Origin of the sequence: Pontibacter ummariensis (assembly GCF_900188175.1) — a bacterium.
Taxonomy (GTDB): domain Bacteria; phylum Bacteroidota; class Bacteroidia; order Cytophagales; family Hymenobacteraceae; genus Pontibacter; species Pontibacter ummariensis.
The window spans coordinates 1-57,671 of record NZ_FZOQ01000005.1 but is presented as its reverse complement, the minus strand read 5'-3'; the positions used below and the strand labels follow the sequence as shown (position 1 = coordinate 57,671).

Sequence of the window (57,671 nt, the reverse complement as noted above, 5' to 3'; positions counted from 1 at the left end):
TTTGGTATGATTTGCATCGTCTTTGTCATCTTATTGGTTCGTTTTTTGAAGAAAGTAAATCAGGCGGGCCTTGGTATCCAGGTAGTTGTCAAGTGCCTCCTGCGCGTCAAGCTCCACCTGTATGGCGTCCCGTATAATCTGCAGGAACCCGATGTAGTCTACTGCGCCTTCCCGGTAGGCGATTATCGCCCCGTTTCGCTGCTGCACGGCCAGCGGAAGGGCCTCCTGCTGGTAGTACTGCCAGGAGTTGAGCCATTTGTGGTAGGTTTCCACCAGCGCGCCGTACTCCGCCTGCAGTTCCAGTTGCGCGCGCCGCAGGTTCTGCCCTGCGATCTCCCGCTCTATCCTGGCCGACTGTGCCCGGCCTCGCTCCTGGAAAGGGAGCAAAGGGAAATTCACCCCTACCTGGTAGCTGTAGAACCCTGGCTGGCCCCCTATTTCCTGGGACGCGTACTGGCCGCTCAGGCTTGGCAGGTATGCCGCTTTGGCCACGCGTTCGCGGGCCTGCGCCACCTCGACCTGCTGCCGGGAGTACTCCAGCAAGGGGTGCTGGGTTAGGGAATCGGTCAGCGCGGGCAATGCGGCCGTCAGCTGCTCCGGTTCCGGGGTAGCCACAGTGTAGAACGTGTCGCTCCCCAGCCACTGGTTGAGCTGGCGCAGGGCCACCCGGTAATCCCGGAACGCCTGTTCCTTCTCAACAGCAACCTTCCTGGACTGGTTTGTCGCCGCCAGGTACTCCAGGTAAGAGATGGCCTCCGTCTCGTACCTTACCTCTGCGGCTCTGGTGAATTCCGCCAAAACAGAGTCCAGCTGCTCATAGAGCACATACCGCCTTCTCGCTGCGTACGCGTCACTCCAGTCTATGCGTACCTCGCGCGCCACCTCCAGGGCAGTAAGCTTCAGCACCGACTGGGCAAGCCCCACCTGCTCTTGCTGCAGTCTGAGCTTGGGTGCGACGCCAAACACCTCTATGTTCTGCTGCTGAATACCGATACGGTTGTCAACGGCATCCTCATTGCCTTGGCCGTACTCTTCCTTTCCTGTGAAGACCTGCGTGCTGCCCAGGTTCCAGGCGGTTTTTTTCAGTGCCTGCTGGCTCTCTATATCCAACTGGGCCGCTGTGATGGAAGGATAATTGGTTACAGCCCGCTGTACAGCCTCCTCAACGGATAGGGCGGGGAGATTAGCAGGAAGCGCTGTTACCTCCTGTGCCCTAGCAGCGCCAGGGGAAAAAAGAAGCCCTGCACCCAGCAGGAAAGGCAGCAGGAAGGAAGGCGCCACAGCCGTTGCTGCTTTGCCTCCGCTTTTACCGCTTCTCGCCTCAACGAAGTAATACAGAATCGGCATCACCACCAGGGTCAGGAAGGTGGCGGTGATCAGCCCGCCGATGACCACGGTTGCCAATGGCCGTTGCACCTCAGCGCCGGCAGAGGCAGACAGGGCCATGGGGATAAAGCCCATGATAGCCGCAGTGGCCGTGAGTAGGATGGGGCGCAGCCGCTCCTCTGTGCCGATGAAGATACGCTGCCTTAGGTCCGTGACGCCCTCCTCCTTCAGGCTGTTGAACCGGCTGACCAGCACCAGGCCGTTCAGCACGGCAACCCCGAAGAGCACGATAAAGCCGACACCGGCGGAGATACTGAAGGGCATCCCCCTTAAGGCCAGCGCAAAGACGCCGCCAATGGCTGCCAGCGGCACGGCCATGTAGATCATGAACGCCTGGGAAAGCGACTTCAGCGCAAAGTACAGCAGCACGAAGATCAGCGCCAGTGCGATGGGCACCACCACCTGCAGGCGCGCCTTTGCCCGCTGCAGGTTTTCAAAGGACCCCCCGTAGGTCACGTAGTAGCCGGGCGGCAGGTCTAGCTGCGCATCCAGCCTCTCCTGGATATCGTTCACCATGCTCTCCACGTCCCGGCCACGCACGTTCACCCCCACGTTCACCCTGCGGAAGGTGTTGTCGCGTGAGATTTGCATAGGCCCTGGCTGATAGCTGATGTCGGCTACCTGCTGCAGGGGCACCTGCTCGCCGTTGGGTAGATCGATGTACAGGTTCCTGAGGTCCTCGATGCTGCGCCGGTTCTTCTCAGAGAGGCGGACAACGATATCAAAGCGCTTTTCCCCTTCAAAGACAACCCCGGCCTCACCCCCGGCAAAAGCGGAGCTGATGTAGTTGTTGAGCTTTTCAATATCCAGACCGTACTGGGCTATCTTGCCGCGGTCAAAGCGCACCGTCATCTGCGGAAGCCCGGTGACTGCCTCCAGGTTCACGTCGCCCGCCCCCGGCACAGACTGGATGATCTGGGCCATCTGCTGGGCCTTGGCAGCGAGTATGTTCAGGTCCTCCCCGTAGAGCTTCACCGCCACGTCCTCCCGCACACCGCTGATGAGCTCGTTGAACCGGAGCTCCACAGGCTGGCTGAACACATAGTTGATGCCCGGCAGCACCGAGAGCTTCTCCTTTATCTTTTCTATGAGCTCTTCCTTCGAGTCCGCGCTTTCCCATTTACCCATGTCCTTTTCCAGGATGATGTACGTGTCGGCTATGTCCATCGGCATCGGGTCGGTCGGAATGGCCGACACCCCGATGCGGGCTACCATGGTTTTGACCTCCGGGAAATTCTCCAAGACGATCTTCTCCATCTTCTTGGATTGCTCGATGCTCTCGGACAGAGAAGACCCTGGGCGAAGCAGCGCCTGCATGGCGATGTCGCCCTCGTCCAGGCTTGGGATGAACTCCCCGCCCATGCGGGAGAAGGTGTAACCGGCTCCTGCCAGCAGCAGCAGCGCCGTAATGACTACCATAGGTTTGTGATTCAGAGATTTGCGCAAAAGGGGAAGGTAACCGCTGTTTATTCCGCCCATCAGCCTGTTGCTGATATGCTCTACTCCGCGCTCAAACCGGCTCAGTAGACTCTTCTTGTTGCGGGTCGGCTTTAGGAACAGCGCGGCCACCATCGGCACGTAGGTCAGGCACAGGATAATGGCACCGAGTACCGCAAAGCCGAATGTGAAGGCCATGGGTTGGAACATCTTCCCCTCCACGCCCGTCAGAAAGAGGATCGGGGCAAAAACAATCAAAATGATGATCTGACCAAAGAAGGCGGAGTTCATCATGTTGCTTCCGGACTCATAGGCGATTTCATCCATCTGCTCCTGTCCCAAGGGGGCATTCCCTTGTCTTATCTTCTTCTCAATCATGTGAACCGTTCCCTCCACAATGATCACAGCCCCGTCCACGATGATGCCGAAGTCGATGGCTCCCAGGCTCATCAGGTTGGCCGACACGTTGAAAACGCGCATCAGGATGAAGGCAAACAGCAGGGCCAGTGGGATAACGGAGGCAGTGATAAGCCCGCCCCGCAAACTGCCCAGCAGGAGCACGAGCACGAACACCACAATCAGCGCCCCCTCGGTCAGGTTTGTAGTAACAGTGCTGGTCGTGCGCGCAATCAAGTTACTCTGGTCGATAAAGGGCTCGATCACCAACCCTTCCGGCAGCGACTTTTGTACTTCTGCCATGCGCTCTTTCACAGCATTGATGACTTTGTCCGGGCTTTCTCCCCGGAGCATGAGCACCATGCCGCCCACCGCCTCCTGGCCGTCCTGTGTAAAGGCGCCATAGCGCACCTGGCTGCCGAACTGCACGGCATCCGCCACATCCCTTATTAGAATGGGCGTGCCGTTATCATTTCGGATGACGATGTTACGGATGTCATCCAGTGAGCGCACCAGGCCTTCCCCCCGGATGAAGTTAGCCATGCTGTTGCGTTCTATGTAGGCGCCCCCGGTGTTGACGTTGTTCTTCTCCAGGGCCTCGAACACCTCTGAAATGGAAACGTTCATGGAGTTGAGTCTGCCGGGATCCAGGGCCACCTCGTATTGCTTGATGTTCCCGCCGAACGCGTTTACCTCCACCACGCCGGGCACCAGCGCCATCTGCCGTGCCACGATCCAGTCCTGGATGGTGCGTAGCTCTGAGGGAGTGTAGACGGTGTCATATCCCGGCTGGGGCTTAAGTGTATATTGGTATATCTCTCCAAGCCCCGTACTGATGGGCCCCATAGAGGGCGTGCCGAACTGCTCTGGGATCTCCTCGCTCACCTCACTGAGCTTTTCCTGCACCAATTGCCGGGGCAGGTACGTACCCATGTCCTCTTCAAATACAATGGTCACGACAGACAGGCCAAAACGGGACACGGAGCGGATTTCCTCCACCCCCGGCAAATTGGCCATCGCCAGCTCAACAGGATAGGTGACAAACTGCTCGATGTCCTCTGTGGAAAGGTTCTCCGAGACGGTGATGACCTGTACCTGGTTGTTGGTGATGTCGGGCACCGAGCCCAGATTCACCGTAGACATGGCCCAGACGCCCGCACCGATCCAGGCGACGATCATCAGGCCGATAATGAGCTTGTTCTTGATAGAAAAAGCGATGATACTATTTATCATGTTGGGTTATTTTGTGTGAACAGAGAAGACATGGTACGCCCTGGCCAGGACGGCTAAAATGCCCAGAAGGGTGACAAGTATCAGTGCGGCTATTTTTAACCGCTTCTGCCACTGGGACTGCCGTCCCCGCCAATGGTACTGCCGCTTTCTCCTTTTGGATTTCTTTTTACTGCTGGTTGTTGTCCTCTTTTTTTTCTTCAATTTCCGACAGACAAAAAGTTCTTCTAAACTGCTCTCGTCCGGTTCTTGTTATGAATGGAGTGGGGTAGGGACAGAAAGACACCTGCACGCCGATGCCGGCTGTGTACGGGTCTGTCCACAGAAAAGGAAAGAAAACGGGTTAGGCTACCTTCGGCGGTTGCCAGATGGAATAGGAAAGGGGGGAGACAAAACTACTCTTGTACAGATCAACCTCTATGGGTACCTCCTGCAAATCAGCGTATTCGACTGCATCCGTGCTTTGTGGCTGAAAATGCGTATGGCAGCAGTGACAGGCGCAGAATGGGGAACACCCGTCCGCTTTGTCATCCTGATGGTCCTGGTGCCTATCAGCCATAGCCACTGCCTGCGCTTCACCCGGAGCCGCGTTTGCCCTGTCCAGGCACGGTTTCAGGGAAAGCGTCAGTAAAAGCAGGACCAGTATGTAGAGTAGAGACCTCATCCAAAACAAAGTTAAGAAAAAAATAATGCAATTCCATTGCAAAAGGAATAGCGTTCTGATTCTAAAGGGCTCGTGTCCAGTTGAAGCAGAAGAGCCAGAGTAAGGCGCAGAGCGACTTGGTGCCGCGCCGATGCTCCACGTCCTCCTGCGTCAGGGCATTGTCGGCGGGCACCGCAAAGTGCTTAGGTTTTAGCTCCCTTCAGGCTTGCCATGGTCAGTGTAGGATGACTCCATGTAACAGGACTCGTCCTCAAACTCAATGTCGATGGTGGCATGGGACACGTGCTTTCCCCTCAGCAGCTCCTTTATCCTGTTCTTAATTTTGATGATATCCGGAATGCCGGAGAGCCTGTCCACCGTAACGTGAATCGTGAACACCTGGTTTTCCTCATCCAGCGTCCACAGGTGGGTGTGGTGCGTGGAGGTCACGTGCTCGATACTGAGGATGCTGTCCTTCAGCTCGCGCAGGTCCACCGCTTTGGGGGCTCCCTGCAGAAACACGTACATGGTCTCCCGTAGCCTTTGGACCACGTTCCACAGGATGAACGCTGCGATGGCCAGCGAAAGAATAGGGTCCAGCACATGGATGTCCCAGAACATGATGATGATGCTGGTGATGAGGATGGCCACCCAGCCCAGCACGTCCTCTATCAGGTGCCAGGACAGCACCTTCTCGTTCATTGACTCCCCCTTCCTGAGCCGCAGCGCGGCCACGCCATTCACCGCCACGCCGATGATGGCGAAGACGAGCATTCCCTTCGCATCCGTGTGCTCCGGTTCGATGATCCGCTGTATCCCCTGGTAGATGACAAAGGCAGAGCCCAGCACCAGCACGATGCTGTTGATGAGCGCCCCAAGGAGGGAGAAGCGCTTGTAGCCGAAGGTGAACTTCTCGTCGGCGTTCTTATCCGACTTCTTCTGCAGGTACCACGAGACGCCCAGTGACAGGCTATCTCCCAGGTCATGCAGCGCATCGGAGACAATGGCGACGCTGTTGACGTAGAACCCTCCGAAGAACTCAAAGATGGTGAACCCGACGTTGAGGAAGAAAGCGAAGGCTATATTCTTGGAAGCCCCGTGTGCATGTGAGTGGCTGTGCCCCATGATGGTGTCTTTTTGTTATGTCAGTCCCTTATACCGCAAAACCACACTGGTAGTTAATTTGCCAGCTTTTCCAGAACGAGGCACTGTAAACCAAACAGGCTTCTCTAGGTGAAGAGCCTTTCTTTTTGTGAGAGTAACAAATTACCCGCAACAGCTTTTGTCTTCCTGTTTAGGCGGGCATGGCACAGTGCCGTAGGAACAGAAGACGCAGCAATCGCCTTGCTTCGGCTTCAAGACAGCTTCGCACTGCTCGCACTGGTAGAAGTACCGGCAAGCGTCTGTGGGCATGTGCTCCTCCTTCTGGTGCCCGCAGTCCGGGCAGGTAATTTTTGAAAGGAGTATAGTAGCCATTACTTCTTTTTTGTTTCAGTTACTTTATAGCCCGTGGCGCTTACGGCTTTCTCAATCTGCTTCACGTCTGTCCGGGACTTATCATACTGCACCAGTGTATTGGCGTTGGCGTAGGAAGTCTCAACCTTCAGGATGCCCGCCAGCTTGTTAACTTCGCTGTTCACGTGCGCCTCGCAGCCAGCGCAGGTCATTCCCTTGATTTTGATTTCTACCGTCTGGACGTTTGCCTTATTCGGGGCTACCTGCTGCTGTGCCTGTGCCTGTGGGTAGAAGACATGGGCGTAGGAAGGAAACGCCAGCATCACAGCGGCAAACACGGTGACAAGGGATAAGAAGGCTTTGCTTTGCATAAAGTTTGGTTTAGGGTTCGTTTCACAATCACAGTCTATGTTTCTGGCAGGCTTCAGCTTCTGATACCAGGCAAAGCCTAACACAATCCCCGTAACACCTATCAGGTAAGGGCGCAGCGGCTCCAGCCATGAAAAGGAGGCGGCCATGCCGCTGGTTCCCGCCATGATGGCCAGCAGCGGGGTAATGCAGCACAAGGAGGCTCCCAACGCTGCCAGCAAGCCTGCACCTACCCAAGCCTTTGTGGCAGGGGCCTCCTGATTATCCTTAGAAGGTAGTTCTTGACTTCTCATAAAGTGGTGTCTACAGTGGCGTTTGTGAGGAAGTTAAAGTGCGGCTGGAGCAGCTTTTCAGCGCCAGGGGTGAGCGCGTAGAAAATGGTCTGCCCAGTCTTTTTTGTGGTGACAAGGCTGCCCTCTTTCAGCTTGCGCAGGTGCTGGGAGACGGCGGGAACAGTCATGGCCAGAATATCGCTTATGTCGCAGGGGCACAGCTCGCCTTCCTCCTTCAACAGGAAAAGGATTTTCAGGCGAACCTCATTTCCTGCTAGGCTCAGGGCACTGGCAAGGAATCTGACAGGATCTTTCAAGTCCTCCATTCGCTTCTTACAAGAACTTATCTGCTTCTCATTGGCGTAAACTCTTATACAGGCTGACGGTTTCTCTTTCTCCATTGGTAAGGGTGTTTTTTCCGGTACAGGTACGTAACACCACAAAAGTACGGCAAATTCATTATTTAAGGAAATACTTAAATACAGTGGCTGCCTTACGCCATGTAGCTGACGTCAGAGGCCATGGTAGGGTAGCTGAGAAGGAAGCTCTTCAGGTCTCTTGCCTTCATGCCCGCCTTCATCGCCACTGCAAAGACATTAATGGTTTCCTCTGCCTGCGGCCCCACCAGATGCGCTCCAAGGATGCTCCCGTCGGTTTTACTCACCAGCACCTTGTAGGCGTAGGCATGGGCGCGGTGCCTCCTGCCGTTAAACCACTGCCTTGCGTCGTGCGTGTTCACCTTATAGTCCAGCCCCTGCTCCTTCGCCTGCCTTTCGGTCAGCCCCACAGAGGCCAGTGACGGAATGGTGAAGACGACGGTGGGAATCTCCGGGTAGTTCACTTTTTTGGTGTTGCTCTTGATGAGGTTTGCCGACAGAAAGTGGCCCTCGTAAACGGCTACAGGCGTTAAGGGCAAGCCTTCAGTGTCTGCCACGTCTCCGGCTGCATACACGCGGGGGTTGGAGGTGCTTTGCAGGTACTCGTTCACCTCAATGCCTTTTCTGCCGTGCCTTACGTTGCCTTTGCCCAGGTCAAGCTGTCCTACCTCCGGCACGCGCCCAATGGCGCTCACCACCAGCCCCGTTTCAAGCGTTCCCCTGCCTGCCTCGCCTTCCAGACAGACTTCATACCCGCTGCCCTGCTGCGTGATGCGCTGCACCTGGCAGTTCAGCCTTATGTCAATGCCAGCCTCTTTGGACACCCGCACCAGCTCGTCCACCATATCCTGCTCAAAGTGCTTCAGAGGACGGGAGCCGTGCTCTATGATGGTGACGCGGGAGCCTGTGCGTGCGGCAAGGTGGGCAAACTCAAAGGAAATATAGCCGCCCCCCAAAAAGGTAATGTGCTCCGGCAGCGCTTCAAGGTTTAGGAAGTCATCGCTTGTGATGGTGTGCTCTGCCCCTGGGGCATCCAGCTCTCTTGGGCGTGCGCCAGTTACTATCACTATCTTTTCTGCGGAAACAGTCTCTTCTCCAAGCTGTAGGGTGGATTCATCCAGAAAAGCGGCGGGTGCGTGGTAGGTGTCTATTCCGGCCTTCTCAAAGCCCTTTTCCATGTTCTCCGGCACAGGAGCTGTGAAAGTCTCTTTAAACCCCATCAGCTCTTGCCAATTAACCTTTACGTCTCCTGTGAGCCCTTTTCCAAGGTGCAACTGCACCTGTTCGTGCAGGCTTACGCCGTCTATGAGTACTTTCTTTGGGTCGCACCCCCGCAGGGCACAGGTTCCGCCGTAGGGCCTGGAATCAGTGATGGCAGTCTTCAGCCCTTTTTTGGCGCACTTTCTGGCCACGGCGGCACCTGCCATCCCGGCACCTATCACCAACACGTCGTACTTTTTCATTTGCCTTGTATTTAAGTATTTGCTTAAATACAGCGGTTATGGAGATTTTGTTTTGACCTTAGCTATATAAAACAAAGCAGATTGGTACAGGATTTGGCTTTAAATAAACAATGGTTCCTTTCAGCAAAGAGCTTCAAGCAGCTTTGGCTACTTATGCTTTTCAAAGCATTTTAAATCAGGACAAGTGTACTAATTCTTCATAGAGATCCCCTCTTTCTTATGAAGTCATAACTGATTTCGTACTGGTGCCGATGCACTTCAGACAAGTGGACGCTCCTGAAAGAAGCATTTTTAATTCTTTCGAATGAATCTGCCTGGTTTGAGACGAAAAACAAAAGAGAGCAGCCTCATAGGTTGCTCTCTTTATTGTAATTTACTTCTTTTTGCAACAGGTTGGTACTGCCGCTGTTGTTGTGTTTGTAGCTACAACTGCAACTGCCGTAGTTGTCTCTGCCACCTTTCCCTTCTTTGCTTCGTCTTTTACCAGTGGGCAGTCAGGTGTGCCTTTGAGTTTGCATTCCTTCACCAGCGGGCATTCTGGGGTGCCTTTCAACGGGCAATCCTCCAATTGGCCATTGCCAGCAAACGCAAAGAATGAACCGCCTGCCAGCATCATAGTTGCTGTTGCGATTCCTAAAAACCTTCGTTTCATAACATCAATCATCAAGCGCTCTGTTGGGTAGGGCAACAAAGCGGGTTAAATAAAGCAACCGTACCTTGCTTACGGATTTAAGCAGCCATTGCCTCGCATTTGTCGGCACACTCCCTGCAAGTGCGGGCGCACTCCCGGCACACCTCGCTGTCAAACTTGGCGCACTCATCTGCGCAGTCCCTGCATACCTGGGCGCACACGCTGCTCACCTGCCCCACATAGTCTGATTTGGCTGCGCACATACCTGCACAAGCAGTTGCAATAGCAATGGTGTCCAGGCACAGCTTGTGGCACTGCTTCATGTCAGGCTCTCTCATGTGCTGGTCCAGGCAAACCCTGCTGGCGGTAACTGCACTGTAACAGGAATCTATGCAGGACTGCATTTCTTGGCTGATATTTTTCATAGCTTATTGTTTTAGGTTTATTGATTTATTTAAGCGGTGTTTCCTATTCCGGCGGCCTCTAACTGCTCGCGGCTCACGCCCCTGCCTGCGCAGCAGGAGAGAAGCTCCCCGTTCACAACCACCGCTGGCAGGGAGGTGATGTTGTACTCTTTTACTTTGCTGACGCACTCTTTCGTGTCGCACTGCTCGGCGAGGTTATAAATGGTTACGTCACATGATTCACAGGCCATTGACTGCACCATTTCCACCACTGGTTCACAAACAGGGCAGCCTGCGGTGAACATTTCTATTTTTCTCTTTGCCATAGTCGTAAATTTTATATTTTGAACAAAGCTACAACCGGGGCAGGGGTGGTCTGCAAGCGGTGGCGGCTAACTTTTTTGCTGATTTGCCTTCATCTGGTCATAAACAGCCTGAATCTCCTTCATCTTGGCTGTCAGTTCATCATGGTTCAGGTCTGGGAACTGCTTCCGAAGCAGCTCTATGGTGTTTTCCTGTCCGCAATCCCCTGGGCACGCTTCCATTGTCTCTGACAACTTAGCGGCCAGGGACTTTCTGAAAGTTTCGTCCAGCAGCAGGAATTGAGCGGTGCTAAGTGCTTTGCCGGCCGCTTTAAACTGCACCAGCACCTCTTCAGGATCTCTGTCATTGTCAAGCATTTTAATAATACCGTCCAGTTGCCCTTTTATGGTGTTGAGCCTGTTTTTAATGTCTCTTGTCAAGTCTTTTTGCAGCATGTCTTTGCATTTTATGAAATATAACCTGGGCAGTGGGGTGGTCTGCAAACAGTTTGAACGGTTTATTTGGCTGTAAGGAGTGGGCTTGTGTCAGTGTAATGCTGTAGATACAACAACCACTTTAGCCAGCTACACCAGAAACAGAGCTTGTAACGGAGTGGAGGGAGCAGAGCTTCGGCAGAAACCTATACAAAAAGCTCATCAGTGCACCTTTACTTCTCCTAAACATCCTTTTTGAGCTGCGTGAAGTGAGCTAAGCTAATTTCACATATTTTGAAAAGACCCTCTCCCTTCCTGACTTAGAATTTAACAAAAGGGGGAGAAATGGGAAGCTCTGTTGTCCGGGAGGGGACTACCTGCAGAAGCACGGCCCTATGCTCAGCATGGTGAGCTGTTATGAACTGTGTTAAAAAGCAAGTGTATCCGTGCTATTTTCTCAGCTACTGCGCTTGGCATTCTGCTGAGTAAACTTCACCTGAATTTACGATGCCAAACACCTGTTTTATCAGCTTGTTCATCACGGCCACCAAGGCTACCTTCTTTGCTTTTCCTGCCTTCACCATCCGCTCATATAGCTCCCGGCATGCCTTGTTATGCACCCTTGCCGCCATAGAGCACATATAGAGCGTGGCCCTGATATTCTTGTCCCCGATCCGGCTGATTCCCCTGTACCCCCTTATTGATGTACCGGACTCGTTGATGCAGGGGCTGATCCCGATAAAGGCGCTGAACTGCCTGGCTGATGTAAAGTTTCTGAACCCGCCAGAGACAACAATGAGCTCTATGGCAGACTTGGTGCTGATGCCGGGAATGGTCTGCAGCAAGCTAAATAGCTCTTGACACTGCTCCTCAGCCGTTTGCTGCATCTGGCGCTCCAACTCTACTATTTGCTTTTCTATGCTAGCCAGGACCGTTTTACAGGCCCTCACAGCAGCTTTATCGGCTTTGTCTAGCTGTGCCAGGGCATGCAGCTGGTTCAGGAAAGAGCGTTTGCTCTTGACAAGCAGCTTCAATGACATGCGCTGCTGCTGCAGCTTCCGCATGAAGGGGGCCGGCGGCTCGTAGAGCTTGGGCTGCATGCGTTCGCCATATTCGGCGATCAGCGCCGCATCTACCTTGTCTGTCTTCGTTCTTTTGAGCTTGGTCTGGGCAAAGCGCTTGATCTGCAAAGGGTTCACCACCGACACCTTGATTCCCTTCTCATACAGAGCGATGGCCAGCTGCAGGCTGTAAACCCCTGTTGCCTCCATGATGCACCAGGAACTACCTGGCAGCCCCTTGAGAAGACTGCTAATGCCTTTCCTATCGTTGCTGTGCAGAGAGGTGGTGACTTTGCCTTCTACTCTTGTAGCAACCACAAAGCTGTCTTTGGCCACATCGATACCAATGTAAGTTTGCTCCATTATACAATGTTTTAGAGGTTATACAGGTGACAAAAAGATAGCTTCTCTTGCACTCAACATCCTGATGCAGGCTCCTGGCCTAATGAACTGTCCAAGGTAAAGAAGCCGGGTAAGGGGATTGTCATAAGACGCGGGTTTATAGATCCCCTGTTCAACATAAATCTTATTCCTTACCCAGTCTTTATGTCTATAGCTTACTACTTATTTTCTCTGTTTTAGATAGTTCATTTCTCTGATTAACGAAAGGGAAAAGGGTATCTAAGGGACATCGTACAAACATAGGATGTTCAACAGCATCAGCACAACAAGCTTACTACTGGCCCCATGTCTTGCCATCGTCATGACAATGGTGGCAGACATGGCAAAAGAGGCCAGGTCGCCAGCCACAGGCAGTAAGCCCAGCAGGGGGTCTAGCCCAAAGCGAAAGTTTGTTCCCGGCAACCGAAACTGGTTATCCATCAGGTGCACCATGTGGTTCACCCACTTCATGCTTTCAGAGTAGGGCGTGCGGGTGTAGCGTGTCTCTTTATTAGCCATACGCTCTTATACGGCCACAACCACTGTTAGGTATGACGACTTTTTATACCCTCTCCCTCACGTTTCTGCTGCGTAAAAGGTGGACCATACTAGTTTCTCCTTCTCTTCCGGAAGGCTTTATCTCTTTGCTTTCTTTGCTTTACCTGGCTCTTCCCACTATTCCACCTTTTGTTACGGCTCTCCGCACGGCCATTGTCGAACCGCATACTCCTACGATCATCGTCTACAACAAGTGCTTTTCTACCTCTCAAGGGCGAACAGGAAGAGGCTAAGATAACAACTAATAACAGCGTCAGTAAGGGTTTTACTATATTCATTATTCTCTATGTTTTTTACCTGTTAACGTAAGCCGGCTAACTAAGTCCAAGCTTTATTAACAAAAGATAAGGTTCCTTACTTAATAAACCAAAAGTAGAAGCATGTACCGCGGCAACAGAAGGGTTTACCAGGCTGGCAAAAAACCATGCAGTATAGTTCCCAACACTACAAGCCCTTTGATTTTACAAGAACAGACTTACTTTATTGCACTATAACAATCAGCATTACCACATCCAGAAACCATAGCCAATCCTTAATTTATAACTTTTACTCTACATATTTTAATTTTTACAACTGAAAGTATTTTATATATTAACAATTGTTCATATATTTAAAGGTTTAATAATATTAAATAAAACCTGACAGTATAACCTTTGTACGAAAAAGTCCTATGGAAAGAGCTTTTAGTATCTTACTGCTTCTCCTGACCTGTGCTTTTGTTGCCTCCTGCGGAAAGGAAGAGCCTGATCTACCAGAAGGGGAGCCAGTAGACGTGCATATTATCATTGGCCAGTCAAACAGCATTGGCAGAGCAGCAATTTACCAGCTCCCCCCAGAGTACCACAAACCTCTGGAAGGGTGTTATATATTTAACAGGGCCAATGAGCAGTTTGAACTTATATTAACCGGAGTAAACACACAATCAGAAAAAGGACAGTTTGGACCGGTTGTACAAGCTGCAAAACTGCTGAGAGAATACAAAGGGCAGAATGTATACTTTATTGTAGCAGGCGTTGGAGGGTCTCAACTTTATAAGTCAGGAACACAGGAGCTGTTGGACTGGCACCCTGACTCGGAGGAGTTGATTCTTCAGACAAAGCAAACAATTGAAGAGGCGCGGGCCACACTGCTTGCCCAGGGCAAAGCACCCCAGTTCAAGTCCATAGCCTGGTGGCAGGGAGAACATGACTCCTTTAACGAAGCGAAGGCCCTGGCTTATCAGGAAAACGAAACGGCTCTGTTCAAGGCCTTCGACCAGGTTCCTTACCTCAGCAAGGCGAAGCGGGTCGTGTACAAGATTTTTTCTGACGCCGATATCCTGCCCCATGCCGCCACCATAAATGCTGCCAAAGCCAAAAGGGCAGCATCAGACCCGCGCACCGTGGCCGTAATTGAAACAGATGGCTATACCCGTATTCCGAATGATCGGATTCATGCAACAGACACAGGTCAGTTACAGGCAGGAAGAGACCTGTTCAACGCAATAAAGGACTTATAGGAGCTTTTAACAGGGAAAGCCCTGTAGAAAGGGAAGGCACAGACGGCATTCGCTATCTGTGCCTTTTCTGTTTATTTATCTGCTTACACCTTTGTCATAAGCTGCTATAGTGCGGCGTGCAGCTTTGTTAAAACATTTTAAAAAACGCTTGCAACCAGCCTCACAGATTTAGGGTCTATCTGATGAAAACACTCCTGCCGCTATTTTGCAGGCTTGTTCTCAGAAATTATTTACTAAAACTGTTCACCTACATCTTTATGCAAAACCTTTTTAAGAAGACTTACTTAAGTAAGCTTTGGTCCCTACTCGTCGTTTGCTTAACGGCTGTTTCCCTGTCAGGATGCCTGGACAAAGAAACGGACCTTCCTGATCCGACCCCTGTATCGTATCTTTCAATTTACCATGGATCACCGGACGCCCCTGCCCTTGACATTAAGCTCGATGGCATGACCATCAACAATCAACCCTTTAGCTACACTAACTTCTCCGGGTACATTACGATAAAAGCAGGGAGCCACTCGCTCAAGTTTACGCCCGTTAACGCTGCGAACGCTTATGTGGAAACAACCATGAATTTAAAGGAAAACAAAGCCTACTCCCTTTTCACGGTTAACCGACTACAGAACATAGAGTTACTCACAGTACAGGATAGCGTAAAGACCCCAACGACCGGAAAAGCCGCCCTACGTGTTGTACACCTTTCGCCGGATGCCGCTGCTGTTGATGTTAACGTAGCCGGAACGACCAGTACTTCGCTTGCAACAGGCTTAGGGTTCAAGGGAATTACGCCTTTTATAGAGCTAGCCGGAGGCAAGCCTTCTATACAGATAAAAGCGGCTGGCACAGAAGAAGTACTCTTAACAGTTTCTGACGTGCAGCTTGATGCGGGTAAAACGTACACGATGCTTATCCGCGGCTTCAAAACCCCTCCCACCGGAAACACCAACACGCTCAGTGCCCAAGTGGTAAGAAATTACTAAGAACGCTAAAGCCCGCTTACAGAAGCGTCATCAGTTAAAAAAAGGGAGCCCCCTGTACAAAAGAAGTGCAGGGGGCTCCCTTTTAAAGCAGGAGAGCAACCGGAGTGGCACCAAGTTGCTTCCCTTAGTAACACTCTCTATGCCCCGGGCTGCTCTACCATCGCATCGATCGTTTCTATCGTGCCATCAGGTCTGTGCTTCAGCTCTGTTACTTTCACGCTACGCAGGTGCGTTTTGCCGCCAGACAGGGAGCTGTCGTGGAAGAACAGGTACCACTTGCCGTTATGTTCCACAATAGAGTGGTGATTTGTCCAGCCAAGTACTGGCTTGAGGATTACCCCCTGATACGTGAACGGCCCGGTAGGGCTGTCGCCAATGGCATACGCAATGTTGTGGGTATCGCCGGTTGAGTAGGATAAGTAATACTTATCGTTATACTTGTGCACCCAGGCAGCCTCGAAGAAGCGCTTGTCATTTTCACCTGTCAGTAGAGGGGTACCGTCTTTATCCAGAATCTGCACGTCCTTCACCTCTCCCTCAAAGCTCATCAAGTCATCGCTCAGCTTCGCCACTTTAGGCATCAGGGCTGGCTGGTCGTCTGCCGGGTACACGTCCTCCGGATTGTACTGGCCACTGGCCCAGCGCTGCAGCTGACCACCCCAGATACCACCAAAGTACATGTAATAGTCGCCATTATCATCCTTGAAAACGGCAGGGTCGATGCTGAAGCTGCCCGCAATGGGCTCTGGCTGTGCCTTGAACGGACCTACTGGCGAGGAACTGGTGGCTACCCCAATTCTGAAAATATCCTGCTTGTCTTTGGCAGGGAAGAACAAATAATAAGTACCGTCTTTATAGGCAGCGTCCGGCGCCCACATCTGTCTTCCGGCCCACGGCACGTCTTTAATATCCAGGGCTACATCATGTAACGTTACCTTGCCTCCCACGCTGTCCATGGACAACACGCGGTAGTCTGTCATGGCGAAGTGAGAACCGTCGTCTTTCTCTGGTACTCCGGCATCAATGTCATGCGAAGGATACACATAGATCTTGCCGTTAAACACATGGGCAGAAGGGTCGGCAGTGAAGATCTCCGTTACCAGTGGATCTGATATAGGAGATACCTGTTCCGCCACAGGCTCTTCTACTGCCTGTGTTTCGGTAGTGGTGCTCTGGCAACCGCCTGCTAAAACTGAAGCAGCCAGCAAAGCCAGTGCTGAGTGTTTGAAAGGTGCTTTTGTTGTCATGTTCGTTTAGTTATGAATGGGTCTTTTAGTTTCTGTTGTAAGTGCTACTGCGTAGAGGTAGCCGGGTTTTTGTAAATATCGTCGTTTCCTTCGTAATCAAACCAATCAAAGGTTGCCTTGTTAGCAGACGGTTTTCCGTTTGAAGTGGCATACATCCCGATGGTTGTTCCTACAAAGCCTCCCGACTGGCGCGTGCTAAGGTAGGTTCCGTCCACGTTTCCCTTGAGCAGCTTCCAGTCTCCATTCTTGGTAGCGTAATAAAAATCATACTTCCCAGCGTTAAAGTCAACCTTAAGCTGCAGTGGCTCCTTACTTTCTTTCCTGTTCAGCGGCACTTCGGCCAGCACAGCGCCATCTGCCTTCTTCAACTGCACGACCTGCTTGCCATCCGAAAGCGTTTTACCAAAGGCATAGTAGTTCTTTTCGCCCTGAAAGGCAGCTACACCGGCAAATTCATTCTCATTAGCCGGTGTAAATATCACTTTCGTGCCGGCACTCCCTTTTAGGTGCTGCTGCCTTCTGGCAAGAAACGACGGATTGCCTTTACCTGCAAGCGTCTCTGGCCGAACATCTAAGGTGAGGCTTCCGCTTGGTTGGCTCAGGCTGTACCAGTTGGAGCGAGGGGTGCGCAGCATCAGCCAATACATCGGCAGCTCGCTCTCCTCAAAGTCTTCCCGATAGGTAAAGTTACCACTCAAAGGGAAATTGCTCTTTTCCCCCTGTGGCAGGTTTGGGCGGGTGTAACTGTACTGCACCAACTCGTTGTCGGCGTTAATAATTGGCCAGCCGTCTTTCCAGGTTACCGGTGCCAAAAACGTTTCGCGGCCTATGTTGTAATGATCTTCTGTGTCGTAGGGGCGTGTGGCCAGGAAAATGGCCCACCACTCGCCATTCTGCGTCTGTACCAGGTCCGCATGGCCCGTGGCTGATACAGGATTGGGGCGATCGTTTGGTAGATGGCGTTGTGTCAGGATGGGATTGTTCTCGTAAGGTGTGTAAGGGCCTGTTACGTGCTCGCTTCTTAAGATAACCTCTGAGTGATTGACACTGGTGCCCCCCTCTGCCGCCATCAGGTAGTAATATCCATTATGCTTGTAAATATGGGGACCTTCTATCCAGACTGGCTTTTTAGAGATATCTACCCCACCATTTACTAATATTTTCGGCTCACTTACCGTCTTCAGGTTCTTGTAGTCAAACTCCTGTATGCGGATCGTGCGGTGCCCCTCGTAAAGCGGCTTGTTGTCCGGAGACTCGCTGTTGTACACGATGTAAGCTTTGCCATCCTCATCAAAAAACAAAGAAGGATCTATGCCATTTACCTTCGGCAACCATACCGGGTCTGACCATGGCCCCGCCGGATCCTTGGCCGTCACCACAAAGTTTCCGCCCTTATCAATGAGGGTGGTTACCATGTAAAAAGTACCATCATGGTAGGCAATAGCCGGTGCAAAAATCCCTCTAGACACCCCCAACCCTTCTACATCAAGCTGTTCAGGTCTGTTCAGGATGTTGCCGATCTGCTTCCAGTTTACCAGGTCTTTACTATGAAAGATAGGCACACCCGGGTAATAGGAGAAGGTGGAGTTGATCAGGTAATAATCCTCTCCTACCCTGCATATACTGGGATCCGGGTAAAAGCCGGGCAGTATGGGATTCAGGAACGTCTCCTGTGCCTGCACAGAAGTAGTCCCGAACAAAGTACAGGCAAAAACCCCTGCTGCAAAACCTACTTTTTTTAAAATGCTGCTGTAATTAGCCATATCACATTATCTCTACTGTTACTACTTCACCAAATAAAACCAACTGTCTCATGCTCCTGAAGAGGAGGTGAGACAGTTGGTTTCCAGGCCTATCTTACTGCTGATGTCGCTGTTTCAGGACGGTAACTTTCCGGAGGGCCAAGGTAGCTAGGTTTAGCTCCCTCCGTTTCCACCACTATTTTCTGAACTACCACACCCGGGTCTACCATCCACACCTTTAGCACATGCTGCCCCGGCTTTTCTACCTTGTGCTTGGATTGCGTCACGATGATGTTGTTGGCCACCCACTCGTCCCAGGACTGCGTGGTGTTGTCTTTGTGAATGTTCACGATCTGCGGTGCTGCATCGTCAATGGAAACAGCATAGCGCAGGCCATCAGACTCGTTGTAGTTCAGCGTTGGGGATACCAGTAGTTTCACGTTTACCTCACCACTGTTTAACAAATGCATGTCATACTCCAGGTAGGGGCTGTCAGCTCCCGGCTTTCTGCTTTTGGCAGTCACAGGGAAAGGTGTTACGGCGGATGCTGTGCGGCCCAGGTCAGGGATAAGCTTCCATGCTGCATCACCTGCCTCTACGGCACGGGAGTAGTTTTCAGCATTCATGGCCACATAACCATTGCTCTCCACAAATCCTTTCACCTTATCAGCCGTAAGGGTTGCCGGGTTGTTTACGACAGCCTGCACGACCACGCGCTTGCCATTCGGGCCAGTGATGGTCACCGGCACGCGCTGCTTTCCTTTTGGTGCCTGCTTCCAGTTCACACGCACGAGCAGGCGTTCCTGGTCTTCTACCATCCCCTGCTGCTGGCTTACCTGCAGCCAGTCGGCTCCGGGTTGTACTGTATACTTGAAAGGCGCCTGCCCCCGGTTAAATACTTCGATATAGTAAGATTGCTGGCCATAAGGCGTTAACTCCGGCAATACCGCTTCCCCTTTTGCCGCCGGCCACCAATTCTCAGATCCTTCTATTGCCACACCCATTTCAGCACCTGCCGGCAGCTTAATCTCTTTTACCTCCGGCATCACGTCTTTCTCAGGTTGCTGCCAATAGGTATAGCTAATGTGCGTCTGGTCCATCATGTGGCTCCACTTACCGTTCGCAATGTCTTCATTATAGATTCTGGACAGTTCCTGATCTATGGCAAACAAATCTTTTGCCTTTGCAGCTAAATTATTTGTAGCGGCACGCCCCTGCTTTGCATACAAACGGTTTTGTGCTACTGCCAGGTAAAGGGCATTCAGGTTAGCACTTGCTTTTACGGGGTGCAGTACTAACTGGAAGAAAGCGTCCTTGTATGCGGCAGGCATCTCCTTGTACAGTTGTTCGGCCTTCTCAGCAAGTTCTAAATAGTCTTCTACCACGCTTTCTGCCTCACGGTAAGCAATCAGGCTATAAGTTTCAGGAGATAAAAGCTCTGGTTTGCGACGGGAATTGTACTTGCCGTACTTTGCCAGTAATTCGGCCACCTCCGCCGCATGCTGCTGAGGGAACTGCTGCGCTGCCCATTGCCTGGTGTATTCGTCCAGTCGTTCTGCCGGCCACTTCTCCGGGTTCCAGGCATAATCCAGGAAGAAGGAGGTCGGGAATTCCATTGGCTTGATATCCCCCACGTTCACGATCCAGATTCTGTTCGCACCATGCTCGTAAGCCAGGTGCATCTGCTCCCAAATTCTGGGTAGCGGGTTCGTGTTGATCCACTTGTAGTTTCTCGGGCCACCCACGTAGTCGTAGTGGTAGTAAACACCGTAGCCCCCTGAATGCTGCTTGATACCTGCCTTCGGCAATTTCCGGATGTTACCCCAGTTATCGTCTGCCAATAGCAGTGTCACATCATCCGGCACGCGCATGCCTTTGTCGTAATAGTCCTGCACTTCTTTGTAAAGTGCCCATACTTGTGGTGTTTCAGAGGCTGGTTTACCTGTTACATCCGAAATAATTGTACGCTGATCTTCTACGATTTTCTCCAGCAGGGCAATGTTGCTTTCCTCGCTCATCGGCTCATCGCCATCGCCGCGCATGCCTATGGTTACTAAACTTTCGTTTTGCCCCATGCGCTTGATTCCCTCTCTCCAGAAAGCTTGCAGGCTGTCTTGGTTCGTGTTATAGTTCCAGGGCCCGGAACCAAAGCGGCGCCACTCGTCGTGGGCCCGCATGAGGGGCTCATGGTGCGAAGTGCCGATCACCACACCGTACTCATTTGCCAGTTCAGGGTTTTTGGGGTCATCGTCGTAAAACGCCCGGCCCCACATGGCTGGCCACAGGTAGTTCCCTTTCAGGCGCAGGATCAATTCGAACACATTCGCGTAAAATTTTGCATTGAAGCCACCGAACTTTTCAGTGGCCCAACCTGCCAGCGCCGGCGCCTCATCGTTAATAAAGATGCCTCTGTATTTTACCGCTGGCTCCCCTGCCGTATGCCGTCCGGGTGTTACGTACAGGTTCTGTTGCTGCTTTACCGGAACATCAGCCCAGTAGTACCAGGGCGACACACCGATTTTTGAAGACACATCATAAACACCGAATATGGTGCCGCGCTTGTCGCTACCGGCAATCACCAGGGCCTGGTCTACGCCCGGCATCGGTTTGTCCACTACCTGCACCAGGTAAGTTTCCCATTTACCCGCTACGCCAGACACATCCAGCTTTTTGTTCTTTACCAGCTTATCGATAACAGGACTTTTACCAAGTGTGCCGATCAGGACCACTTGCTTTGCCTTCGGAGCCTTCTTGTCAATTGTTAAGTTCGGCTGAGCATTGGTTACACGGTTTACGTCCGCCTGCAAGTCCTTTGCGGCTCTGATTACGCCTGCATGGTCCTGACTACTCACAAACAAAGGCGCCGATTTACCTGCAGCAGAAAGGGCAAAGTTACCTTTTGCTTTAGAGGCTGTGATGTAGGTTGTGTCGTTCGCCGCTTTTGCAGGATGCCACACAAGGCCCCACACAAGCACTAGCGCCAAAGAACAGATGAGTTTTGGCCACTGGCGCAACCTCCTGCCTTGCCCGGATAAAAAATGGTTATGGAATGTCATCTTCGTTTCAAGTATTTACAGTGACCCTGGCCACCTTATTTAAGACCACTTTTAGTGTTAAAGCTGTACCTCCTTATCGCGTGGTGTCAGGAGTTGCATGAAGCCCCAGGCCAGCACGTAGGCAAAGCCGCAAATCGTGAAGATAATGTTATACCCTGCGGTAAGATTCCCCAGGTCTGTGTAATAATCGAGCACTGCCCCAATGAACAGCGGGAACAGGGCACCACCTACAGAGCCTGCCATCCCTCCTATGCCTACCACCGAGCTAACGGCACGCTTCGGGAACATATCAGACACTGTTGTAAAGATGTTGGCACTCCATGCCTGGTGTGCGGCAGCGGCTAAACTAATCAAACCAACGGCCATCCACATGTCCGATGTATAACGGGCCAGCATGATCGGCACCACGAGTAGCGCAATGATAAGCATGGCTGTTTTACGGGCCTTGAACACGGGCATCCCTTTGCGAATCAGGTAGGAAGAAAGATAGCCTCCCCCGATACTACCAACAGTGGTGGCAGTGTACACAATGGCCAAAGGGAGGCCAAGGCTACTTAAGTTCAGGTCAAAGGTAGAGCTGAAGTAAGAGGGCAACCAGAACAGGAAGAAATACCAGATAGGATCGGTAAAGAACTTGCCTACAATAAACACCCAGGTCTGGCGAATAAAGAGGAGCCTGCTCCAATTCATCGGCCGCTCGTTTACCTCTGCGGGCGCTTCCTCGTTATCGCTATGGATATAGTCGTACTCTGCTTTGCCAAGGCGCTTTTGTTTGGAAGGGATTTCATAAAAAATCAGCCAGAACACCAACCACACAAAACCGACAGCTCCTGTTATAATAAAGGCCTCTTCCCAGCCATAAGCAGCCACAATCCAAGGCACCACGAGCGGAGCCGCAATGGCCCCCACGTTTGCCCCACAGTTAAAGAGGCCGGTAGCCAAAGCTCTTTCTTTTTTGGGAAACCACTCTGCCACCGTTTTAACTGCCGCCGGGAAGTTACCCGACTCCCCCACGCCCAGTGCAGCCCTGGCGACAGCAAACCCGAAGGTAGTTCTTGCCAAAGCATGCGCCATGGCGGCCACGCTCCACACGACGATCGATAGCGAGTAACCTAGTTTGGTGCCCACTTTATCAATGATCCGCCCAAATACAACCATGCCGATGGCATAAGAGGCAGTAAAGGCCGTTACAATGGCGGCATAGTCGCTTTCCGTCCAGTTAAACTGACCCTCCAATACGGGCTTCAGGATACCCACTACCTGCCTGTCGAGGTAATTGATGGTAGTGGCGAAAAACACCAGGGCACAAATGGTCCAGCGATAGGACCCTATTTTAACCTTTTTAACGGCTGGCTCATCAGTTAGAAGAGGTGAGTTCATGGTAAATGGGGTTTACATCGGTTAGGCCTAATGAAAGGGAAAGTAATTCTTAGCGTTATAATAGCAGATATCCTGTACTAACTTGCCAACCCAGGGCAGGTCAGCAGGAAGCATGCCCTGCTCTATGTCGTTTCCGAATATGTTGCACAGCAGTCTTCTGAAATACTCATGGCGGGAGTAGGACAGAAAGCTACGTGAATCGGTCAACATACCAATAAAGCAACTGATCAGGCCCATATTAGACAAGGCATCCATCTGTGCTTTCATACCATCCAACTGGTCCAGGAACCACCAGGCAGAGCCGAACTGCATTTTACCTTTCACTCCGCTGCTCTGGAAGTTACCCACCATGGCCGCGAAGGCCGCATTATCTGCAGGGTTCAGGTTATAGATGATCGTCTTTGCCAGCTGGCCAGTACGCTCCAGCTCATTGAAGAAAGCGGCCATCGTTTCGGTCTGTGGGAAATCGCCGATAGAATCATAGCCTGTGTCAGGACCATTTACCTGCAGCATGCGTGAATTGGTGTTTCGCAAAGCCCCCAGGTGAAACTGCTGCACCCATCCTTTCTGGCTGTACATTTTGCAGAGCTCCAGGAGCACAAATCCGCTGAACGCGTCCTGATAGCTTGTAGCCTCCTCATCGTTCCCATTCAGCACGGCGACAAAAACCTTCTCCAGGTTGCCAGCCCCTTTGCCTGCCAGGGGCAAATAAGACAGACCATGGTCTGCAATGCGGCAACCATTCTCATGGAAGAAGTTTACCCGCTGCTGTAATGCCTCAAGAAGCGTATCTATACTGGTAATCGTTATCTCGCTTGCCTCTGACAGCTGCTGCAGGTATTGCCTGTAGGCTGTTCCTCCACTCAGATTTAGTGCCTTGTCCGGACGGAACGAAGGCAACACTTTTACCTCAAGGGACGAGGCCGCTATCTGCTGGTGATATGCCAGGTTATCCACCGGATCGTCTGTCGTGCCGACCATCTCCACCTTAAAATGCTCTAACAAGCCCTGGGGAGTGAAATTCGGCTGTTGCAAAAGCCTGTTCCCAAGGCCATATACTTCCAGCGCATTTCTACCGGAAAGCAATTCTGTAATGCCAAAAGGGTTTTTCAGCTCCATGTGTGCCCAGTGATAAAGCGGGTTACGCATGGTATAGGGAAGCGCCTCTGCCCACTTCACGAACTTATCTTCGTCGCTGGCATCCCCTGTTATAAACCGCTCGTCAAACCCCAGGGTTCGGAGGGCGCGCCACTTATAATGATCCCCTGCCAGCCAGATTTGCGTCATGTTGGCAAAGTTCTCGTTTTTGGCAATCACCTCCGGCGACAGGTGGCAGTGGTAATCTATAATCGGCAAGCCCTGGGCATAATCGTGGTACAAGCGCCGGGCTGTCTCTGTCTGCAATAAAAAGTCCTCGCTTAAAAAGCTGTTGGCAACTTGCGGATACAGAGCTTCTTTAGCCGAGGTTGGTAACGGTGTATTGTGGATCATGTAAGTCTTTTTTAAAAATCGAGCGCTCTATTCCCATCTCTAGTCCTCTTAGCTCGGCCAGGCCACGCAGTCTACCAATAGCAGAGTAGCCGGGGTTCGTTGTTTTCACTAAATCATCCAGCATCTGATGTCCGTGGTCCGGGCGGAAAGGAATAGGCTGCTCCCGCTCCTGGTTTAGGGCGATCAGTTCTTTCATCACGCTGTACATGTCCACATCGCCAGCCAGATGATCCGACTCATAGAAGTCGCCGGCCTCATTTTTCAGCACGTTCCGCAAGTGCGCAAAGTACACGCGGTGCCCTACGGCTTTAATAATGCTAACCGGGTCGTTGTGTCTGCCCGCACCCAGAGAACCCGTGCAGAAGCAAATCCCGTTTGCCGGACGATTCACGGTATCAATGATGTACAAGAGATCTTCTTTGGTACTGGCTATGCGGGGCAGGCCAAGAATAGGATACGGCGGATCATCGGGGTGAATCGTCATGTTGATGCCTGTTTCCTCGCAAACGTCCATAATGGATTGCAGGAAGTACACCAGGTTCTCGCGCAAGCCTTCAGCCCCTATGCCTTTATATATCTCGATGCTTTGCAGCAACTGCTCAATCGTGACGCTACCCTCTGTGGGAACTCCCATCAGGATGATGTCGCTGAGTGCCTTCAGCTCTTCTTCAGAAAAGTGCTGGTATTTCTCTTTTGCCTTGCTTACTACGCTTTCAGCATAATCCTTTTCTGCCCCTTCTCTTTTAAGAATGAACATGTCAAAAAGAGCCAGCTCTGCCCAGTCGAAATACAAAGCCTTGGCTCCGTTCCACAGTTCGTAGGCCAGGTTCGTGCGGGTCCAGTCCAGTACCGGCATAAAGTTGTAGCATACCGTTGCAATGCCACAGGCAGCCAGGTTACGGAGCGTCTGGCGGTAGTTCTCCAGATAAGCTTCGCAATCGGCGCTTCGGGTTTTGATGGCCTCATGCACCGGCACGCTTTCCACCACTACCCACTTTAAGCCAGCGGCCTCAATAACATTTTTCCGCTCCTGAATCTCCTCCAGTGGCCACACGGCACCATGCGGTATATGATGCAGCGCACTCACCACACCTGTTGCCCCTGCCTGTTTCACGTCTTGCAACGAAACGGGGTCTTTGGGGCCGTACCATCTCCAGCTTTGTATTAAGGACATATTTAATTCTTTTGTAAAGCGTGTAAAGACTTTTTCTTTTTGAGCTATAATTTAATCTTATTCTTGTTCAAATGAGGGATACTAGGCGAGCGTGTGCAATAAGAAGTCCTTATAGCCACTACACTCAGACGAAATAGAGGAAAAGAAGGAGCCGGGAGTCCCCTCTTTTCCTTCCTCATTCTAAACTAAAGAAATCAACTAACCTTTTCCTTTAACTTTTCGCAACCTCTTTAGCCTGTTGCAGGAAATCTTATCTTTGCCTGAGCTTTCAGCCCTTCCTCTATGCAGGAGCAAGTCTGCTCTAAAAGCACCTTTCAAAGTAACTACTCACTAATATACACAAACTTGAGTATATTTTGCACTTATTGCAACCGATTTCATGATTTTGTTTTCAACAAGTTGCTTTTTCATTGCTCCAATTATCACTCTGCCACAACACCGCGCTGAACCAGTTACCTCACCAGCTCCATCTTATATTCTGCTATCGTTTCAACAGCTCCCACCAGAATTAACAGCGGCATCTCAATTATTTTCTAGTCGTTACCCTACCTAATCATTGTCTTTTAAAAAAACAGGAACAACAGGCATGATAGGGCGGGTAAAATCGAACAACCGATACAAAAAGAAAGGGAGCCTATGTTAGGCTCCCTTTCTTTTTGTATTCAGATAACTTACCCCTAGTTGTATCCCGGGTTTTGATAGGCAGCTTTTTCTGCCGGGCTCATTTCCATCGCGTCGAGCTGCCCCTGCGGGATAGGACGCAGATAGTGATAGGGCTGAATGCTGCGCGTTACCGTCACCGGCGTATGGTCTCCGTAGTTGCTTCCGCCAATCTCATAAGTAGAGGCAAGGTCGTCCCATTTTTGTGTGCGCACCAGATCAAACCAGCGATAGCCTTCGCCATAGTACTCACGCGAACGCTCTGCCAGGATATAGTTAATATCTATGGTTTGTGGCGTTGCCGCCATCATCTCCTCGCTATGGTCTTCTACCTTTACAGTGTTACCGTTATTGTCATAGCGCCACTTTCCGGCACGTGCGCGAATCACGTTGATCAGCTCTCTGGCGCTTTTCCCTCCTTGGACAGCCGCCCCCTTCACAGCTGCTTCGGCCGCTATAAAGTAGAACTCAGAGAATTTGGCAATGTTAAAAGGACGGGTACTGCCGGCATTTGGCTGCCCTAATCCATCACCATTGTCGGTACGGTAAGGCCCAAGCTTCCAGAGCCCCGGATACACGATCCTGCTAATACCACTCGGTGCTACCACATAATCGGCTCTGCCTGGCAACTCCCCAGCACCAATGTTACTTTTACCTGCCCCACTCGGATAGGCAACAGGCGTTGCAGGGTCTTCATTCAGGAACGTCAGGATGGCCTCACCTGGCTTAACCTGCATGTTGTTGGCATTGATAACAAACTCAGGTGCTTCCGCCTTGTTGCTATAGCCTTTCGGCCAGTTAGCACGATAAGCTGTCGTGAAAGTACCGTCGTAACGGGAGTCATGGGTTTTATCGGCAAAGGTGTTTTTGATTACCCCGATAGTAGGAGCCATACGGGTCCACGGGCGCCCTAAGTCCTGAGAGGCTTCCCGCTGAACAGAGCTCATCGGTTTGTTGTCTTTCGGATTGATGCTTCTAATATTGGTATAGTTCCACGTCATCATCCAGCCAGCAAAGTTATCAGGGGCGCCACCACCGCTATACGTAAGACTGCCTCCGTTGTAAAACTCGCTTGTCTCGGTGTGGTCGGCGTACAGCAGTATCTCCGGGTTACGGTCGTTTGTCGCCAGGTTAACGTCAAAATAGGTATCCTGCAAACGGAAAGGACCCGGATTGTCGATAGCGGTTGTGGCCACATCATATGCCTGCTGATAATACCATTGGGCATTGTGGCCGTCAGGGTCAGTTCGGGAGGTCTCTGGATAAGTAGGAATGTTATCCGGGTTTTCCAGCCACCAAGCGTAAGTTAGGTAAGCTTTTGCCAGATAAAGGCGTGCAAGCGTTTGCGTTGCACCGCCGGTGACACGTGGACTTACCGGCAAGTCCTCTACCGCTTTTAACAGATCCGGAAAGATAGCCTTCGTGTAAACCTCCGGCACTGTGTTACGAACAGAGGCTCTTGAAGGCTTCGTGTTAAATTTCAGCTCTCCTGCACCCAGATCCAAAGGCACACCACCGAAAGTTTGCACCAGATAGAAGTAATCGAATGCACGGAAAAATCGGGCTTCGGCAACCAGCGCGTCCGGAATACTTCCTACTTTGGCAGCGTTCTCAATGATACCACTGGCAGTGTTAATATTAGAGAAAGAGGCTCCCCACAACACATCGGCACGGCTGTCGGTGGAAGTGATTTCCCCCTGGCCTGATATATCCATTACCTTAAAGTTTTGATCTGCGCTTTGCGCATATGTTACTTCATCGGTACCGGTTTCAGTGGTGTTATAGTAGTAGGCTTGTCCGTATATGTAACGCAGGTGGGCGTACATCGACGTCAGCCCCCCGTAAACGCCTTTCTCCGTCTGGAAAAAACCAGGTTCATAAATACTGCGCGGCTGTTCTTCCAGAATGTCCTCGCAAGATGACAGGGATAAAGCCATCATCAAGGCTGTCCCTATAAAAGCTTTATTTTTAATAAATTTCATCTTTGTCTTTTTTTAGAATGTCACATTGAGGCCTATCAGGTAGTTGCGTGTGGCGGGCGCGTTCGTACCTATCGTCAGCAGACGGCTTGGGGTACCACCCGTTACCGCCACGTTCTGGTTGGCGTAGGAGTTGGTCTCAGGGTCCATGCCTGACTCTCTGTGGTATGGTGAGAACAGCACAAAGGGGTTCTGCGCCGTAGCGTAAAGCCGTAGGTTGTTGACACCGACTTTTTCCAGCCAAGAGCTGCTTTGGAAGTTATAGCCTAGCGTAATGGTGCGTATCTTCAGGTACGATGCATCAAAATAACCCAGCGTGCTAGCATATTTAGGGTTGTCGCCACTTCTTAAGCTTGCCGGATTCGGATATTTAGCGTCGGTGTTCTCCGGTGTCCAGTAGTCCACGTCAACGTTGCCTCTGCGTCCGCTCAGCATGTTCAGATAACCAGATGCTCCATAGAGGGTACTGTTAAGAATTCCACCACTCTGGAAAGCAGCCACAGCAGTCAGATCAAATCCTTTATACCCTACGCGGGTATTGAAACCACCCTGGAAATCAGGATTTGCGTTCATAATCTGTCTGTCATCAGCTCCAATCTGTCTTACAGGTGTACCATCAGAGTTGTACTCGCCGGTATATCTCACCTTGATCATACCAATTGTTCTGGAAGGATCAGCAGGGTTCGGCTCCAGGATATCCCGATGCGGGTCGTTCTCCTGCCAGAGCCCTATCTTCTCGTAGTCGTAGATCACGTTGATTGGGTGGCCGACAAACAACCAGTTGTTCTTATCTTCATTTGCTCCCGAAGCAAGCGCTACAATTCTGTTGCGGTTGCCATATACGTTAACACCCGCTTCCCATGTCCAGCCGTTAAGGTCTTCCAGAATTACAGCATTCAGCGAAAGCTCCAGGCCTTTGTTTTGAGTCGAGCCTATGTTTGCTGTATAGCTGCTAACACCCGAGGTAGGAGGCAGTCCAAGGCTCAGCAGAATATCGTTGGTGTTGGTAACATAGTACTCCACTGTACCTGACAGGCGGTTGTTTAGGATGGCGAAGTCCAATCCGTAGTTCCATGTCTCAGAGTACTCCCACCCTAAAGCAGGATTCGGCAATTGGGACACATAGTACCCGGTTTCGTAGACATCAGGCCCAAAGTTGTAAGGCCTGGTGCTCAACAAACCAAGTGTCGAGTAAGGGCTAACAGCCTGGTTAGAGGTTTGCCCGTAACCTACCCGAAGCTTCAGCCTGTTTACTAGGCTTATATCCTGCATGAACGACTCTCTGGCAAGGTTCCAACCAAGCGACACGGCAGGGTAAGTATGCCACTTATGTCCTGGAGCCAGCCTGGAGGAGCCATCAGAGCGAACTGTAGCGCTCAGCATGTAGCGATCGTCATAAGAGTACATGGCGCGTCCCATCCACGACAACAAGCCCCATTTTGTATAGTGCTGGTCACCAGGGTTAACTGTGATTTCGCCGGCGGCCTGCCCCAGGTTGTAGAACTGGAAGGCGTCGGAAGGAATGTCCCTTGCCGCCATGCGTGATCTGTTATACTGCTCCTCTGAGGCAGAATACAGGCCTACCAGATTCACGTTATGCTTGCCAGCAAAGGTGCGGTCGTAGGTCAACAAGTTCTCAATGGTCCAGTTGGTTGTAACTGCGTTGCTTACAGAAGCCGTTGAGAGGGTTGTAGGATTTGCGCTGTTTACCCCGGCTGCTGTGTAGGCGCCCCCATGGCTCTGGCGATAGTTCAAGCCAAGGTTGGCACGGTACTTCAAGCCCTCCACTCCCGGGATTTCCACTTCGCCATAGAGGGTATTATATGTTGCAAAAGCTCTGGTTTGGCTCAGCCACTCATCAGTTAAATCCTCCACGATGTCTCTTGTGTAGAGCCAGGTTTCATCTAAAGGTGTTCTGATGGTTCTTTTCAGCGTGCCATCCTCATTATACGGGCTGGCAAGAGGCGACATACTCAGGATGCCATACAAGCCCACGTTTGAACCTTCCGTGATGTTGTAGTTATTGTATGTACTGAAGCCAACGCGGAAGTTTTCACCTATCCCCTGGTCAATGCTACCACGCATGGAGTAACGGGTGTATTGCTGCGTTGGAATAACGCCTTCATCCTCAAAGTAACCTACACTGAAGTTGTAGCGGCCCTGTTCAGTACCACCTGAAACGCCAACGTCATGGCTTGTTGTGATACCAGTTCTGTACAACAGGTCCTGCCAGTCGGTGTTCACACCCTCGGCCTCATCTTCCCCTAGTTGTCCTGTAAACAGCCCGGCTGCCTGACGCAGCGCAAAAAGCTCCGCCCCATCCATCATGTTGTATTTGGCAAAGACATTTTTAACACCATGGAAACTGTTGTAGCTTACCTGTGGCTTTTGACCTGCTTTGCCTGTTTTGGTTGTTACCAATATAACGCCGTTGGCACCACGCGAACCGTAAATGGCTGTCGCCGAGGCATCTTTCAAGATATCAATGCTCTTGATGTCGTTCGGGTTGATATCAGAGATAGCCCCAGGAAAAGGGATCCCGTCCAGCACAACTAATGGATCATTTTCTGCAGAGATAGAGCGCGTACCGCGAATCCGGATTTGCATGGAGGCACCCGGCTGAGAGGATGACTGCGAGAACTGCACTCCAGGAAGACGGCCTTGCAAAGCTTGCGTGATATTACCTGATGGCACTTTGGCAATTTCCTCTGAGCTTATAGAAGCAACTGAGCCTGTTACAGCCTCTGCCCGCTGTGTACCGTACCCCACTACCACTACCTCCTCAAGGGCTTTGGCGTCTGTACCGAGTTGCACATTGATAGTAGCGCGGTTATTTACAGGCACCTCCTGAGTCTGGTAACCAATAAAGGAGAACACAAGCGTGCCGGTGCCGTTCGGCACGTTAATCGTATAACTACCGTCTGCACCTGTTGGGGCAGCGACTGTAGTTCCTTTCAGGAGCACCGTTACCCCTGGTAGGCCTGTTCCGGTTTCTACGTCTGTAACGCGACCGGTTACGGTGAGTGCTTGTGCCATTGCCTGTATGCTTACCAAAAGGCAGGTAAACAGCATAACGGCAACAAAAGTGACTTTCGGTACGCACACCGGCAAAGCCACTAGTCTGAAGCGTTGTGTAAAACGATGTTTCATGACAAAAAACAGTGGTTAGATGTTGAGGGTTTGTATTAAGTTATTGAGAGACACAGGCAAAGCAGCCTGTGTAGTGGAATGCATGATTAACCGCATGGGAGGCGCACAAGCCAGAACAGGCTCCCTGCAACCGATTTCTACAGAGACTAATGGTGTGGGAAAGTCTTGCTGCCAGTAGTTTGCTGTGACAGCCCTCTTGCATGCGTCTTCTCATAAATAAACTGCGGTAATTCGTACTAAGTATTTTAATAGCAACTACTTGTTTCTTACATAAACAGGGCCTCATGCCCACTTCCATGCCTTTATTCCGGCAACAGAAGCACTTTATTATCTATAAGCTCTTGGCCTCTCCCCCATGGAATTGCCAAAGCACTTATTCTTATGAGAAGCATGGCTGGTCCTGGTTCCAACATTAAAACCAGTTTCCGCCTGACGCTAGCCTTTCGATAAAAGTGGATTGGCGCCCCTTTTCGACAGGCCTTGTTTACAGCAAAAGCAGCCCTTTAAAAGTAACTACTCACTGACGTATACAAACTTGGAGATATTTTATGGCTAATACAACCGATTGCGGAAATTTGTTTTAAAAATATTCCAAGCCGTTGGCAGCAAGACACCACACAACCACCAGCACAAGCCCAGTAACAGGGAAAAACTCAGCCAAAACAGCGTACAGAGTGTTTTAGTCAAGTGACTGCTCATTTTATACGCCCTTACAAAGCGCTGTTTCAGCTCAGAAAGAAAAACTTTTTGAATGATTGAGGAGTAACGCACTTTTAAAAATGAAATATGTTGCATAAATTGTTGCAAAAATTGCGGGGAGAATGAGCAAAGAGATAACTATTTATGACATCGCGAAGGAACTGGACGTTTCCCCTACCACTGTTAGCAGGGCGCTGAACGACCATCCCGCCGTTAACAAGAACACCAAGCAGCGGATTTTTGACGCAGCCAGTTCAATGGGGTACCGGTCCAACCTGTTTGCCAGCAACCTGCGGAGCAAGCGCACCAACACCATCGGCGTCATCGTTCCTATGTTGAACAGCCACTTTCAGTCTTCTGTCATTGCGGGTATGGAAAAGGTAGCCAACCAGGAGGGCTATAACCTGATCATCAGCCAGTCGTTGGGGGCCGCTGAAAAAGAAATTGCCAACGCCAAAACGATGTTTAACAGCAGAGTGGACGGGCTACTCGTATCCTTGGCGCATAACACAGGAGACACTTCTCACTTTGACCCTTTCTTTCAGAAGGGGGTACCGGTCATTTTCTACGACAGGATCGCAGAGCACCAACAGGGCATTGGCATTGTGATTGACAACATGCAGGCCGCTTACAAAGCCACCACGCACCTGATTGAACAAGGCTGTACACGAATTGCCCACATCAGCGGCAGCCCTAAGATTAATGTTTATGCAGAACGCCTCAAAGGCTACAAGTATGCCTTGATAGATCACAACCTGCCGTTTGATGAGTCTTACGTTTTGGCGGGAAGCAAACTAAACGAGGAAGCCGGAATAGAGGCCGCCCGGCAAATACTAAGGATGGACCCAATGCCTGATGGCATTTTTGTGTCTAACGATACCTGTGCCGCCAGTTGCATCAAAGCCTTAAAACAGGCAGGCAAATCCGTGCCCGAAGACATTGCCGTAGTAGGCTTTAACAATGACTCTATCTGCGGGATTGTAGAACCCAGCCTCTCCACAGTGGATTACCCTGGCTATGAAATGGGGGAAGTTGCTGTAAGAAGCCTTCTGAACCTTATCAATGGTGTTTCTGATGCACACATCACCAACACGATTACCTTACGTTCAGAGCTAATTGTCAGAGAGTCCTCCACCAGAAAAGCTTTTGCCGCACGAAGCGCAGCAGACGCGGAAACACAGAAGAAAGTTTTATACTAAACTCCCCTTTACTGTTATGAAGAAACACGTCTTGTCATCTCTCGGCTTATTTTTACTGCTGCTGTCAGTGATCAACCACTCGTATGCAGAGGACGGATACAGGCTGTGGCTGCGGTACGACCAGGTACAGGACCCGGCTAAACTAAAAGCATACAGGCAGGCTATCCAAGAGGTGGTGGTACCGGGGAACTCCCCTACCCTCTCCGTGGCTCAGCAAGAACTTAAAATGGGCCTCAGCGGCTTGTTAGGCAAACCTGTACCTGTTAGCCAAAAGCCTTCGCAACGAAACACCCTGGTGGCAGGCACTCCTGCCAGTTCAGCCTTGATAAAAGACTTAGGCCTCGGCGACAAGCTAAAAACAGTTGGCGATGAGGGTTATCTGCTATTGACAGCAAATAAGAAAGGGAAGAAATACACCGTAATCGCCGCCAATACCGACATAGGTGTTTTATACGGCAGCTATCATTTTCTAAGGCTCCTGCAAACACAGCAGGACATCAGCAAACTTTCTCTGGCCAGCGCCCCTAAAACAAAGCACCGTGTGCTGAACCATTGGGATAACCTGGACAGGACAGTGGAGCGGGGCTATGCCGGCTTCTCATTATGGGATTGGCACAAACTCCCAACCTATATTGACCAGCGCTACATCGACTATGCCCGTGCAAACGCTTCTATCGGCATCAATGGTACAGTTCTAACCAATGTGAACGCTAATGCCCTGGTGCTTACTGAGGAGTACTTAAAGAAAGTAAAGGCCCTGGCCGACGCTTTCCGCCCCTATGGCCTGAAGGTGTACCTAACCGCCCGCTTTAGTGCCCCAATTGAAATTGGAGGCTTGGAAACAGCCGACCCACTGGACCCGAAAGTGCAGGCCTGGTGGAAAAAGAAATCTGACGAGATCTACTCTTATATTCCTGATTTTGGCGGCTTTCTGGTAAAGGCTAACTCCGAAGGGCAGCCTGGTCCACAGAATTACGGCCGAAGCCACGCTGACGGCGCAAACATGCTGGCAGATGCGGTGGCACCGCACGGCGGCATCGTGATGTGGCGCGCCTTTGTATACAGCAACGAAGAACCCGAAGACCGTGCCAAGCAGGCTTACAACGAGTTCAAGCCCCTGGACGGGCAATTCAGAGATAACGTGATGGTACAGGTGAAAAACGGGGCAATCGATTTTCAGCCGCGCGAGCCTTTCCACCCGCTGTTTGGGGCCATGCCTAAAACACCTATTATGATGGAGTTCCAGATCACGCAGGAGTACCTGGGGCAAGCCACCAACCTGGTGTACCTTGCTCCCATGTGGGAAGAGGTGCTGGACGAAGACACTTACGCCGAAGGGGAAGGCTCTACGGTGGCAAAAGTCATTGATGGGACACTGAATGGCCATCGCCTTACAGGGATGGCCGGCGTAGCGAACATCGGTACCGACCGCAACTGGACAGGCCATCAGTTCGGGCAGGCCAACTGGTATGCCTTTGGTCGCATGGCCTGGAACCCCTACCTCTCCTCAGAAGAGATAGCCGAAGAGTGGATAAAAATGACTTTTTCCAACCAGGAGGAACTGGTGGAGAAACTGGAAGACATGATGCTGAACTCCCACGAGACATTGGTAAACTACATGACCCCGCTTGGTCTGCACCATATCATGGGGTGGTCGCATCACTATGGCCCAGGGCCCTGGATCAAGGATAAGCACCGCGCCGACTGGACCTCCGTTTACTATCATCGTGCAGACGAAAAAGGAATTGGCTTTGACCGTACCAAAACAGGCAGTAACGCGGTAGCCCAGTATTTCCCACCTGTGGCAGAAAAGTACGGCAACGTGGAGAAGACACCTGAAAAATACCTGCTCTGGTTCCACCACCTGCCCTGGGATTATAAAGTAAAGTCTGGCAGAACCCTGTGGGACGAAATGGCCCTCCGCTACCAGGGTGGTGTGGACAGCGTCCGCCAGATGCAGCAGACCTGGAATGCCCTCGAAGGCAAGATAGACCCGGAGCGCTTTAAACATGTGCAGACATTCCTGGAGATTCAGGAACAGGAGGCCGAGTGGTGGCGCGATGCGGTGCTGCTTTACTTCCAGACCTTTTCTAAAAGGCCTTTACCGGAAGGAGTTGAAAAGCCGGAGCACACCCTTGAATATTACATGCAATTAGACCCGAAGTTTGTTCCGGGTATTTAAATAAAGACACTTATAGCAAACATGAACGAGAACACCGCATCAGCGCAAAAAGTAGCCATCGTAACAGGAGGAGCATCAGGCCTTGGCTATGCTATTGCAGAAAAATTTGTAAACAGCGGCATCCGCACTATTGTGATTGGCCGGAATGAGGAGAAACTGAACGCGGCCAAAGAAGCCTTCGGCGCGCTGTGCTCTACCATTTCCTTCGACTTGAGCAACCTGCAGGGCATCCCGGAACTGGTAGAAAGCATTGCCAAAGAGTACGGCCAGATCGACATCCTCGTGAACAATGCTGGCATCAACATGAAGAAGCCATTCACGGAGGTGACAGACGACGAGTTCCAGCGCATCATCCTGACGAATGTGAATGCCGTTTTTGCGCTGAGCCGGGAAGTAGTGAAGGTGATGCTCCCGCGCAAGAAAGGAGCTATCGTCAACATCAGTTCCATGGCCTCCCAGTACGGCATCCCCAAGGTAATCGCTTACACTGCCTCTAAGTCTGCCATCGAGGGGATGACCCGGGCTATGGCCGTGGATTTATCTCCGGAAGGTATCCGCGTGAACTGCGTGGCACCTGGTTTTATTGCCACCGATATGTCGGCCAAAGCCTTGAACAACGATCCGGAGCGCAAGAACAAAGTCCTGTCCAGAACGCCAATGGGTCACTTAGGAGAGCCGGCAGACGTGGCAGAGGCGGTACACTACTTTGCATCAGATGCGGCTAAATATGTGACAGGCACTGTACTGACTGTAGATGGTGGTAACTCCATCGGGTTTTAAGCACCTCTACCCGAGAACAAATGCATCTTATTATAAACCTGAACCCAAATTTATAATGAAAATTCAAAGAGCTTTCCTTGCCCCTTCCCTGCTAGCAGCGTGTTTAGCTACTTCCTGTGCCGACTCTAACCAAGTGGCTGAACAGGCTACTGTTATGCAAGCAGCTACAGAGGCCCCTGTATCTTTGAAACAAGCCTTTAAAGATGATTTCTATGTAGGCGCTGCGTTAAACGGCCGGCAGGTAAGCGGTAATGATGCCAAGGCCCTCAACCTGATACAGGAGCAGTTTAACACCATCAGCCCGGAGAACCTCCTCAAGTGGGAGTCTGTGCACCCTCAGCCGGACGTGTATAACTTTGAACCGGCCGACAACTACGTAACCTTGGGAGAACAGGAAGATATGTTTATTGTGGGGCATACCCTTGTATGGCACAACCAGACGCCGAAGTGGGTGTTCGAGGATGAGCAGGGCAAGCCGGTGAGCAAAGAAGTGCTGCTAAAGCGCATGGAAGACCACATTAACACAGTAGCGGGGCGGTACAAAGGCAAGATCGACAGTTGGGATGTGGTGAACGAGGCCTTGAACGACGACGGGACGCTGCGGCAGTCTAAGTGGCTCCAGATCATCGGGGAAGAGTACCTGCAGAAGGCGTTCGAGTTTGCGCGCCAGGCCGACCCGGAAGCAGAGCTATACTACAACGACTATAACCTCTGGAAGCCTGAGAAACGCGCTGGTGCTGTTCGCCTTGTACGCAGCCTGCAGGAGAAAGGCATTAAAGTGGACGGCGTTGGGATGCAGGGGCACTACGGCCTGGAGTCTCCTTCCCTGGAGGATATTGAAGCAAGCATCAAGGCTTTCTCTGACCTGGGCGTGAAGGTCTCCTTCTCTGAAGTAGACATTGATGTATTGCCTAACCCGAGCGGCAGAGCAGGCGCGGACATTGACGCGACCTTCGACTTTGACGAAAAGTACAACGTGTACACAACGGGGTTACCGGACTCTGTGCAGCAACAGCTGACAGCGCGTTACGCCGAACTGTTTGACCTTTTTAAAAAACACAGCGATAAGATCGACCGCGTGACCTTTTGGGGTGTGACAGACAACGACTCCTGGCTAAATAACTGGCCGATCAAAGGACGCACAAGCTATCCCATGCTCTTTGACCGTGAATATCAGCCGAAGCCGGCCTATGAAGCGGTATTGAAAGCTGCAGCTAAGTAGGACAGTCTTAAACCTCTGGGGCTTTAAATCATTAGGAAAAGAAGCTCCAGAGGTTTATTTTCATGGGAGGGCAATTTTTCTGTTGTACTCGCTCTCCTAGTGGGTAGAAGGGGTCCTTAAGAAGAAGCCAGGCGCTCCGTAGATGCCCGAACGATCAGGCTTGGATCCAGCACAATCCGTTTTGGCAGGTTGTTATACAGGTCCTCTGATCTTAGCATCTTTAAAAAAAGCTCGGCGGCAGCTTCGCCCATTGGCACCGTTTGCTGGTCGATAGAGGACAAGCCTGGTGTAACCAGTGCGGCAAAGGATTCATTGGCAAAACCGATGACACCCACCTCCTCTGGTACCCGCACCTTGTAAGCCAACAATTGCTGCAGCACACCCATTGCCGTAAAGTCTTCGAGGGCGAAGACGGCATCAAAAGATACCTCTCGCAGGTACAGGTCTCTGATGCATTGGCGGCCAAAGTCCAGGGAAAAGTCTCCGTACAGAATGAGGCTTTCATCCACAGGAAGGTTATATAGTTTTAGAGCATCCAGGTAGCCTCGCAGCCGTTCTTTGAAAATGCCAATGGTTTGCTTCGCCGTAATGTGCACAATGCGTTTGTAACCTTGCCTTATCAAGTGCTCTGTTGCCAAAAAGCCGCCTTTATGATCGTCTATCGTAACAGAAGGGACATGAAGGGACTCCACCACCCGGTCGAAGAACAGCAGCGGAATCCGTCGCCGCCTGATCTCAGAAAAGTGCTCATACTTTGTCGTCTCCTTCGCAACAGACGCTATAATACCCGCCACCCTGGAGTTCAGGAACGTTTCTATTCCTTTCTTCTCGCTTTCATAAGACTCATTTGATTGGTAGAGCAGGATGCTGTACCCGTTTTCGTTGATGATCTTTTCTATACCATGCACGACAGAACTAAAGAAGCTAACATCCAGGCTGGGCACAATAACACCGATCGTGTTGCTGTGGCCGGAACGGAGGGAGGAGGCCAACTTATTCTGGCGGTAATTAAGTTTTTGCGCTGTTTCCCGCACCGACTTTTTGGTCGCCTCGCTAATGGCCGGATGATCATTAAGCGCCCGGGCTACAGTTGAGAAGGAAACGTTCAGCTCTTTGGCAATATCATGTATGGTAACTTTTTTCAATGGTTTCTAGGAGATAAAAGAGACTAAAAAGGCAAAGTTAACTTTTCTGGCAGCCATAAAAGGAACTGCACGGCATTTACCTCTGTCTGTAAAAGAATAAGTAAGTAAACACTTGTAAACATAAAGAAAAGTTTCCAAATTTATGCCAACGTTGGCATAAGAAGCTGGCCTCTTTCTGAAAACATAAAACAAATAACAAGCTGCTCAAACCATAGCACATATGTTACTATTAGGTATAGACGTAGGTACTTCTTCCATCAAGGTCTCGGTGGTGGATGCACAGTCACAGAAGACCCTCGCTTCGGCACAATATCCAGACACAGAAACTGCCATCAACTCTCCCCAGCCAGGGTGGGCGGAGCAGTCGCCCGAAATGTGGTGGGAGCATACCCAGCAGGCCATCCGGAAGGCAAATGCCAGCGGCAGCTACAATCCAAAGGACATCAGTGCCATCGGTATCGCTTACCAGATGCACGGCCTGGTAGTGGTAGACAAGGAGCAGCAGGTACTGCGCGATTCGATCATCTGGTGCGACAGCCGTGCCGTGGAGATCGGCAACCAGGCATTCGACGCCATTGGCCATGAGAAAAGCCTTTCGCACCTGCTTAACTCCCCTGGTAACTTTACCGCCTCCAAGCTGGCGTGGGTAAAGGAAAACGAGCCGGAGACCTACAGCAGCATCCATAAGATCATGCTGCCCGGCGACTTTGTGGCCATGAAACTGACCGGCGCCATTACCACCAGCCCCTCTGCCCTTTCAGAAGGCGTGCTCTGGGATTTCAAGAAGGACGAGTTGTCGGAAGACGTGATTCAGCACTTTAAGTTCGAGAAAGCACTTATCCCGGAGGTAAAGCCTGTGTTTTCAGAACATGGCAAGGTAAAGCAAGACGTTTCGGAAACTTTGGGTCTGAAAGCCGGGATCCCGGTTACGTATAAGTCGGGGGACCAGCCGAACAACGCGCTGTCCTTGAACGTGCTGAGGCCTGGCGAAGTGGCGGCCACGGCAGGTACTTCCGGCGTGATCTACGGCGTAAGCGACCAGTTGGTCTACGACCAGGAGTCCCGGGTAAATTCCTTTGCACACGTAAACTATGCCTCACAGGAGAAGCGGGTGGGCGTACTGCTCTGCATCAACGGCACGGGCATTATGAACAGCTGGGTAAAGAACAACCTGAGTGGCGGCCAGGATTACGTGGCCATGAACGAGGCGGCGGAAAAGGTGACCATCGGCAGCAAAGGACTCCGCATCCTACCTTTCGGAAACGGGGCCGAGCGCATGCTCAACAACAAGATGATCGGAGCGCATTTCCACAACATAGACCTGAACCTGCACACGCAGGCGCACATCTACAGGGCAGTGCAGGAGGGCATCTCCTTTGCCTTCCGTTATGGACTCGATATTATGCGGGAGAACGGCATGAACCCGCAGGTAATCCGGGCCGGGCAGGCCAATCTGTTCCTGAGCCCGCTGTTTGCGCAGGCTTTTGTAGATGCAACGGGTGTACCAGTAGAGCTTTACCAGAATGATGGCAGCGTAGGCGCCGCATTGGGAGCGGGTATCGGTTCCACTGTGTTTACAACGCCGGAAGAAGCTTTCAGCAACTTCAATCCTGTCAAGCTCGTCGAGCCGAAGTACACAGCCGAGTACGAGCCGGTGTACCAGGATTGGAAGGCCCTTTTAATGAATCAACTAAATAAGAAATAAAACAAACCCATAAACTTATAAACACTTAAACCATGGCAAATCCGCTTATTGGAGAAAAAGAGTATTTTAAAGGAATAGGACAAATAAAATACGAAGGTCCGGAGTCTGACAACCCATTAGCGTACCGCTGGTACGACGAGAACAGAGTAGTAGCCGGCAAAACCCTGAAGGAGCATCTGCGCTTTGCGGTAGCCTACTGGCACTCTTTCAACGCGAACGGTTCTGACCCGTTTGGTGGTCCGACCCTGCAGTTCGCTTGGGACGAGAAGACTGATGCTGTTGAGCGAGCGAAAGACAAGATGGATGCAGCGTTTGAGTTCATCACGAAAATGAACCTGCCGTACTACTGCTTCCATGATGTGGACGTGGTGGACTACACCAACGACATCAACGAGAACGAAAGACGCCTGCAGGCACTGGTAGAATATGCCAAGCAGAAGCAGGAGCAGAGCGGCGTGAAGCTGCTGTGGGGAACTGCCAATGTGTTCTCGCATAGCCGCTACATGAACGGTGCCTCTACAAACCCGGACTTCCATGTGCTGTCGCATGCCGCTGCACAGGTAAAGGCTGCACTGGATGCTACCATCGCCCTGAACGGGGAGAACTATGTGTTCTGGGGTGGCCGCGAAGGTTACATGAGCCTGCTGAACACCGACATGAAGCGTGAGCAGGACCACCTGGCCCGTTTTCTGCACACGGCCAAAGACTATGCCCGCAAGCAAGGCTTTAAAGGCACCTTCTTTATCGAGCCGAAGCCAATGGAGCCAACCAAGCACCAGTACGACTACGACTCTGCCACAGTGATTGGCTTCCTGCGTAAGTACGACCTGCTAAACGACTTCAAAATCAACATTGAGGTAAACCACGCGACATTGGCGGGCCATACCTTCCAACACGAACTGCAAGTTGCTGCTGATGCCGGCCTGCTAGGTTCGATCGACGCAAACCGCGGCGACTACCAGAACGGTTGGGACACAGACCAGTTCCCGAACAACCTGAACGAGGTAACGGAGGCAATGCTGGTGTTCTTGGAAGCAGGTGGGCTGCAAGGTGGCGGTATCAACTTCGATGCAAAGATCAGAAGAAACTCTACGGATCCGGCTGATCTGTTCTATGCACACATCGGTGGCGCCGACACCTTTGCCAGGGCGCTTATCTCTGCTGATAAGATCCTTCAGAACTCGGACTACAAGAAAATCCGTGAAGAGCGTTATGCTTCGTTTGACAGCGGCAAAGGCAAAGAGTTCGAGGAAGGCAAGTTATCGCTGGAGGACCTGCGTCAGTATGCCATCGACAACGGGGAGCCTGAGGTAAAAAGCGGACGTCAGGAGTACCTGGAGAACGTGGTGAACCGCTACATCTAGGCCAGCCAAGATTTTTAAATAAACCCCTTTTCCTTTAGTCATGATAAAGAACGAAAAAGAAACGGCCGGGCAAAACCTACCCTACATTGCCGGGATTACGCTGATCGCCACCTTGGGTGGACTACTCTTCGGCTACGATACAGCCGTTATTTCAGGTGCTGAGCGATCGGTGCAGCTCTACCTGGTAGACAGCCTGGGGCTTAGTACCTGGGTGCATGGGGCTACTATCTCCAGTGCCCTGATCGGGTGTATCATAGGTGGTGCCATTTCGGGCGCTATTGCATCCGGGATAGGCCGTAAAAAAGCCTTGATCATTGCGGCACTTCTGTTTTTTATATCCGCCCTGGGCTCAGGCTACCCTGAATTTTTGTTCTTTAATGTGGGCGAGCCCACCATGGGCTTGCTCTACATGTTCAACTTTTACAGAATAATTGGCGGGATAGGGGTAGGTCTGGCCTCAGCTGTAGTTCCCGTGTACATCGGTGAGATTTCTCCGGCGAACATGCGTGGCCGCTTGGTTTCATTGAACCAGTTCGCGATCATCTTCGGCATGCTGGTGGTGTACTTTGTTAACTGGGGAATTGCCAGCGGGCAGCCTGTTGAATGGATCAATGAGGTGGGTTGGAGAAGGATGTTCATCTCGGAAGCGATCCCCGCTGGTCTGTTTGGCTTCCTGTTGTTTTTTGTACCTGAAACGCCACGATACCTGAGCATGGTCGACAAAGACCAGGAGGCACTCAAAATCCTGACAAAAGTAAACGGTCCTGAAAGTGCCCGAAAGATCCTTGCGGACATTAAAAACACCGTGGAGCACCATTCGGGCAAGCTGTTTTCTTACGGAAAGGTTGTCATTGTTATCGGCATTTTACTTTCTGTGTTCCAGCAGTTCGTGGGGATAAACGTAGCCCTGTACTACGCCCCGAGGATTTTTGAAAGCATGGGCGCGGGCAAAGATGCCTCCTTGCTGCAAACAGTGGTGATGGGTATTGTGAACGTAATCTTTACAGTGGTTGCCATCATGACCGTAGACAGATGGGGTAGAAAGCCGCTGTTAATGGTTGGCTCCATTGGTATGGCCTTTGGCATGTTCGCTATTGCCGGTCTTTCCTACTTTGAGATCATCGGAATTGGCACCTTGGTGTTCATCATCATTTACACAGCGTCTTTCATGATGTCGTGGGGACCGATCGCCTGGGTGTTAATATCAGAGATCTTCCCGAATAAGATCAGGGGTAAAGCCGTGGCGGTGGCTGTTGCTGCGCAATGGGCTGCCAACTTCTTCATCTCTGCCACCTATCCGTCTATGATGGAGTTTAGTGGTGCGTTTACCTATGGCTTCTACGGCGTTATGAGCGTCCTGTCCTTCTTGTTTGTATGGAAAATGATCCCTGAGACGAAAGGAAGGTCACTGGAAGACATGGAAGAGCTTTGGAGAAAAAAGGCAAACCTAACACCTGGAGAGCCCTCTGTGGCGACAGAAAGAACAAGAGCATAAAGCAGCTCCCTGTCATTCGCCTTGCTTGTCGGGGTTGATGACAGGGACGCTTTATCTGATTTGAAGTGGGAGTCTGTGAGGTCCGGTAAGTGTTACGCTGGCGGGGCCTGCAGGCTCCCACTTATTTTTTTAACAAGAAGTAACGCAACACATGAAAGAAGGAAAAATACTTGCTTTCGGAGAACTCCTTTGGCGCCTGGCCTCTGCCGACAACAGTTTACAATTCGCAGACAACACGCTTCAGATGTACCCCGGAGGGGCGGAGGCAAACGTAGCCGCATCCCTGGGTCAGTGGCAACTGCCTTGTGCTTACCTTACCAGCGCCCCAGAAAATGAGCTAGCAACCAAAGCGCTGCAAACACTACAGGCATGCGGTATCGACACAGGTCCTGTCTTGAAACAGGGAGACCGGATGGGCTTGTACTTTCTGCTATCAGCCAATGGCCTCAGTACCGGACAGGTGGTCTATGACCGGAAGTACTCTTCCTTTAGTCAGCTCACGCCTAACACCATCGACTGGGAAGCCTTGCTCCAGCATTATTCGTGGTTCCATTGGAGCGCTATCTCTCCTGCCCTAAATGAGAACGTAGCGGCAGTATGCCAGGAAGCGCTTGTTGCCGCCAGCAAGCTTGGTCTAACCATATCCGTAGACCTGAACTACCGGAACAAACTCTGGAACTATGGTAAAACGCCTTTGGAAGTGATGCCGGAACTCGTACAATACTGCGACGTGGTAATGGGCAATATCTGGGCTGCCAACACCATGCTAGGCACTTCCCTTGCCACAGGGCTAAACCGTGAGACGAGCCAGGAAGAATACCTCACTCAGGCAGAACAAACTGCAAAGGAAATTCAGGCCACCTACCCACAATGTAAGCATATCGCCTTCACCTTCCGCTTTATGGATAGCCCGAAGCATAATCTCCTCTACGGCACTTATCATCAGGGAGACAAGCATTATACCTCTGCCATGTACGAGACCTTTGAGCTGGTAGACAGGATAGGCAGTGGAGACGCTTTTATGGCCGGGCTGATCTACAGCTTGTACCAGCAGTTGGATGGCCAAGCCATTGTAGACTTTGCTACGGCTGCAGCCTTTCAGAAACTCTTTGTTTCAGGTGATTTCGGGAAAAACACCATACAGCAAATCCAAGAAAACATAACTTCAGCCAAAACCTCATAAAAGCATAATCACAAACTATGGCAAGCGATAAAAAACAGGTCCTGGACCAGATCCTGAAAACCCCAGCTATTCCGGTTTACTATAACGATGACCCAAAGGAGTGTATCGCGGTACTCAAGGCCTGTTATGCAGGTGGCATCAGGGTATTCGAATTCACTAACCGTGGAGCTGCAGCCTTAGACAATTTTAAAGCCTTAAAAGAAACTGCCCTGGCAAACTTCCCTGACCTGAAACTTGGCATCGGCACTATAAAAGACAGCAGCAGTGCAGAGGCATTTATAGCGGCAGGTGCAGACTTTATTGTGAGCCCTATCATGGACGCAGAGGTAGCCAGTACCGTACATCAGCACGAACTGCTCTGGGTACCCGGCTGCATGACGCCAACCGAGATTGCACAGGCAGAGAAAGCGGGAGCCTCTTTAGTGAAATTATTTCCGGGCAACGTACTGGGTACCGCTTTTCTGGGCGCCATCAAAGCACTGTTCCCGGATCTCTTGTTTATGCCCACAGGCGGTGTAGCGCCAACAGAGGCCAGCATAAAGGAATGGTTCACAGCCGGCGTGAAAGCCGTAGGCCTGGGCTCTAAGCTGTTTGAGCGCGACAAAGCTTCTGGAGAGGGCCACGAATGGCTGAGTAAGCGCTGTGCGCAGATGCTGGAGTGGGCAAGGTAAAAGAGCGCCACACATCAGGACAAATGATAAAGGGTGGATCCTAAGCCAGGACCTCCTACAGGGTTTGCCATAAGGGAAGAGGCTTTTTAAACAGAAGTGCCCCCCTACTCCTGTAACATAGAGGCCGTATGCGGGTTGGAGAGTAACTCTCGGAACACCTCCCAGCGCTTCTCCGGATTGTCTGCCGTACCTCCATTTGCTTCTACATAAGCTTTTACCAGCTCCTGCCCCAGGTTATAGTTGATTACATAGCTCCTGTAGCGATCCATAAAGCGGGTGCGTTGCAGGGCTTTTTCTTTCTCGTAGAAGTTATATTTCACTAAAAGGTCAGCAGCTTCCTCCCGGCTTATCTTACCGTTCCGGTACAAGCGGGCTACTTCGTTTCCTGCAAAATTCAGCTGGTTAATTTTGTCCAGCACTTGGTAGTACTGTTCTGCTTCTGATGGATCCAGTCCCGCTAAGGGGAACAGCACCTCTTGTTCAAACTTAAGGCGCTCCGTAGCCGGGAAAGCCACGTCTACCCCGTAATTGGCGCTACCTTCGGCAATAAGAGATTGGGGACTGAACAGGGGGTAGATGGAAAACTCTTTCCACCCGCGCTTGTTTACAAGTTCCTGTTCCAGCAAGGTGTTAAACACATGATGCCCGGGATAGCCCTCATGCCCGGCCAGGTCTATGGCCCGTTCGATCCTAACAGGAAAATCTGTGTTGATCTGTATCAGACTGTAGCCATTTCCCTTAAAGTAATTGTAGCCCGACCAAGGCTTGTCCGTCACATACTCTACCCGGAAGTTCTCGTTTTCAGGCAGCTTGTAGTGCGCCTTGGTTCTTCGTCTTGCCTCCCCTATCGCTGCCTGGAAAACCGTGTCCAGCTTTTCTTTCGGAATCTCGAACCGGCGCTGGTACGCAGTCCAGCGTTCTGCCAAAGGGCCTTCGCCCGGCAGTTCTTCGTGGAGCATATTTAACAAAGAGTCAAAGTAAGCAAACTCATAATGCGGAGGATTGGCATCATACAGCAGCCGTGCCTCTTTGTCGAAGGACAGCTCTTTGCCCTGCATCATTTCCACTTTTGTGATGGCAGCCAAAACCTGCTTTTGGAACATAACCAAGCGTTGCTTTTCCTGCTTGGGCAAGCCGGTAGTATCCTGATTAGCTAGCCCCTGCTGTATCAGACGCAGCTCCCGCAGAAACTTCTCACCTGGCAACGAGTCAGCCGCTGGCGTTGTAGGCCGCCATTCCTCAGGCCCGTAATAGGCATCCACTATATCATTGTCGTACTGCCCCAGGCGCAAAATCGTCTTAACATAACGCTCGGCTAACATATCAACGGTCTCTACCTGACTGCTCTCTTCTACTGTAGGGGCACAAGCCCAAATAAGAGTGATGCTAAGTAGGGTGAAGATGGCCCTGAAATAATCTACTTTCATGCGGATACTGGCTTTTTTAGCAATATAAGCCTGTTTCCTGTAAAAGGCTATGCAAGTTGGTTTAAAGACCGAAGAACAAGTATACCAACTGTTAGGAAGACAAAGTCAAAGAGCCTCTATGCAAAGCTGTCTGTTTCTCTGTAAGCTTTGATCAGAGCCAGTTCTCCTTCCTTTCCTTTATTAGCCACCCCGTGCTCCATGCCCATAACGCCCTGATAGCCTTTTTCATAAATGTGCTTGAACACGTTCCTGTAGTTGATCTCACCCGTGGTAGGCTCATTTCTGCCTGGGTTATCCCCAATCTGGATATAAGCGATTTCATCCCACACCCTATCCATGTTCACAAGGAGGTTTCCCTCATTTCGCTGCATATGATAGATGTCGTACAGGATTTTGCAGGAAGGGCTGTCGACAGCCTTGCACAGGTTGTAGGTCTGGTCTGAGTTCCGAAGAAAGAGATCGGGCGTGTCGCTGAGTGGCTCCAACACCATAACCAGCCCATGAGGCTCAAAGATCTCGGCCCCTTTGCGCAGCGCGTCAGTTACGTTGGCTGTCTGTAAGCCAACAGGGAGATTTCGCTCGTAAAAACCGGGTACTACCGTCATCCACTTCGCATTGCAGCGCTTCGCCACCTCTACGGACTGCCGACAGGTACAAATTTATCCCTTAACTCCTGCTTCCCTGTCGTTAGAGATGTCTTCCAGTTATCGCCGCCATCGATCACAAACACCCCTATCTGCATGCCCAACTTGTTGAGCAGGTCCCCTATCTGCTGTTGTTCAGCCGGGCTTCGGTTCAGCATGCCGTTGTCCTCAATAGCCCGAAAACCCTGATCATGCATGAAGCGGATCTGATCCAGAAAATCCTTGCCGCCAAAGTTGGAAAACATTCCCTCATGCGGCGCATAGTTCAGGTTAAATGTTTTCCTAGCCTTATCGATAGCAGCAGCGCCTCCTGCAAAGGCTGAAGCACCGGTAGAAAAAGCCAGGCCGGCCAACAGGCTTTTATAACGCTAACTGGGGTACTAGCTAGCGTAAATCAGTATTACACCTAAACAAGAAGGTTAAGGATTAGATAGATATAATAGCTTTTATTTCTATCTAATCCTTAACCTTTTGCATTCTATTATAGATGATCAAAAGTACTGGAAGTATTCTGCGCCACAGACGACTTTGCCTGGAGGTGAATGAATACTTTTCCTCCCATCCACTATTCGGAGGCCTGGAGCTGGCCAGGCAGGCACTGCTACATGCTTTCCTGCTAGCCCACTACCGCTCCGGCCTCTCAAAAAGAAGTGGCCACTACTACATCGACTCCGAGAACCTGCCCGTCTGTGACAACAGGCGCATCCATCAGTACAAGGTAAGGTCTTAGTGAAACTGGCCTCCTGCAGCAGGGGCACGACCGGCTGGTTCTTACGCCTCAAGCTGCATTGTCATAAACCAGTAAAGGCAGCTTGGCCGCTTCCTCATCACTCCGGCCAACGTGGCCGACAATAACCACAGGGTGCTCTCCTTCCTACTCAAGGGGCTGCATCGAAGCTGTCAGTGACATCCTGATGACGGTTTATGACATCGACCACACCCGCCATAGGAATTCTCTAAACGCACTGGTGCAGATCTTCTCCGGTCTTACCGCCTACACCTTCCTAATCAGGACAGCTGCTGCTTTAAACCGGCCAAGGTACATGCATGGTTCCCGAGTTCACGTTCGTATAAACTTACTTCTTCTCATATGTTATTAGGACTTAAAAAAGGTAGCGATACTCAACTCCTGTGCCTACTAGCGATGTTTATACGCGTTACTGTTTAGAATGCTCGATGCTACAAAATGAGAGAAAACTTTGAAGGCTATCTATCATGGATTTCAGTGTATACTGCTAATCAAAGAGATAACTGCAGCAGCATCTTGAATATTTCTAGTAGTATTCCTTGCTATATTTAAGAATTATATTAAAATTTATATAGAAGAGTAAAACGTGACCGTATTACTCTTATGCCTCTAAACACAGAGCTGTTTCACCGCTAAGCAGAAGACTCTCAGAACAAAGTGAAATGCCTCTTAAACTACCATATTTATTGTAGTTAGTCTGGCGATCGTTCTTCAAAACAGACTAAATGGAAGAGTTGCAGGCTCTTCTACAAATAACCGAATGATAAAATAGAAACATCTGTGACTGGAATGAACATTCTAAACTGCTCTTGTAAAGCACTCTTAACCGGACTCGTTGTATTACCCCTTACACTAAACGCTGCGTACTCCCAGCAACTCAATGGTGAACAGAGCTATACTCAGGAAATTGCAGGCACTAACCTGAAGTTTGATATGGTGGCTGTTTCTGGAGGGGAATTTATTATGGGTAGCCCAGCAGGTGAAGAGGGTAGAGAGGAAGATGAGGGGCCTCAGCACCTGGTAAAAGTCAGTCCCTTCTGGATAGGCAAACACGAAGTAACGTGGGACATTTTTGAACTGTTCGTTTACAAAGATTATGAAATTACCCAAAGTAATGGCTCTGTGAGTGCAGAAGTAGATGCCGTCACGCGGCCCACAAAGCCTTACTTGGATATGACTTTTGGTATGGGTAAAGAAAGTCACCCTGCTGTCGGAATGACCCAATACGCAGCCATTCAGTTCTGCAAGTGGCTGTATACCAGAACGGGCATCTTCTACCGGTTACCAACTGAAGCAGAATGGGAGTATGCCAGCAGAGCAGGCACAACGACGGCATTTTCCTTTGGTGATGACACAGCCGGACTTGAGGAGTACGCGTGGTACCAGGCTAACAGCGATAAGGAGACACACCCGGTCGGAAGCAAAAAGCCGAATGCATGGGGGCTTTATGACATGCACGGCAATGTAGCCGAGTGGACTATGGACCAATACATACCAGATTATTATAAAAGATTTAAAAACAAAGCAATAAGCAACCCTGTCGCTATACCCGAAAAGTTATACCCACATGTCATTAGAGGTGGCTCATTCGAAGATGAAACAGCTGCACTCCGTTCTGCCAACAGACAGGGCTCAGACCCAAGATGGAAGAGGATCGACCCGCAGATACCCAAGAGTAACTGGTGGTTTCCAGAAGCGCCCTTCGTTGGTCTCCGGCTCGTACGCCCCGTAACCCCGCCATCTAAGGCTGAAATAGAGGCTTATTACAACCAGAAGCCAACACCTGACTATTGAATCAAATTAACGCTAAACCCTAAATCCTAAAACAGCATGAAAGACTTTGACTCAAGTAAGCGAAGAGAGTTCTTAAAAGCATCTGCCATACTTGCTGGTGGAGCAGTACTGAGTAGCCTTCCCTTTGCAGGCGCCTATGCAGCCGGAAAAGGTACTATTAAGATTGCCCTAGTAGGTTGTGGCGGCCGAGGTACAGGAGCAGCTTTCCAAGCTTTGGCAACAAAGAATGACGTAAAATTAGTTGCCATGGCTGATGCGTTTCGTGACCGATTGGACGACAGTTACAACAGCCTATTCGGGAAGTTTGGAAAAGCTAAGGTCTATGTCCCTGAAAGCAAGAAGTTTGTAGGGTTTGACGGGTACAAACAAGCTATAGCCGAAGCGGATGTCGTGCTGCTCGCTACGCCTCCGGGTTTCAGGCCTATCCATTTTGAGGAGGCCGTGAAACGAAACAAGCACGTGTTTATGGAAAAACCTGTTGCGACAGATTCGCCGGGTATCCGTAAAGTTTTGGCCGCTGCTGAAGAGGCGAAGCAAAAGAAACTAAATGTAGTGGTGGGCTTACAGCGTCGTTACCAAAATAATTACCGTGAGACAATCAAGCGCATAGAGGATGGGGCTATAGGTGATGTGATTTCAGGGCAGGTTTATTGGAACAGCGGCGGCGTATGGGTTCGTCCCCGAGAAGCCAACCAAACTGAGATGGAATACCAAATGCGAAACTGGTACTACTTCAATTGGCTCTGTGGAGACCATATTACCGAGCAACACGTGCACAACATAGACGTCGCCAACTGGGTGAAGAACAGCTACCCGGTTTCAGCACAGGGAACAGGAAGCCGTTACCAGCGAACAGGGAAAGAGTACGGGGAAATCTTCGACAATCACACAGTAGAGTTCTTATATGCAGATGGGTCCGTGGTCCAAAGCCAATGCCGCCACTATGAGGGCACCAAAAACCGGGTAGATGAAAGCTTCCAAGGGACAAAGGGTAGAGTGTACCTTTCTGCAAACAATGACGGAAAGCTATGGGATTACAAAGGGAACACCTTGTATAACCATGCCGGCAAAAACGACCCTAATCCCTACCAAGCCGAGCATGATGAACTATTCGCTGCCATAGAGGCAGGCGAGTATAAGTTTGCCGATGCTGAGCGCGCTGCAATGAGTACCATGACATCACTCTTAGGCCGGTACGCTACCTACTCCGGACAGGAAATAAAGTGGGAGGATGCCTTGAACTCTAATATAAGTCTTATGCCAGAGACTTTTGCCTGGGATGCAAAGCCTAAAGTACTGCCGGATGCCAATGGGTTTTATCCTGTTCCAATGCCAGGTAAAACAAAAGTAATCTAGTAAAACACTGTTTTATTACTATAAGAGGTTGCTACGGAAACAACAGCTGTCGAGACGGCTTAGTGGATAGAGCAACCTCTTTTATACTTGTAGTGCAGGAGCCTTTTCATCTTATCAACAGATACTCATTAAGGAATTACTTTGTCTGAACTATGCGACTCTTACTGCTCTGCCTCTTCACTCTGCTCCCTTTCGTTTTCAACAAGGCAGATTTACGACAATTCAGGATCAGGGGCTTTGCACAGGGAACAAGCTATCAGATAACCTATTATGCGGAAGACAGCAGTATAACAAAGGCCGAGATAACTTATATCCTAGCTCAACTCGACAGTTCTCTTTCCATCTATAAACCTTACTCGCTCATAAACAAGTTCAACCGTTCCGAATCAGGACTAAAGGTAGATGGCTACCTACAAAATGTGGTCGAGAAAGCACTAGAGGTCTCAAACAAAACAGATGGGGCTTTCGACATCACCGTCCAACCCCTCGTTCAGGCTTGGGGATTTGGGGTTGAACCTATTGCGACGCTACCTGATTCAGCTTCTATTCAGGCCTTACTAAAGTGTGTAGGCACAGACAAAGTAAGCCTTAACAAGGAGTATCTGCAGAAAAGCACTCCTTGTGTCTGCATAGACGTTAATGGCATAGCCCAGGGTTATACTGTAGATGTGTTAGCAAATTCTATGGAGCAAAAAGGCATTAGGAATTACTTGATAGAGCTAGGTGGCGAAGTTCGGGTGAAAGGACGCAAACAGCCCAGCGGAAATCCAATGGCTATAGGCATTGAGGGACTTGTGGAAAATAATTCCAAGAATCCTTTCCCTATACAGAAAATTATCACATTAGAGGCTGGAGCAGTAACTTCCTCTGGCAACTACAGAAAGTTCTATCAAAGTGGCTCCAAAAAAATCTCACATTTAATAAATCCTAAAAGCGGTTACCCCTTAGACAACGAGTTGATAAGCGTGACTGTCTGGGCAGAAGACGCCATCACAGCCGATGCTTATGATAATGCTATAATGGGAATGGGACTGGAAAAAGCCTTCAGGTTCGTAAACAGGCAGAAAGAACTGGAGGCCTACTTCATTTACCGTAAAGCAGATGACTCAGTAGCGGATACTGCGACAAGCGGCTTCTACAAGTTGATGAAATAGAAAGATTCTAACAGAGCTGAAGTAGCAACAGTAAACAAGCAAATTCCTATGATAAGGTCAGGAGCTTGTTCACTGTTTTGCACAGCTGGCTCAGCTGTTTGTTAATCTAGTTGTTCTGATCTATACCTGCATAAAGTTATCAACCTCTCTATACGCTTTAATAAGGGCTACTTCTCCCTCTTTTCCTTTTCTGGCTTTACCATGCTCCATACCCATTACGCCTTTGTAACCTTTCTCATAAATGTGCTTGAACACGTTCTTGTAGTTAATCTCACCCGTGGTAGGCTCGTTCCTCCCAGGGTTATCCCCTATCTGTATGTAGGCGATCTCATCCCAAGTATGATTTAGGTTGTTGATGATATGTCCCTCATTCTTCTGCATGTGGTAAACATCAAACAAGAGTTTACAAGAGGGGCTGTTAACAGCTTTGCAGATCATATACGTCTGATCAGAAGTGCGCAGGAAAAGGTTAGGAGAATCACTGAGGGGCTCTAAAACCATTGTAATCCCGTGTGGCTCTAATATCTCTGCCCCCCTGCGTAAAGCCTCAATTACATGTGCTGTCTGAACGCCTATCGGCAAGTTCCTTTCAAAGTCGCCAGGAACAACAGTCACCCACTTCGCATTTACACGTTTGGCCACATCCACAGCTCGCTTGCACCCACTCAAAAAGATGTCAACATGTTCCTGCTTTCCTGCGGCAAGTGTGTTTTGGGAATTACCTCCTTTGTCAACTACAAATACGCCCATGGTCATGCCTAAACGGTCGAGTTCTTTTCCTATCCTCTCCTGTTCGCTTACCGGGCGTCCCATCATGCCATTATCCTCTAGGGCGGTGAAACCCTGATCCCGCATAAACCTGAGTTGCTTTATCAGGTCGTCTCCGGCTGACTCTTTAAACATGCCAAAGTGGGGGGCATAATTTAGATTAAAAGTACTGCCTGCTCTCTTACCGGCAGGATAGCTAGAGCTTCCTGCGAGCACGGAAGTTCCACCTGTAAGAGCGACAGCACCCAAAAGGCTGCTTTTTAGAAATTCACTTCTTCTCATATAAGTTAGTATTATAGATGCTGTCGCACTACCTGTTTACCTGATTAACTACAGCATCTGTGTTTTTTTACTTTAAGCTAATATGGCTTTGAGCTGCCTCAGACCTCTATACTGTCTACACATCACATGTTATAATGCTTTCCTTTAAAGACGCAAGCGGATTTCCTGACCTAGGAATAAACTCCTGCCCCACAAACCCCTTAAAGCCTGTATCAACTATGGCTTTCATAATGGCAGGGTAGTACAGCTCTTGCGTACTGTCGATCTCGTTACGACCAGGCACACCGGCAGTATGGTAATGCGAAATGTAAGGATGGTACTCTTTGATCGTGCTAATCACGTCTCCTTCCATGATCTGCATGTGGTAGATATCATAAAGCAATTTAAAGCGTTCCGAGCCGATCATCTTTGCCAGTTCTACCCCCCACTTCGTATGATCGCACTGATAGTCCTTGTGATTCACTTTGCTGTTGAGCAACTCCATCGACAGGGTTACCTTGTGCTTTTCGGCTGTCTTCATCAGGCGCTTTAGCCCTTTGGCACAGTTCTCCAGGCCCTCCTCATCGCTGATGCCGTTGCGGTTGCCCGAAAAACAGATCAGGTTGTCTAAGCCGGCATTAGCCACTTTCGGAATCATCGCCTCGTAACGCTCCACCAGCTCGTCGTGGTATTTAGGGTTATTGAAACCCTCTGTCAGGCTTTTCTCGGCGCCCCAAGCCATGGCACAGGTCAGGTCGTACTTCTTCAGCGTAGGCCACTCGTCGGGGCCAAGAAGCTCGATGGAGGACAGGCCTACTTCCTTAGCAGCCTTGCACAGCTCCTCCAGCGGTATGTCCTTGTAGCACCATTTACACACAGAGTGCTTCACCCTGCCTTTTAGTTTTACCTCCTTTACATCAGCTGCCCTTAACGGCTCTGGCAACAGCATAGCAGAGGTAAAAAGGGCTGCCCCACCAGCTAAATTCTTCAGGGCTGTGCGGCGTGTATGTTGGTCTTTCATATCCGTATTCTTTTTGAGTCTGGTCAAAGTCTTTTTCGTCAAAGTAGCTTACCTACTGGCAGAGCCTTTCTCTGTTGGCTTCTTAAGGGAGTACATGTATTCTACCAGGTCTACCAGGTCCTGTTCCGACATGGCCTGCTGTAAGTTGGATGGCATAAAGGAGTTCTCCATTTGTGTTTTAGAAGCAACCGCCGACTTATCATACCGGTTCTTAATGCCGCCCGGGCTCACTACCTCAATTTCGTTTTCTGTCTCGCTGGAGATAATACCTGCTGTGCCACTTCCGTCCTTCAATTTAATCAGATAGCCTTCATAGCCAAAGCTTATTCCGGCATCAGGATGTATGATAGACACATAAAGCGCGTCCTTTGTAAGTTTGCTGCCGATCTGCGTTAAGGCCGGGCCAAAGTTCGACCCTTCGCTCCCTACCTGATGGCAGGTACTGCACACCTGCTGGTACACTTGCTTGCCTTTGAGCACATCGCCACTCCGCATTACTAGTTCACCGATCGGTGGTAAAGGTTTTCCGCCTGTTGCATTGGCAACGTTTAGGTACTTAAGGGCCTCATCGCGTATGGCGGTGCGCATGGCTCCCGCCAGGGCTGAGGACGCGGCAGGTTCCATTTCTTTAGGCAGCTTGCCTTCCTTCACCACGTGCATCAGGCGCTCTTCTCCGTTCCAGCCTGTGCCCAATGCCTTCACGGCAACTTTCCGGGTGTCCATGTCGGCAGCCTTGTCCATCACAACTTCCTGAATCAGGTCCATGGACTCATTACTGTTTATACGTCCTAAAGCTCTAAGTACAGCTGCTGACCTGTCTTTATCTTTGCTCGTTACAGCCTTTTTCAGAAGACCAGCACCTCCCATATCAAACAGCAACCTGGCTGAAGCTACCCCAATACTGCTGTCGGGGTAAGCTACGGTAATGTTAAGCAGCTCCTCGTTTTGGTTCTTTAGCTTATAACGTCCCACCAAGTCAACAAATTCCTGTGTTCCCTTCATGGCTATCAGCGTTTCATCTAAAGCTGCCTTTAGCTTAGGGGTTTTAGGTAAAATAGCCGGGTTTATGTGGTTCAGCGCAATCTGCTTAACTTCCTGCTTATGCGGCCCCTGGTTTTCGAGAAGGGCAAGCAGGATACCTTCCTTGGCCGGATCTTGAATGAAGTCAAAAGCACGGAAGTACTTTGCGATGTCTGCCGATGTAGCGTTGGCATCCGAGATGTATTGGGCAAGATAAGGTAAGGCAAGGCCGGTTCTGGAACGCCAGACAATATCACGGTTAGCTTTACTTGTCAGATCTTTACCCACTTTTCCCTGATAGGCTACCAGGAACTTATCCCATTGCTCATCGGCCCCAATGCCCAGCGCCTCCAGGTACCAGCGATCCTGACCGTCGTACTGTTGTGCCAGCTCAGCCCATAGAGCAGGAGCCTCAGCCGACTTGTTGTGACGGAGGGCAATTGCCGCCTCACGTCGCACTTGGGGGCTTGGGTCCTTTACCAACTGCTTCACGTAAGGAATCACGTTCTCCTTTTCCTGTCGGGCAATGCGGAGCCCAGTGATTCGGATATCAGGATTCTCATCCTGGAGTGCCTCCCGGATGTACTGGTCGCTTTTGCCCTCGATCTTCGCCAGCAGCCATAGGGCTCTTGCCCTATAGCGTTCGTGGTCGGACTTCCACAGCGCTTGCAGGGCAGGCTCGGCCTTTTCCCCCCATGTGTTCAGCTTGTCCCAAGCCAGGTAGCGCGTAGCCAGGTTAGGGCTTTGTAGGGCTTTAACAGCTCCTTCCGGAGAAGACAGATCAAGTTTTGGTGTTTTGTAAGGTGTTGCAGGAGGCGCAATTCTGAAAATGCGTCCTCTGTTCAGGTCCGCCATCTGGTGCCCGCCCACGCCTGGATCGTACCAGTCAGCCACATAAATAGAGCCGTCTGGTGCTACACTTAAGTCGGAAGGGCGGAACCATTGGTCGCGCACGCCCTCTACCAAAGGTACTACCTCCGCTTTATAGCCTGCTCCGTCTTTTGTTACAGGGTAAGCTCTGACGGTATTAGGACCGGCATCCGTGTGAATCATTTGGTTGCGGTACCCTTCCGGCAGCAGCTCACCCTCATACACCACCATGCCTGTAGGCGATCCGGCCCCTGTCTGCAGCAGGTTTGGGATAGAACCAGGGTCGTTCTGGTGCCAGTGCTGTTTTGGGATTTCCTTTTCCATGTTCGTGCGGCGGGCTCTCCACCCGGCACCGGTCATTTCATCAGTATAGCCGTAGTTACCGAACTCCATCACGTAGTTAATGCGCACGCCCTGGTTCCCGTCGTCATCGTTGTCTGACTGCCATAGGGTACCATAAGAATCTACAGCTGCTTCATAATTATTGCGGAAGTTATGGGCCAGCACCTCGAACTCCGTACCATCCGGATTCACACGGAATATCATCCCCTGGCGGTAAGGCTTTCCGCTGTTGTTCACTACCTTACCATCCTTGTCAACTATAGGCTTTCCGTTGCGATCTAGTATCTGCTTGCCTTCGTTACCGAAGTTGAAGTACAGCTTGCCGTCCGGCCCAAAAGTGAAGGAGTGGATGGCGTGGTCGTGCTGCTCACCGCCTAAGCCCGTGTACAGCACCTCCTTCTTGTCTGCCACATCGTCCCCATCGGTATCTGTAAACAAGAACACATTCGGGCTACTTGATACGATTACTTTATCCCCCAGCACCGCCACGCCAAGGGCAGAATTAATGTCTGTACCCTGGTAAAACACCTTAGCAGTATCAGCGCGACCATCTGCATTCTGGTCTTCCAGGATCAGGATGCGGTCCCCCTCCTTTCGCTGCGGGTTGTTCGGGTTGAGCTCAGGGCGGTAGTTGTAGGCCTCACATACCCACACCCGGCCTTTTGCATCCACATCGATGTTAGTTGGGTTACCCATCATGGGTTCAGAGGCAAAAAGCTTCACTTCCAATCCCTCTGCTGCTTCCAGACCTAATACGGCATTCTCAGGGAGTCTTTTCTCTTCTTCTGTCAGCTTATCGTAGAGGGCATCCCGATCAGCTGCGGTTTGGGCAGGTTCTATCACGGCTGTCTGCTGTATGGCAGTAGGCTGTTGCGTGTTACTACAGGCCGACCAAGCCCACGCAGCCGCAAGAAAAGCTACTGAATAATGATGTCTTTTCATGGGTAAAGGTTTCATGTTAACGTCTTGCTATATAACCTTCGAAAGAAGTACTCCTGCTCAACAGTTCTTTCCCTTCCAGAGCAACTATCGAGTCCTGCAGCAGTGTGACTAGCTTACGCGGACGGTCGTTACGGACAAAGTGCACTCGAAAGCTACAGAGCAACACCCTAATTAGTTCTATATCTAGAGTTACCTAACCCGCCTAAGCTATATATTATAATATGTAGCTTAGGCAATAAGCTTTCGAAAATTACCGGTCTTAACAAGATAAAGACCTTCTTAAATATAAGTATTTAAAGTAAGAAAGCAATCACTTTTAGTGTTAGACTAGTAGAGCTTAACAGCCTACGTGAGACTAGCACCCCGCTTTGGTACATTATAAAATAACAGGGGAGTTCGCAGAACTTTCTGTGAATACCCTAGGCGTATCAGGAGAAAAGATAGCAGCTTTTTCATGTTACTTGAGTTTATAGGCCTTTACATCCTGCTGGTTCATGCCCACCAGCAGCGTGTTGCTCACCT

Annotated in this window: 43 protein-coding genes and 1 pseudogene (1 of these 44 running past the window's edge); 16 read left to right on the top strand and 28 right to left on the bottom strand. The window is 50.6% G+C overall.

Features of this window, described 5'->3' with window-relative positions:
* The 14 genes from CHB92_RS06985 to CHB92_RS06920 form a co-directional block, all read right to left on the bottom strand.
* Positions 1-29: the 5' portion of an efflux RND transporter periplasmic adaptor subunit gene (locus CHB92_RS06985; protein WP_089318480.1), read on the bottom strand. 1,240 nt of this gene lie to the left of the window's left edge; only the first 29 of its 1,269 coding nucleotides appear in the window; the start codon lies at positions 27-29; its stop codon lies beyond the left edge, outside the window.
* 1 nt (position 30) lies between these two features.
* Complete coding sequence (locus tag CHB92_RS06980) at positions 31-4,452, bottom strand: CusA/CzcA family heavy metal efflux RND transporter (RefSeq protein WP_089318479.1); 4,422 nt, start codon at positions 4,450-4,452, stop codon at positions 31-33.
* A gap of 340 nt (positions 4,453-4,792) precedes the next feature.
* Positions 4,793-5,113, bottom strand: coding sequence for a DUF6660 family protein (locus CHB92_RS26435; RefSeq protein WP_089318478.1), 321 nt, complete (start codon positions 5,111-5,113; stop codon positions 4,793-4,795).
* A gap of 189 nt (positions 5,114-5,302) precedes the next feature.
* On the bottom strand, positions 5,303-6,217 hold the full coding sequence (locus tag CHB92_RS06970) for a cation diffusion facilitator family transporter (RefSeq protein ID WP_089318477.1): 915 nt from the start codon (positions 6,215-6,217) through the stop codon (positions 5,303-5,305).
* 141 nt (positions 6,218-6,358) lie between these two features.
* The gene (locus tag CHB92_RS26095) at positions 6,359-6,568 is read right to left on the bottom strand and encodes a GDCCVxC domain-containing (seleno)protein (protein ID WP_089318476.1); all 210 of its coding nucleotides are present in this window, start codon (positions 6,566-6,568) and stop codon (positions 6,359-6,361) included.
* On the bottom strand, positions 6,568-7,209 hold the full coding sequence (merTP, locus tag CHB92_RS06960) for a mercuric transport protein MerTP (protein WP_089318475.1): 642 nt from the start codon (positions 7,207-7,209) through the stop codon (positions 6,568-6,570). Before merTP ends, CHB92_RS26095 begins: the two co-directional genes overlap by 1 nt.
* Positions 7,206-7,514 (bottom strand): ArsR/SmtB family transcription factor, encoded by a 309-nt coding sequence (locus CHB92_RS06955; RefSeq protein ID WP_245842360.1) that lies wholly within the window; start codon positions 7,512-7,514, stop codon positions 7,206-7,208. The genes merTP and CHB92_RS06955 overlap by 4 nt, the downstream gene beginning before the upstream one ends.
* A gap of 167 nt (positions 7,515-7,681) precedes the next feature.
* Positions 7,682-9,028, bottom strand: coding sequence for a dihydrolipoyl dehydrogenase family protein (locus CHB92_RS06950; protein ID WP_089318473.1), 1,347 nt, complete (start codon positions 9,026-9,028; stop codon positions 7,682-7,684).
* A gap of 373 nt (positions 9,029-9,401) precedes the next feature.
* Positions 9,402-9,692 carry a hypothetical protein gene (locus CHB92_RS06945; protein WP_144266282.1) on the bottom strand — a complete coding sequence of 97 codons (291 nt, stop codon included), beginning with the start codon at positions 9,690-9,692 and terminating at the stop codon, positions 9,402-9,404.
* 65 nt (positions 9,693-9,757) lie between these two features.
* The gene (locus tag CHB92_RS06940; protein WP_089318471.1) at positions 9,758-10,084 is read right to left on the bottom strand and encodes a four-helix bundle copper-binding protein; all 327 of its coding nucleotides are present in this window, start codon (positions 10,082-10,084) and stop codon (positions 9,758-9,760) included.
* Between the two features lie 29 nt (positions 10,085-10,113).
* The gene (locus CHB92_RS06935; protein WP_089318470.1) at positions 10,114-10,389 is read right to left on the bottom strand and encodes a thioredoxin family protein; all 276 of its coding nucleotides are present in this window, start codon (positions 10,387-10,389) and stop codon (positions 10,114-10,116) included.
* Positions 10,390-10,455: 66 nt separating this feature from the next.
* Positions 10,456-10,821 (bottom strand): metal-sensitive transcriptional regulator, encoded by a 366-nt coding sequence (locus CHB92_RS06930; RefSeq protein WP_089318469.1) that lies wholly within the window; start codon positions 10,819-10,821, stop codon positions 10,456-10,458.
* Between the two features lie 440 nt (positions 10,822-11,261).
* Complete coding sequence (locus tag CHB92_RS06925; RefSeq protein ID WP_089318468.1) at positions 11,262-12,224, bottom strand: IS110 family RNA-guided transposase; 963 nt, start codon at positions 12,222-12,224, stop codon at positions 11,262-11,264.
* 258 nt (positions 12,225-12,482) lie between these two features.
* On the bottom strand, positions 12,483-12,761 hold the full coding sequence (locus tag CHB92_RS06920) for a DUF4112 domain-containing protein (protein WP_089318467.1): 279 nt from the start codon (positions 12,759-12,761) through the stop codon (positions 12,483-12,485).
* 32 nt (positions 12,762-12,793) lie between these two features.
* On the opposite strand from CHB92_RS06920, the gene CHB92_RS25470 reads away from it, so the two are divergent.
* The 3 genes from CHB92_RS25470 (at position 12,794) to CHB92_RS06905 (ending at position 15,278) form a co-directional block, all read left to right on the top strand.
* Positions 12,794-13,033, top strand: a complete 240-nt coding sequence (locus tag CHB92_RS25470) for a hypothetical protein (RefSeq protein ID WP_144266281.1) — start codon at positions 12,794-12,796, stop codon at positions 13,031-13,033.
* Positions 13,034-13,470: 437 nt separating this feature from the next.
* A complete protein-coding gene (locus CHB92_RS06910) occupies positions 13,471-14,298 on the top strand; it encodes a sialate O-acetylesterase (protein ID WP_089318465.1) in 828 nt (275 codons plus the stop codon).
* A 257-nt stretch (positions 14,299-14,555) separates the two neighbouring features.
* Positions 14,556-15,278, top strand: a complete 723-nt coding sequence (locus tag CHB92_RS06905) for a DUF4397 domain-containing protein (RefSeq protein ID WP_179222977.1) — start codon at positions 14,556-14,558, stop codon at positions 15,276-15,278.
* 137 nt (positions 15,279-15,415) lie between these two features.
* Here CHB92_RS06905 and CHB92_RS06900 read toward each other — a convergent pair whose 3' ends face one another.
* The 8 genes from CHB92_RS06900 to CHB92_RS06865 all read right to left on the bottom strand — a co-directional run bounded on the left by CHB92_RS06900 (position 15,416) and on the right by CHB92_RS06865 (position 31,157).
* Positions 15,416-16,525: a glycoside hydrolase family 43 protein gene (locus CHB92_RS06900; RefSeq protein WP_089318463.1), complete on the bottom strand. Its 1,110-nt coding sequence runs from the start codon at positions 16,523-16,525 to the stop codon at positions 15,416-15,418.
* A gap of 44 nt (positions 16,526-16,569) precedes the next feature.
* Positions 16,570-18,288, bottom strand: coding sequence for a glycoside hydrolase family 43 protein (locus CHB92_RS06895; protein WP_089318462.1), 1,719 nt, complete (start codon positions 18,286-18,288; stop codon positions 16,570-16,572).
* Between the two features lie 89 nt (positions 18,289-18,377).
* On the bottom strand, positions 18,378-21,323 hold the full coding sequence (locus CHB92_RS06890) for a glycosyl hydrolase 115 family protein (protein ID WP_089318461.1): 2,946 nt from the start codon (positions 21,321-21,323) through the stop codon (positions 18,378-18,380).
* 57 nt (positions 21,324-21,380) lie between these two features.
* Positions 21,381-22,703, bottom strand: coding sequence for an MFS transporter (locus CHB92_RS06885; RefSeq protein ID WP_089318460.1), 1,323 nt, complete (start codon positions 22,701-22,703; stop codon positions 21,381-21,383).
* A gap of 27 nt (positions 22,704-22,730) precedes the next feature.
* Positions 22,731-24,194, bottom strand: a complete 1,464-nt coding sequence (gene uxaC, locus CHB92_RS06880; RefSeq protein WP_089318459.1) for a glucuronate isomerase — start codon at positions 24,192-24,194, stop codon at positions 22,731-22,733.
* Positions 24,160-25,368 carry a mannonate dehydratase gene (uxuA, locus tag CHB92_RS06875; protein WP_089318458.1) on the bottom strand — a complete coding sequence of 403 codons (1,209 nt, stop codon included), beginning with the start codon at positions 25,366-25,368 and terminating at the stop codon, positions 24,160-24,162. The genes uxaC and uxuA overlap by 35 nt, the downstream gene beginning before the upstream one ends.
* 677 nt (positions 25,369-26,045) lie before the next feature.
* A complete protein-coding gene (locus CHB92_RS06870; RefSeq protein WP_089318457.1) occupies positions 26,046-28,010 on the bottom strand; it encodes a RagB/SusD family nutrient uptake outer membrane protein in 1,965 nt (654 codons plus the stop codon).
* A 12-nt stretch (positions 28,011-28,022) separates the two neighbouring features.
* Positions 28,023-31,157: a SusC/RagA family TonB-linked outer membrane protein gene (locus tag CHB92_RS06865; protein ID WP_089318456.1), complete on the bottom strand. Its 3,135-nt coding sequence runs from the start codon at positions 31,155-31,157 to the stop codon at positions 28,023-28,025.
* Between the two features lie 821 nt (positions 31,158-31,978).
* Between CHB92_RS06865 and CHB92_RS06860 the strand changes: the two genes are divergently transcribed.
* From CHB92_RS06860 to CHB92_RS06845, 4 genes are all read left to right on the top strand, one after another.
* On the top strand, positions 31,979-33,055 hold the full coding sequence (locus tag CHB92_RS06860; RefSeq protein WP_089318455.1) for a LacI family DNA-binding transcriptional regulator: 1,077 nt from the start codon (positions 31,979-31,981) through the stop codon (positions 33,053-33,055).
* 16 nt (positions 33,056-33,071) lie between these two features.
* A complete protein-coding gene (locus CHB92_RS06855; protein ID WP_089318454.1) occupies positions 33,072-35,237 on the top strand; it encodes an alpha-glucuronidase family glycosyl hydrolase in 2,166 nt (721 codons plus the stop codon).
* 21 nt (positions 35,238-35,258) lie between these two features.
* Positions 35,259-36,017 (top strand): SDR family NAD(P)-dependent oxidoreductase, encoded by a 759-nt coding sequence (locus CHB92_RS06850; protein ID WP_089318453.1) that lies wholly within the window; start codon positions 35,259-35,261, stop codon positions 36,015-36,017.
* Between the two features lie 154 nt (positions 36,018-36,171).
* Positions 36,172-37,239 carry an endo-1,4-beta-xylanase gene (locus CHB92_RS06845; protein ID WP_245842358.1) on the top strand — a complete coding sequence of 356 codons (1,068 nt, stop codon included), beginning with the start codon at positions 36,172-36,174 and terminating at the stop codon, positions 37,237-37,239.
* A 116-nt stretch (positions 37,240-37,355) separates the two neighbouring features.
* On the opposite strand, the gene CHB92_RS06840 is transcribed toward CHB92_RS06845, so the two are convergent.
* A complete protein-coding gene (locus CHB92_RS06840) occupies positions 37,356-38,384 on the bottom strand; it encodes a LacI family DNA-binding transcriptional regulator (RefSeq protein WP_089318451.1) in 1,029 nt (342 codons plus the stop codon).
* 220 nt (positions 38,385-38,604) lie between these two features.
* Here CHB92_RS06840 and CHB92_RS06835 point away from each other — a divergent pair, with 220 nt between their 5' ends.
* From CHB92_RS06835 to CHB92_RS06815, 5 genes are all read left to right on the top strand, one after another.
* Positions 38,605-40,089, top strand: coding sequence for a xylulokinase (locus CHB92_RS06835; protein WP_089318450.1), 1,485 nt, complete (start codon positions 38,605-38,607; stop codon positions 40,087-40,089).
* A gap of 32 nt (positions 40,090-40,121) precedes the next feature.
* A complete protein-coding gene (xylA, locus tag CHB92_RS06830) occupies positions 40,122-41,453 on the top strand; it encodes a xylose isomerase (RefSeq protein ID WP_089318449.1) in 1,332 nt (443 codons plus the stop codon).
* Between the two features lie 40 nt (positions 41,454-41,493).
* A complete protein-coding gene (gene xylE, locus CHB92_RS06825) occupies positions 41,494-42,948 on the top strand; it encodes a D-xylose transporter XylE (RefSeq protein WP_089318448.1) in 1,455 nt (484 codons plus the stop codon).
* A gap of 151 nt (positions 42,949-43,099) precedes the next feature.
* Entirely contained in the window at positions 43,100-44,131 is a 1,032-nt protein-coding gene (locus CHB92_RS06820; protein WP_089318447.1) for a sugar kinase, read from the top strand.
* 17 nt (positions 44,132-44,148) lie between these two features.
* Positions 44,149-44,802 carry a beta/alpha barrel domain-containing protein gene (locus CHB92_RS06815; RefSeq protein WP_089318446.1) on the top strand — a complete coding sequence of 218 codons (654 nt, stop codon included), beginning with the start codon at positions 44,149-44,151 and terminating at the stop codon, positions 44,800-44,802.
* Between the two features lie 104 nt (positions 44,803-44,906).
* Here the strand turns inward: CHB92_RS06815 and CHB92_RS06810 are convergent, their stop codons facing one another.
* Both CHB92_RS06810 and CHB92_RS06805 read right to left on the bottom strand, forming a co-directional pair.
* The gene (locus CHB92_RS06810) at positions 44,907-46,229 is read right to left on the bottom strand and encodes a hypothetical protein (protein WP_245842356.1); all 1,323 of its coding nucleotides are present in this window, start codon (positions 46,227-46,229) and stop codon (positions 44,907-44,909) included.
* Positions 46,230-46,345: 116 nt separating this feature from the next.
* Positions 46,346-47,229, bottom strand: a pseudogene (locus CHB92_RS06805) (hydroxypyruvate isomerase family protein).
* A gap of 131 nt (positions 47,230-47,360) precedes the next feature.
* Here CHB92_RS06805 and CHB92_RS06800 point away from each other — a divergent pair.
* The 4 genes from CHB92_RS06800 to CHB92_RS06785 all read left to right on the top strand — a co-directional run bounded on the left by CHB92_RS06800 (position 47,361) and on the right by CHB92_RS06785 (position 51,925).
* Positions 47,361-47,603, top strand: coding sequence for a hypothetical protein (locus tag CHB92_RS06800; protein WP_089318445.1), 243 nt, complete (start codon positions 47,361-47,363; stop codon positions 47,601-47,603).
* 807 nt (positions 47,604-48,410) lie between these two features.
* On the top strand, positions 48,411-49,415 hold the full coding sequence (locus CHB92_RS06795) for a formylglycine-generating enzyme family protein (RefSeq protein WP_089318444.1): 1,005 nt from the start codon (positions 48,411-48,413) through the stop codon (positions 49,413-49,415).
* Between the two features lie 36 nt (positions 49,416-49,451).
* Positions 49,452-50,771, top strand: coding sequence for a Gfo/Idh/MocA family protein (locus tag CHB92_RS06790; RefSeq protein WP_089318443.1), 1,320 nt, complete (start codon positions 49,452-49,454; stop codon positions 50,769-50,771).
* Positions 50,772-50,923: 152 nt separating this feature from the next.
* Positions 50,924-51,925 carry an FAD:protein FMN transferase gene (locus tag CHB92_RS06785; protein WP_089318442.1) on the top strand — a complete coding sequence of 334 codons (1,002 nt, stop codon included), beginning with the start codon at positions 50,924-50,926 and terminating at the stop codon, positions 51,923-51,925.
* A 120-nt stretch (positions 51,926-52,045) separates the two neighbouring features.
* On the opposite strand, the gene CHB92_RS06780 is transcribed toward CHB92_RS06785, so the two are convergent.
* The 3 genes from CHB92_RS06780 to CHB92_RS06770 all read right to left on the bottom strand — a co-directional run bounded on the left by CHB92_RS06780 (position 52,046) and on the right by CHB92_RS06770 (position 57,149).
* On the bottom strand, positions 52,046-52,975 hold the full coding sequence (locus CHB92_RS06780; protein WP_089318441.1) for a hydroxypyruvate isomerase family protein: 930 nt from the start codon (positions 52,973-52,975) through the stop codon (positions 52,046-52,048).
* Positions 52,976-53,090: 115 nt separating this feature from the next.
* A complete protein-coding gene (locus tag CHB92_RS06775; RefSeq protein WP_089318440.1) occupies positions 53,091-53,975 on the bottom strand; it encodes a hydroxypyruvate isomerase family protein in 885 nt (294 codons plus the stop codon).
* 48 nt (positions 53,976-54,023) lie between these two features.
* Positions 54,024-57,149 (bottom strand): PVC-type heme-binding CxxCH protein, encoded by a 3,126-nt coding sequence (locus CHB92_RS06770; protein ID WP_089318439.1) that lies wholly within the window; start codon positions 57,147-57,149, stop codon positions 54,024-54,026.
* Positions 57,150-57,671: the final 522 nt, after the last annotated feature.

What these genes read in the sequence shown, in the direction of transcription:
- CHB92_RS06800 (WP_089318445.1), top strand. Translation starts at nt 47,361, where the DNA reads ATGATCAAAAGTACTGGAAGTATTCTGCGCCACAGACGACTTTGCCTG.
- CHB92_RS06855 (WP_089318454.1), top strand. Translation starts at nt 33,072, where the DNA reads ATGAAGAAACACGTCTTGTCATCTCTCGGCTTATTTTTACTGCTGCTG.
- xylE (WP_089318448.1), top strand. Translation starts at nt 41,494, where the DNA reads ATGATAAAGAACGAAAAAGAAACGGCCGGGCAAAACCTACCCTACATT.
- CHB92_RS06920 (WP_089318467.1), bottom strand. Translation starts at nt 12,761, where the DNA reads ATGGCTAATAAAGAGACACGCTACACCCGCACGCCCTACTCTGAAAGC.
- CHB92_RS26435 (WP_089318478.1), bottom strand. Translation starts at nt 5,113, where the DNA reads ATGAGGTCTCTACTCTACATACTGGTCCTGCTTTTACTGACGCTTTCC.
- xylA (WP_089318449.1), top strand. Translation starts at nt 40,122, where the DNA reads ATGGCAAATCCGCTTATTGGAGAAAAAGAGTATTTTAAAGGAATAGGA.
- CHB92_RS06780 (WP_089318441.1), bottom strand. Translation starts at nt 52,975, where the DNA reads ATGAGAAGAAGTGAATTTCTAAAAAGCAGCCTTTTGGGTGCTGTCGCT.
- CHB92_RS06890 (WP_089318461.1), bottom strand. Translation starts at nt 21,323, where the DNA reads ATGACATTCCATAACCATTTTTTATCCGGGCAAGGCAGGAGGTTGCGC.
- CHB92_RS06820 (WP_089318447.1), top strand. Translation starts at nt 43,100, where the DNA reads ATGAAAGAAGGAAAAATACTTGCTTTCGGAGAACTCCTTTGGCGCCTG.
- CHB92_RS06895 (WP_089318462.1), bottom strand. Translation starts at nt 18,288, where the DNA reads ATGGCTAATTACAGCAGCATTTTAAAAAAAGTAGGTTTTGCAGCAGGG.
- CHB92_RS26095 (WP_089318476.1), bottom strand. Translation starts at nt 6,568, where the DNA reads ATGGCTACTATACTCCTTTCAAAAATTACCTGCCCGGACTGCGGGCAC.
- CHB92_RS06785 (WP_089318442.1), top strand. Translation starts at nt 50,924, where the DNA reads ATGCGACTCTTACTGCTCTGCCTCTTCACTCTGCTCCCTTTCGTTTTC.
- CHB92_RS06900 (WP_089318463.1), bottom strand. Translation starts at nt 16,525, where the DNA reads ATGACAACAAAAGCACCTTTCAAACACTCAGCACTGGCTTTGCTGGCT.
- uxuA (WP_089318458.1), bottom strand. Translation starts at nt 25,368, where the DNA reads ATGTCCTTAATACAAAGCTGGAGATGGTACGGCCCCAAAGACCCCGTT.
- CHB92_RS06795 (WP_089318444.1), top strand. Translation starts at nt 48,411, where the DNA reads ATGAACATTCTAAACTGCTCTTGTAAAGCACTCTTAACCGGACTCGTT.
- CHB92_RS06815 (WP_089318446.1), top strand. Translation starts at nt 44,149, where the DNA reads ATGGCAAGCGATAAAAAACAGGTCCTGGACCAGATCCTGAAAACCCCA.
- CHB92_RS06955 (WP_245842360.1), bottom strand. Translation starts at nt 7,514, where the DNA reads ATGGAGGACTTGAAAGATCCTGTCAGATTCCTTGCCAGTGCCCTGAGC.
- CHB92_RS06950 (WP_089318473.1), bottom strand. Translation starts at nt 9,028, where the DNA reads ATGAAAAAGTACGACGTGTTGGTGATAGGTGCCGGGATGGCAGGTGCC.
- CHB92_RS06910 (WP_089318465.1), top strand. Translation starts at nt 13,471, where the DNA reads ATGGAAAGAGCTTTTAGTATCTTACTGCTTCTCCTGACCTGTGCTTTT.
- merTP (WP_089318475.1), bottom strand. Translation starts at nt 7,209, where the DNA reads ATGAGAAGTCAAGAACTACCTTCTAAGGATAATCAGGAGGCCCCTGCC.
- CHB92_RS06940 (WP_089318471.1), bottom strand. Translation starts at nt 10,084, where the DNA reads ATGAAAAATATCAGCCAAGAAATGCAGTCCTGCATAGATTCCTGTTAC.
- CHB92_RS06850 (WP_089318453.1), top strand. Translation starts at nt 35,259, where the DNA reads ATGAACGAGAACACCGCATCAGCGCAAAAAGTAGCCATCGTAACAGGA.
- CHB92_RS06970 (WP_089318477.1), bottom strand. Translation starts at nt 6,217, where the DNA reads ATGGGGCACAGCCACTCACATGCACACGGGGCTTCCAAGAATATAGCC.
- CHB92_RS06845 (WP_245842358.1), top strand. Translation starts at nt 36,172, where the DNA reads ATGCAAGCAGCTACAGAGGCCCCTGTATCTTTGAAACAAGCCTTTAAA.
- CHB92_RS06930 (WP_089318469.1), bottom strand. Translation starts at nt 10,821, where the DNA reads ATGCTGCAAAAAGACTTGACAAGAGACATTAAAAACAGGCTCAACACC.
- CHB92_RS06790 (WP_089318443.1), top strand. Translation starts at nt 49,452, where the DNA reads ATGAAAGACTTTGACTCAAGTAAGCGAAGAGAGTTCTTAAAAGCATCT.
- CHB92_RS06980 (WP_089318479.1), bottom strand. Translation starts at nt 4,452, where the DNA reads ATGATAAATAGTATCATCGCTTTTTCTATCAAGAACAAGCTCATTATC.
- CHB92_RS25470 (WP_144266281.1), top strand. Translation starts at nt 12,794, where the DNA reads ATGACGACTTTTTATACCCTCTCCCTCACGTTTCTGCTGCGTAAAAGG.
- CHB92_RS06925 (WP_089318468.1), bottom strand. Translation starts at nt 12,224, where the DNA reads ATGGAGCAAACTTACATTGGTATCGATGTGGCCAAAGACAGCTTTGTG.
- CHB92_RS06860 (WP_089318455.1), top strand. Translation starts at nt 31,979, where the DNA reads ATGAGCAAAGAGATAACTATTTATGACATCGCGAAGGAACTGGACGTT.
- CHB92_RS06945 (WP_144266282.1), bottom strand. Translation starts at nt 9,692, where the DNA reads ATGATTGATGTTATGAAACGAAGGTTTTTAGGAATCGCAACAGCAACT.
- CHB92_RS06905 (WP_179222977.1), top strand. Translation starts at nt 14,556, where the DNA reads ATGCAAAACCTTTTTAAGAAGACTTACTTAAGTAAGCTTTGGTCCCTA.
- CHB92_RS06770 (WP_089318439.1), bottom strand. Translation starts at nt 57,149, where the DNA reads ATGAAAAGACATCATTATTCAGTAGCTTTTCTTGCGGCTGCGTGGGCT.
- CHB92_RS06865 (WP_089318456.1), bottom strand. Translation starts at nt 31,157, where the DNA reads ATGAAACATCGTTTTACACAACGCTTCAGACTAGTGGCTTTGCCGGTG.
- CHB92_RS06870 (WP_089318457.1), bottom strand. Translation starts at nt 28,010, where the DNA reads ATGAAATTTATTAAAAATAAAGCTTTTATAGGGACAGCCTTGATGATG.
- CHB92_RS06935 (WP_089318470.1), bottom strand. Translation starts at nt 10,389, where the DNA reads ATGGCAAAGAGAAAAATAGAAATGTTCACCGCAGGCTGCCCTGTTTGT.
- CHB92_RS06775 (WP_089318440.1), bottom strand. Translation starts at nt 53,975, where the DNA reads ATGAAAGACCAACATACACGCCGCACAGCCCTGAAGAATTTAGCTGGT.
- CHB92_RS06810 (WP_245842356.1), bottom strand. Translation starts at nt 46,229, where the DNA reads ATGAAAGTAGATTATTTCAGGGCCATCTTCACCCTACTTAGCATCACT.
- CHB92_RS06885 (WP_089318460.1), bottom strand. Translation starts at nt 22,703, where the DNA reads ATGAACTCACCTCTTCTAACTGATGAGCCAGCCGTTAAAAAGGTTAAA.
- uxaC (WP_089318459.1), bottom strand. Translation starts at nt 24,194, where the DNA reads ATGATCCACAATACACCGTTACCAACCTCGGCTAAAGAAGCTCTGTAT.
- CHB92_RS06835 (WP_089318450.1), top strand. Translation starts at nt 38,605, where the DNA reads ATGTTACTATTAGGTATAGACGTAGGTACTTCTTCCATCAAGGTCTCG.